We start from the raw sequence: 55,731 nt of genomic DNA on the forward strand, positions 1-55,731 counted from the left end.
GGTCTGACATCGGATTCTCTATAAAGCCCGGCTTGGACTCAAATGCTTAAGTGAACAGCATTACGGCCTAAGCCGGGCTTTTCTTTAAACGAGAAGCTGAGTGGCGATTACAGGACCGAGATCGGGTAGTCGACAATCAGACGGAACTCGTTAACGTCGCCTTCAGCTTGGTCAGTGTTGCCACGGTGCCATGCTTGACGAATGCGGAACGACATATCTTTGACGGGGCCAGTCTGAACCACATACTTGGCTTCAAGGTTGGTCTCGTGGTGCTTGCCGTCAGCGCCATAGCCATAAGCTCTGTAGGGGCTATCGGCTGCCATTTTAGTGCCGTCAATGCCATCGCCGGTCACGTAACGAGTCATGAAGCTCAGGCCTGGCACGCCATACGGAGCCATGTTCAGGTCGTAGCGAGCCTGCCAGGATTTTTCACCAGGACCGTTGAAGTCAGAGTACTGAATAGAGTTATTCAGGAAAATCGAGTCGCCACCCTTGTTGTTGTCACCGATACCGATGTAGTCGAACGGGGTGTCACCGTTGATTTTCTGGAAGGCCAGAGTCACGGTGTGTGCTGCGGCGAACGAGTAAGCAACCGAGCCGGAGAAGGCGGTGTTGCTGATGTCGCCAGCTTTAGAGCTGCCGGTATCAGTGGTGCGATAGATGTTGGCATCGAACGCCAGGGACTGATCGTCAGTCAATGGCAGCGCGTAGTTCATGTTGGCGTAATACTGGTTCCAGATGTCTTCCAGTTTGGCAGCATAGAAAGCAACGCCAAGCGAGTCAGTGATAGCGTATTTGCCGCCTGCGAAGTCTGCGCTATTGGCTGTAATCGGTGTACCCACCGAGGCGTAGTTGGCAAAGATATTGCCATCGTGGCTGTTGTCGTTCTGGCTAGTGCCTGAGTAGAAGTGACCCGCTTCAACATCCAGACCTGCGATCTCGCTGCTTTGCAGGCTGATACCGCTAGCGGTCTGAGGCAAGAGGCGGGAGCCGCCTACTGCGAATACAGGGCTGGTAGGCTGCATATCGCCGATTTTCAGTTCGGTTTTCGATACGCGGAATTTAACAGCACCGCCGGCCTTGCCCTGCTCATCGCGGTTATCGCCATTGCTATCGAGGCTCAGGTTGCCCGAGCCAGCATATTGGTTCTGACCATCCAGCTTCAGACCCCAGTAGCCGAATGCTTCAAAGCCGACACCGATGGTGCCTTGGGTGTAGCCAGTGCTGAAGTTGCCCCAGAAACCTTGGGTCCAGTCACGCTGATCACCGCCACCATTTTTGCCATCGCGGTTGAAATAATAGTTGCGAGCCTTCACGTCCAGCGTGCTGCCGTCAATGAAACCCTTGGCATCAGCCTGATCGCTGACAAACGGTGCAGCCGTTGCCAATTGGGTGCTGGCAGCAGTAACGGCCAGTGCGATTGCGCTCCACTTCATCACTCTCATTGTGACTTGCTCCTTTGGTTTTTAAGAGAAGAGTACCGCCGTCCACCTGTTTTTTTATCTGGACGGCTCTTTCTTTTTTTGTGTCGGCGAAACTTATATCCCGCTGACAATGGTGGCTATAGTTACAGACCTAACCTTGCAAAATCTTTACAGCGCTGTCGCAAATAATTACGGTCCATGTCGCAAACACAAGCCTGCAACGGTGCTGATCATCAACGATCTGGCCATTGAAATATCAGTCTTGTGCCTTCCCTGCGTATTCCTTTAGTGGATGATTTTCTCCACCTTTCGTGATTGCCCGTCTTCTGTTTTCCGCCAGAGGATCGTCCAACCTTGCCCAGTAACATAGCAACAACCGTGCACAAAGCTAAGCAGAATGAGAAAAAAACGTGAAAAAACTAGTATTTACTTTCGTTGTTATCGGTAACCTATTGAAAATAAAATAAAAAATATTTCCCTTCTTTTTAGAGGGGATAGGGTTTTTTCGTCGGCATGACGTGTTTGGCCGTCGGCAGCGTTACCTTGATGGGTTTGGCTTGGGGAGATTCTTCATGATCGGGCTGTCTGCACAAATAAGGTGAGTCCTTTTGGTGCGATGACCGCCTTTAATGCATTAATGTGGGTCTCTGCTATCTCGCGTGACTCCCGAGTTGCTCCGCAGCGTTTCATTTTCATGACGCAATCGGTTTTTCGGGGTCGTGGTTTATAGGCTCAGGTCGCTCGATCTGTAGCGATATGTAACAGCGGTTGTAACGGTGGCATCGGTGCCTGTGCGCGAAAAAGGGGCGATGGCTGCGCTCCGGGGTATTTGCTGGTGCGTGATGCTGTCGCGTCTGTCGGGTGAATGAGCAAGGCGCAGAGCCTGAGCCGCTGGCAAAAGCTGTCCGTGAATCAGGTAAGCGATGAAGTCGAGGTTTTTCCCGAGTATCCTGCCGGTTACTGTGCGGCGATATCTGAAATACAAGTCGGCGCAAATTTAACCTGTAGATCAGGAGTTACATCGTGTTCGCTCTGGATTCACGCTTGCAAGAAGATACTTTACTGATCGGCGATTTCCCGTTGTGCCGACTGCTGCTGTCCAATGATTCAAATTATCCCTGGTTCATTCTGGTGCCTCGGCGTCCTGACATTACCGAGGTGTTCCAGCTGGATGCGCGGGATCAGTTGCAGTTGTGGCAGGAAACTACGCTGCTGTCAGAGCAATTGAAGGACTTGTTCAACGCTGACAAGCTCAATGTGGCAGCGTTGGGTAACGTCGTCAGCCAACTGCATATGCATGTGATCGTGCGGCGGCGAAGCGACATCGCATGGCCGGCGCCTGTCTGGGGCAAGCATCCGGCTACGCCTTATACGGCGCAGGAGTTTTCACTGATCAAAGATCAGCTACGAGCGGTTCTGGTCAAGGACTTCATCTTCACGGAGGAGTCGGTATGAGTCTGGAGGCACGAGTGACCGATCTGGAGAGCCGACTGGCTTTCCAGGACGATACGATTCAGGCGTTGAACGACGTACTGGTTGCTCAGCAACGAGCGTTGGATCGTCTGCAGCAGCAATTTGCGGCAATGCTCAAGCGTCAGGAGGAAATGGGGAGTCAGTTCGAAATTTTCGGCGAGGATGCGCCTCCGCCTCATTACTGAGTTTTCGCACCGCACAAAAAAACGGCCTTCTATATATAGAAGGCCGTTTTTGTATTGCGGTAGAAAGAATCAGCGGCGTGGCAAAGCGGCAATCACATCCTCTGCCTGCAAGCCCTTGTCGCGATTCATCACCGAAAACTCTACACGTTGACCTTCAACCAGTACCCGGTGACCTTCGCCGCGAATAGCCCGGAAGTGCACGAAGATATCGTCGCCGGAGTCGCGGGAAATGAAGCCAAAGCCCTTGGACGTGTTGAACCACTTTACGGTGCCCGTATCGCGGTTGGTCATGTCGTGGCTTTGTGCAACAGGTGACGGGGATGACCGGTAAAAGCTGACGGCCAGATGCAAGGCGACTGCGACCAGTGCCGCGGTCAGCGCTGCGACGATTGCCGGTTGACCGGCGATGGTTTCGAGGGGGACAAGCAAGGTCAGGATTTGAATAACTACAGCAAGAACCAGTAACGCACTGACCAGATTCTGCAGATGATGACGTGGGCCTCTGTTCCAGTAGGGGATCACGGGTGCCAATACAAGATTGAGCAGACCGAAGAATGCCAGGTAAAGCGCATCGGGTTGCAGTAGCGAAGACAGGGCCTCACTACGCAGGCTGGGGATAAAGGAAAGCAGCAGGGCTGCGGCTCCCGTTAGCAGGTGGACTATTTTCAACATGTTGATGACTCACATTAAGATGGATCGCAAGGAAATAGCTGAAGGCACCCGGTACGCTTCTTGAAAAGTGGAGGCGTGAGGCACGCGTGATCTTTCAGCCTATGCGCGGCAGCCTGATCAATCAGCTGCCGCGACACGCGGTGTATTTAACAGCAAAGCTCAGAGCTACTCAAATCAACAGCTTGCGTTACATCGCACAGTGGCAGCCCCGGACGTGACAAAGCGACGGGCGGTGTTCGGTGGTCCCCAATCGGGGCATGGTCGTTCCGACTGACGCAGGGTAGGTATTTGCAAAGCAGGGCTGCGTCCTGCCCTGTGTCTTGATACAGTGGCCTCTGTACCTGCTGGATTAAAACCATCAATTGAAAGGGGAAATACATGGCAATCGATATCGGTATCAGCGAAGAGAATCGCAAGTCAATCGTCGATGGTCTTTCTCATTTGCTCGCAGATACCTACGTGCTTTACTTGAAAACTCATAACTTTCACTGGAACGTCAGTGGTCCGATGTTTCGCACGCTGCATCTGATGTTTGAAGAGCAGTACAACGAACTGGCCCTGGCGGTTGATTCCATTGCTGAACGTATTCGTGCGCTGGGCTTCCCGGCTCCAGGTACTTATACAACGTATGCGCGTCTTTCTTCGATCAAAGAAGAAGAGGGTGTACCGGGCGCCGAAGATATGATCAGAAGTCTGGTTCAGGGACAAGAGGCTGTAGTGCGTACTGCGCGTAGTCTTTTTCCTCTTCTGGATAAGGTTAGTGACGAGCCGACTGCAGATTTGCTGACGCAGAGAATGCAGGTCCACGAAAAAACGGCGTGGATGCTTCGTTCGATGCTGGAAACCAAGTAACGGTCAAGTGAGTGTCAGGCGAGTGGTGCGTCGCACTTCTCGCCTGTCTGATCTCCGGGGGGCTGATAGCCTCGTCGCCTCCTGCCTGCCTGAGCCTCTGCCGCCTACCCGGCATAGTTTGTAGAATGTCTATAACTATTCATTACCTTCAGATGCGTTTAGTGTTTAGTTGTTACTAGTTGCTCTTTATTCCTCACTGCTTTGTGGTCATGTCCTACACGCTCTAAGTCTTAATGCGGCTGGTTATCTAAACGTAAATCGGGCCTGATAGTCGGACATTTATTTATATTTAAATGTTTCTCATGGGATCCGATTTTATAGTTTAGAGGAAGCCGCTATGGTTCAAGAGGTCGAATGCGACGTAAAAGACCTGAAACGTCACGCGAAAATTTGCAATGATCCGTTTGTCGAAGATTTCAATATGGCTCTGGCTCAACCCCACTCCAAGTCGGTGCGGCTTAATGGTCTGGCCACCTGTTTGCGTCTGGAGCATGTGTACTGGAATATCCTGTCCACGATTGCCAGATCAAATGATTGCTCTGTCAATGCGGTACTTTCTTATATCGACCGAGAGGTGCATTTGCGCTATGGCGGCGTAAAGAATTTCAGCGGCCTTATCAGGGTCGTGTGTGTTGCTCATCTTTTGAAGGGTGACAGCCTGGATCTGAGACAAGCTTAACGCAGTTGACGTATACCCCTATTTTGCGGGCTCGCTTTCCGGGCGGGCCTGCTTTTGTAGCGCGTTCCTCCAGCGGCTGCGTTGCCCTGAGCCGCACGCCGCGGCAAGTTATCTCGATCTGTTCGGTTTGCGCGGCTGCACGCTCTTGATTAACGCTATATAATCCCCGGCCTTGCTAAAAACGGGCACGTCTGCGCCTGCAGTGCGCAGCGACGGGCTGACGGCTTGAACGCGTGCCTGGGCTCTTGCACTATTGAGCGCAAGCCAAGAGCGAAAGCTCCACCGAATTTCGAATTACGAGAAGTGAACAGACCATCATGATGCGCAGCCATTATTGCGGCCAATTGAACGAGAGCCTGGAAGGTCAGGAAATTACCCTTTGCGGATGGGTCCACCGCCGTCGTGACCACGGGGGTGTGATTTTCCTCGACATCCGTGATCGTGAAGGTATGGCTCAGGTGGTGTTTGACCCTGACCGCGCAGATACTTTTGCCGCTGCCGACCGTGTTCGCAGCGAATATGTCGTCAAGCTCACCGGCAAGGTGCGTGCTCGTCCGGCCGGTGCCGTCAATACCAACATGGCGTCCGGCGCCATCGAAGTGCTTGGCTACGAGCTCGAAGTGCTGAACGAGTCGGAAACCCCGCCGTTCCCGCTCAACGAATATTCCGACGTTGGCGAAGAAACCCGTCTGCGCTATCGCTTCATCGACCTGCGTCGCCCGGAAATGGCCGAGAAGCTGCGTCTGCGCTCGCGTATTACTACCAGCATCCGTCGCTATCTGGATGACAACGGTTTCCTCGATGTCGAGACGCCGATCCTGACTCGCGCTACTCCGGAAGGCGCTCGCGACTATCTGGTGCCTAGCCGCACACACCCGGGCAGCTTCTTTGCCTTGCCGCAATCCCCGCAGTTGTTCAAACAACTGCTGATGGTTGCCGGCTTTGACCGCTACTACCAGATCGCCAAGTGCTTCCGCGATGAAGACCTGCGTGCTGACCGCCAGCCGGAATTCACCCAGATCGACATCGAAACCAGCTTCCTCAATGAAGAAGACATCATCGGTCTGACCGAGAAGATGATTCGTCAGTTGTTCAAGGAAGTACTGGACCTGGAGTTCGGCGATTTCCCGCACATGACTTTCGAAGAAGCCATGCGCCGCTATGGTTCCGACAAGCCGGACCTGCGCAACCCGCTGGAACTGGTTGACGTTGCTGATCAGCTCAAAGAAGTTGATTTCAAGGTGTTCAGCGGCCCGGCCAACGATCCGAAATGCCGTATTGCCGCGCTGCGCGTTCCTGGCGGGGCGAGCATTCCGCGTAAACAGATCGACGACTACACCAAGTTCGTCAGCATCTACGGTGCCAAGGGCTTGGCGTACATCAAGGTCAACGAGCGTGCTGCCGGTGTTGAAGGCCTGCAGTCGCCAATCGTGAAGAACATCCCTGAAGCCAACCTCAATGTGATCCTGGATCGTGTTGGCGCGGTAGATGGCGATATCGTGTTCTTCGGCGCAGACAAAGCCAAGATCGTCAGCGAAGCCCTCGGCGCGCTGCGTATCAAGGTCGGTAACGACTTCAAGCTGCACACTTGCGAGTGGGCACCGATGTGGGTCGTGGACTTCCCGATGTTCGAAGAGAACGACGACGGCAGCTTCACTGCATTGCACCACCCGTTCACTGCGCCGAAGTGCACCCCGGAAGAACTGGAAGCCAATCCGGCAACCGCTCTGTCCCGTGCTTACGACATGGTGCTCAACGGCACCGAGCTGGGTGGCGGCTCGATCCGTATCCATCGCAAGGAAATGCAACAGGCGGTCTTCCGCTTGCTGGGCATTGCCGAAGACGAGCAGCAGGAGAAGTTCGGCTTCCTGCTTGACGCCTTGAAGTACGGTGCACCGCCGCACGGTGGTCTGGCGTTCGGTCTGGATCGTCTGGTCATGCTGATGACCGGCGCGCAGTCCATCCGTGAAGTGATCGCGTTCCCTAAAACCCAGAGCGCTGCTGACGTCATGACCCAGGCACCTGGTGTGGTGGATGCCAAGGCACTGCGTGAGCTGCATATCCGTTTGCGTGAACAGCCAAAGGCTGAGTAACGCTCGCTGAGGCGCGCTCCGTCGCTCGACGTGAGCGCGCCTTGCATGGCTACACCCCCGGTCAAGTAAGCCCTTTTGCCTGTTTATAGCTGGGCGAAAGGTGAAGGTGTTCGAAAAAGAATCTGGAGCGAGATATGGCAGGTCATTCTAAGTGGGCGAACATCAAGCACCGCAAAGAGCGTCAGGATGCCAAGAAAGGCAAGATTTTCACTAAGTGGATCCGTGAGCTGACCGTTGCTGCCCGTCAGGGTGGTGGCGATCCCAGTTCTAACCCTCGTCTGCGTCTGGCACTGGACAAGGCGCTTGGTGCAAACATGACCCGTGACACCATTGATCGCGCAGTGGCCCGTGGCACCGGTGCGGCAGACGGTGATGACGTCGAAGAGCTGGGCTACGAAGGTTACGGGCCGGGCGGCGTCGCGATCATGGTTGAAACCATGACTGACAACCGTAATCGCACTGCAGCAGCCGTACGTCATGCCTTCACCAAGTGTGGAGGTAACCTGGGTACAGACGGTTCTGTGGCGTACTTGTTTGATCGTAAAGGTCAGATCTCGTTTGCTGCCGGTGTTGATGAAGACGCTTTGATCGAAGCCGCCATGGAGGCTGACGCCGATGATGTCGTCACCAATGACGACGGCAGTATTGACGTCTTTACTTCATTCGCTGGTTTCTACGCTGTGCGCAACGCGCTTGAAGCTGCTGGTTTTGTCGCGACAGACGCTGAAATCGTCATGTTGCCGACGACCAGCGCGGTACTTGATCTGGAAACAGCAGAAAAGGTGCTCAAGCTGATCGACATGCTTGAAGATCTGGATGACGTGCAGAACGTCTACTCCAATGCGGAAATTCCGGACGAAGTCATGGAACAGTTGGGCTGACAGATCTCTGCAGGACAAAGGGGCCGGAGGCCGGTGGCGATGTACTGACATCGCTATCGGCCTTCGGCTTCTGCCTTTATGCTGCGATCTTCGCTGAGTATCACCTCTCAAGCTGCAGGCTTTATGACTCTTATTCTTGGTATAGACCCCGGCTCCCGAATCACTGGTTACGGCGTGGTACGAGATACCGGGCGTGGCTGTGTTTACGTGGCGTCGGGCTGTATTCGCACCGGCAGTGGCGAGCTGCATGAGCGGTTGCAGATTGTATTCCGCGGGGTGCGGGAAGTCATTCAGACCTACGGCCCTGTGACCATGGGCATTGAAAAGGTCTTCATGGCGCGCAATGCTGACTCGGCTCTCAAGCTGGGCCAGGCGCGGGGCGCCGCGATCGTTGCCGGGGCCGAGGAGGGGCTGGAGATTGCCGAATACTCGGCGACCCAGGTCAAGCAGGCGGTTGCAGGAACCGGGGGCGCGAATAAAGAGCAGGTCATGATGATGGTCATGCATTTGCTAAAACTGACCCAGAAGCCGCAAATCGATGCATCCGATGCTCTGGCGATTGCCCTGTGTCACGCGCACACGCGTTCAAGCCTGATTCCTCACGGTCTGAACACTGCACGTAGCCGAGGTGGTCGGCTGCGCCTCTAATGCGTGCAATAGTGGTGCTGCGTCTCTGGTAGCATCCTCTGCTTGAATATTTCTGCTTGCAGGTCTTGTCATGCCTGCAATGATTGCGACCATTATTTCGCGCTGGTTACGCGGTCTGACCGGCAACACGAAAGGATTTGATACGTGATTGGACGCTTACGCGGCTTTTTGGCTGAGAAACAGCCGCCGCATCTGGTGCTTGATGTGAACGGTGTCGGTTACGAAATCGAGGTCCCCATGACCACGCTTTACCGCTTGCCGCATGTCGGCGAGCCGGTGACGCTGCATACTCACCTTGTCGTTCGTGAAGATGCGCATCTGTTGTACGGCTTCTATGAGAAGCGCGAACGCGAGCTGTTTCGTGAATTGATACGCCTTAATGGCGTTGGCCCGAAACTGGCGCTCGCCTTGATGTCCGGTCTCGAGGTTGATGAGCTGGTGCGTTGCGTTCAGGCTCAGGACACTTCAGCGCTGACTCGCATTCCGGGCGTCGGGAAAAAGACCGCTGAACGTTTGCTCGTCGAACTAAAAGACCGCTTCAAGGCTTGGGAAACCCTGCCTGGGACCTTCACCCTGGTTTCCAATGGTCCGAATGCGCCGGAACCCGTGGCAACCGCCGAAAACGATGCGGTCAGTGCGCTTATTTCTCTGGGCTACAAACCTCAGGAGGCAAGCAAAGCTGTTTCCGCAATCAAGGAAAAAGATTTGAGCAGTGCTGATTTGATTCGACGTGCTTTGAAGGGAATGGCTTAAGTGATTGATGCTGACCGCCTGATAACCGCCACTGGCGGGCGTGATCGTGATGAACAGATTGATCGCGCTATTCGTCCGCTGAGCCTTGCCGACTATATTGGTCAGCCGACGGTGCGCGAGCAGATGGAGTTGTTCATCCAGGCTGCACGCGGACGTAACGAAGCACTCGACCACACGCTGATCTTCGGTCCGCCCGGTCTGGGCAAGACCACCCTTGCCAATATCATTGCCCAGGAAATGTCGGTTTCCATCAAGAGCACATCGGGCCCTGTACTGGAGCGGCCGGGGGATCTTGCGGCAATTCTGACCAATCTTGAACCCAACGATGTGTTATTCATCGACGAGATTCACCGGCTGTCACCCATCGTCGAGGAGGTCCTGTACCCCGCGATGGAGGACTTTCAGCTCGACATCATGATTGGTGAAGGGCCAGCGGCTCGCTCGATCAAGCTCGATCTGCCGCCGTTCACGCTTGTAGGGGCGACGACTCGAGCGGGCATGCTGACCAATCCTTTGCGTGACCGTTTCGGTATCGTGCAGCGTCTGGAGTTTTACAGCATCGCGGATCTGGCAACTATCGTATCGCGTTCCGCCGGCATTCTCGGTCTGCCGATAGAGCCGGAGGGTGCGTTCGAAATTGCCCGTAGGGCTCGTGGCACCCCACGGATCGCCAACCGCTTGCTGCGCCGAGTGCGGGATTTCGCCGAAGTGCGCGGCAAGGGCGAGATTACCAAGCCTATCGCAGACCTTGCTCTTAACTTGCTGGACGTCGACGAGCGCGGTTTTGATCATCAGGACCGGCGTTTGCTGCTGACCATGATTGAGAAGTTTGATGGCGGCCCGGTGGGTGTCGACAGTCTGGCTGCTGCCATCAGCGAAGAGCGCCACACCATTGAAGACGTGCTGGAGCCCTATTTGATCCAGCAAGGCTATATCATGCGCACACCGCGTGGACGGGTCGTGACCCGGCATGCTTATCTGCACTTCGGGCTGAATATTCCGTCCCGAATGGGGGAGATGCCAGGCGCCGAACAATTTGTTGCAGATGAAGACATTTAAAAACTCGCAAAACACTGATTTATTCAGGGTTTGCGCGGTCAGACTGGCTACTGCGTCAGGCTGACATGAAATAACCGGTAAAACGTTGAAAACAGTTGCCGTGGCGGATTGGCAACCTGAGGAGTAAGCACTAGAGTATGCGCGCGCAAAACGGGGTTCAGTCGTTCGCACATCGCTGTCGCGTTTATTACGAGGACACCGATGCTGGCGGCATTGTCTATTACGTCAATTATCTGAAATTCATGGAACGGGCTCGTACCGAACGGCTGCGGGAATTGGGTTTTGCCCAATCCTCAATGGCGAAGGAAGGCTTGTTGTTCGTTGTGCATTCCAGCGAGGCCAGGTATCGCAAGCCGGCGCGATTGGACGACGAATTGCTGGTCAGCGCTGAAGTAATCGAATTGAACCGTGTCAGTCTGCGCTTCAAACAGGAAGTCAGACGGGCTGCGGATGCAACGCTGCTCTGCGAGGGGCAGTTTTTGGTGGCGTGTGTAAACGCCGATAGTTTGAAACCCCGGGCCATTCCCGAAGCTCTGCGTACGGCCTTTGCCGGCCAGGGCGGCGCGGGCACACATACAGAGCAGGAGAGCAAGCGTGGAAGCTAACGTCGTCGACCATTCCTCCATGTGGAGTTTGGTCAGTAATGCCAGCATTGTCGTTCAGTTAGTTATGCTGATCCTTGTGGCTGCTTCAGTCACTTCATGGATCATGATTTTTCAGCGCAGCAACATGCTGCGTGCTGGACGCCGGGCATTGGACAGCTTCGAGGAGCGTTTCTGGTCCGGTATCGATCTGTCCAAGCTGTACCGTCAGGCGGGCAGCAATCCAGACCCGGATTCTGGTGTGGAGCAGATCTTCCGTGCCGGCTTCAAAGAGTTCTCGCGTCTGCGTCAGCAGGCAGGTGTCGATCCTGAGGCCGTGATGGAAGGCGTGGCTCGTGCCATGCGTGTTGCCATCTCGCGTGAGGAGGAGAAACTCGAAGCGGGTCTGCCTTATCTCGCCACCGTTGGCTCCGTCAGCCCGTACATCGGCTTGTTCGGTACCGTCTGGGGGATCATGAACTCCTTCCGCGGCCTGGCCACGGCGCAACAGGCGACACTCGCCACCGTTGCCCCTGGTATTGCCGAAGCACTGATCGCAACAGCCATTGGCCTGTTCGCGGCGATCCCTGCAGTAATCGCTTACAACCGTTTCGCCGCTCGCAGCGAAACCCTGATTAGCCGTTACTACACCTTCGCCGAAGAATTCCAGGCCATCCTGCACCGTAAAGTGCACACCAGCGAAGAGTGAGCAGGTAATTCCCAATGGCTTTAATCGCTCGAGATCGCCGCAGAAAACGCAAGCCGGTCGCCGAAATGAACGTAGTGCCTTACATCGACGTGATGTTGGTGCTGCTGGTCATCTTCATGGTCACCGCTCCCATGATCAATCAGGGCGTGAAAGTCGATTTGCCCAAAGTCTCCAGCGAGGCTTTGCCGCAAGACAACAACAATCAGGTCCTGACCATTTCGATCAAGGCTGACAAGACCTATTACTGGAACCTTGGCAGCGAAGTCGACACCGACAAGCAGATGGACAAGGCGATGACCTTGCCGCAACTGACGTCGGCCGTTACCAAAATCGTTGCCGCCGGGCGTGATGCCGGCAAGCAGACGCAGGTTTTCATTCGTGGCGACAAAACCGTTGATTACGGTTCGGTCATGGGCACCATGGGTGGGCTGCAGAAGGCAGGGGTCGGGAATGTCGGCTTGATTACTGAGGCCCCCTGATGCAGCCAATTCGAGAGCCGTCCGCCTCGGAGAATTATTTCTGGCCTAGTGTCTGGGCCGTGGCGTTGCACGTCCTGATTTTTGGCTTGCTGTTCGTCAGCTTTGCCATGACTCCGGAATTGCCGGAAGCCAAGCCTATCGTGCAGGCGACCCTGTACCAGCTCAAGTCCAAGAGTCAGGCGACGACCCAGACCAACCAGAAAATTGCCGGCGAGGCGAAAAAGACCGCTGCACGACAGACTGAAGTCGAGCAACTGGAACAGAAGAAAGTCGAGCAGGAAAAGCAGGAAGCTGTAAAAGCTGCGGAACAAAAGAAAGAAGAGGCTGCTCAAAAAGCGGAAGAACAGAAGGCTGAAGAAGCAGCGCAGAAAGCGGCGGAAGCGAAAAAAGCCGACGAAGCGAAGAAAGCTGATGAAGCCAAAAAGGCTGATGCCAAAAAAGCTGAAGAAAAGCAGCTGGCCGACATAGCCAAGAAAAAAGCTGAAGACGACGCCAAGAAAAAGGCCGAGGAAGACGCCAAGAAAGCTGCAGCCGAGGAAGCCAAGAAACAGGCCGCCGACGATGCGAAGAAAAAAGCTGCAGAGGACGCCAAGAAAAAGGCTGCCGAAGACGCTAAAAAGAAAGCAGCTGACGACGCGAAGAAAAAAGCCACTGCCGATGCTGCCAAGAAGGCGCAGGAAGCAGCTCGCAAATCTGCTGAAGATAAAAAGGCTCAGGCCTTGGCTGACCTGCTGTCCGATAAACCGGAACGGCAACAGGCATTGGCGGACGAGCAGGGTGACGAGGTCGCGGGTAGTTTCGACGATCTGATTCGTGTTCGAGCCTCCGAGGGCTGGAGTCGACCACCGTCAGCACGTAACAACATGTCCGTAACACTGCAGATTGGTATGTTGCCGGATGGCACCATTGCCTCGGTATCGGTTGCCAAGTCCAGTGGAGACGGGCCGTTTGACAGTTCAGCAGTCGCAGCAGTCAAGAATATTGGCCGTTTGACAGAAATGCAGGGTATGAAGGCCGCGGACTTCGCTCCCTATCGTTCATTCAAGATGACATTTACACCTGGAGATCTAGCCTTGTGATCAAGCTTTTTCGAGGACTGCTAGTAGTCGTTCTCTGCTGTGCGGCCGGTATGGTTGGCGCAGAAGAGAAGAACATTCTGGTCACCAGCGGCAGTGACCGCGCCACGCCTATCGCAGTTGTGCCTTTTGGCTGGCAGGGCGGCAACGTACTGCCAGAGGACATGTCGGAAATCATCGGCAATGACCTGCGCAATTCGGGTTACTACGCGCCAATCCCGCGTCAGAACATGATCAGCCAGCCAAGCCAGGCCAGCGAAGTCATCTTCCGAGACTGGAAAGCACTGGGTGCGCAGTACGTGATGGTCGGCAACATCGTGCCTGCAGGCGGTCGTCTGCAGGTGCAATATGCCCTGTTTAACGTCGCAACCGAACAGCAGGTACTGACCGGTAACGTGTCCGGTACTACTGATCAGTTGCGCGACATGTCGCACTACATTGCGGACCAGTCGTTCGAGAAACTGACCGGCATCAAGGGTGCTTTCTCTACCCGCATGCTGTACGTGACTGCCGAACGCTTCTCTGAAAACAATACGCGCTTCACTTTGCAGCGCTCGGATTACGACGGTGCACGTGCAGTGACCCTGCTGCAATCCCGTGAGCCTATCCTGTCGCCGCGCTTTGCGCCGGATGGCAAGCGCATCGCTTACGTATCGTTCGAACAGAAGCGCCCGCGCATCTTCGTTCAGCACATCGATACCGGTCGCCGCGAGCAGATCACCAACTTCGAAGGCCTCAATGGTGCGCCTGCATGGTCGCCTGATGGCACGAAACTGGCATTCGTATTGTCGAAAGACGGTAACCCGGAAATTTACGTGATGAATCTGGCCTCGCGTCAGCTAAGTCGCGTGACCAACGATTCGTCCATCGATACAGAACCGTTCTTCGGCAAAGACGGCTCGACGCTGTACTTCACGTCGGACCGTGGCGGCAAGCCGCAGATCTACAAGACAAATATTAATGGTGGTGGTGCTGAACGAGTGACTTTCGTCGGCAACTACAACGCCAACCCGAAATTGTCAGCTGATGAAAAGACGCTGGTAATGATTCACCGGCAGGACGGCTTCACTAATTTCAAGGTTGCAGTGCAGGATTTGGCCCGCGGAAGCGTAAAAATCCTCACAGATAGCAACCTTGATGAGTCGCCTACTGTTGCGCCCAACGGCACCATGGTAATCTACGCCACCCGCCAGCAGGGCCGGGGAGTCTTGATGCTCGTGTCCATTAATGGACGCGTAAGGCTCCCGCTTCCTACCGCTCAAGGCGAAGTCAGAGAACCTTCCTGGTCCCCTTACCTGAACTGACGCGGCGCTACACAAAAAAGATTTGCTTAACACACTGGGGTTCATTAGGAGTTTCACGATGGAAATGCTGAAGTTTGGTAAATTTGCTGCGCTGGCTCTGGCCATGGCTGTAGCTGTAGGTTGCTCTTCAAAAGGCGGCGACAACGCTGGCGAAGGCGCTGCTGTTGATCCTAACGCTGGTTACGGCGCAAACACTGGTGCCGTTGATGGCAGCCTGAGCGAAGAAGCTGCTCTGCGCGCAATCACCACTTTCTACTTCGAATACGACAGTTCGGACCTGAAGCCAGAAGCCATGCGCGCTCTGGACGTTCACGCCAAAGACCTGAAAGGCAATGGCGCTCGCGTCGTTCTGGAAGGCAACACCGACGAACGTGGTACTCGCGAGTACAACATGGCACTGGGCGAGCGTCGTGCGAAAGCCGTTCAACGCTACCTGGTTCTGCAAGGTGTTTCCCCAGCTCAGCTGGAACTGGTTTCCTACGGCGAAGAGCGTCCAGTTGCTACCGGCAACGACGAGCAGTCCTGGGCTCAAAACCGTCGCGTCGAACTGCGTAAGTAATTTGACATGCGAACGTGCCGACGTGCTGTAACAGTATTGGCCCTCACCCTTCCACTTGTTGCGTGGGGTGCGGTTCCTGTGGTCGATAACAATTCTGGCTCTGGCAGCAGCAGTTATCCGCCAGCTGGTTATGGCACGTCTGGCGCCTATGCCGGGGGAGGGGTTACGGCCCAGCCCTCGGCACAAGGTCAGCTGTTCATGCAGCTACAACAGATGCAGGACGAAATCGCGCGTTTGCGCGGTATGGTCGAGGTCCAGCAAAACGATATCCAGCGCATGAAACAAGAAGCGCTCGAGCGGTATCAGGATCTGGATTCACGCATAGGAGCAGGCGGCGCAGCCGCAGCGGCTTCCAATAATTCTCAACCGGCTGGCGGTGATATCAACGCCAGCGGGACACCTGCCGCACCGGCCGCGCAAGCGCCGTCGGCAGGTACTGAACCACCTGATCCTGCGAAGGAGAAGCTTTATTACGAAGCGGCCTTCGATTTGATCAAAGCCAAGGATTTCGACAAGGCCAGTCAGGCTTTCGGGGCTTTTCTTCGCAAATATCCGAACAGTTCGTACGCGGGCAATGCTCAGTACTGGCTGGGCGAAGTGAACCTGGCCAAAGGTGACCTTCAAGGCGCAGGTCAGGCGTTTGCCAAAGTCAGCCAGCTTTACCCGAAGCATGCCAAGGTGCCTGATTCGTTGTACAAGCTTGCTGATGTCGAGCGCCGCCTGGGTCATACCGACAAGGTCAAAGGCATTTTGCAGCAGGTTGTTGCTCAGTATCCGGGTACATCAGCCGCTCAGCTGGCACAGCGGGATCTTCAGCGCCTTTAAGGTTCTGACCCGTAATTCAAGAAAGCCGCGCTTGTCGCGGCTTTTTTCGTTAGAATTCGGCACCCGAATTTTCGGTACTTTTAAATACGCTTCTCTGGATTCTGCCATTGCAGGGTGCTTTGAAGTGCCTGACGGAGGCGGACGGCCTGTTTAGCTGTTACGCCCGTGGCCCATATGCAAGAAACGTTACGTATCACCGAAGTCTTTTACTCGTTGCAGGGTGAGACTCGCACCGCCGGCTTGCCCACTGTTTTTGTCCGTCTCACGGGCTGTCCGCTTCGATGCCAGTACTGCGACAGCGCCTATGCCTTCACTGGCGGCACCATTCAGACACTGGATGACATCCTCGGTCAGGTGGCTGATTATCGCCCGCGTTACGTCTGCGTGACTGGGGGTGAGCCGTTGGCTCAGCCCAATGCCATCCCGTTGCTCAAGCGTCTCTGTGATGCTGGTTATGAAGTATCTCTGGAAACCAGTGGTGCGCTGGATATTTCGGCTGTTGACCCTCGTGTCAGCCGAGTCGTGGACCTGAAAACACCAGGCTCCATGGAAGTAACTCGCAACCGTTACGAGAACATCGAGCTGTTGACGCCCAACGATCAGGTCAAGTTCGTGCTTTGCTCTCGTGAGGACTACGACTGGGCCGTCTCCAAGCTCATTCAGTACGGTCTGGAGCGTCGAGCGGGCGAAGTATTGTTCTCGCCCAGCCATCACCAACTGAATGCCCGCGACCTCGCAGACTGGATCGTCGCCGACAACCTGCCTGTACGCCTGCAAATGCAGCTGCATAAATTTCTCTGGAACGATGAGCCAGGGCGCTGAGATGAGTGAATCAAACATGACTGAAAAAACAGCGGTAATCCTCCTTTCTGGCGGCCTCGACTCGGCCACTGTCGTCGCGATGGCGCGTGAGCAGGGCTACGCCTGTTACACCATGAGTTTCGATTATGGTCAGCGTCATCGCGCTGAGCTCGATGCAGCGGCACGCGTCGCTCGCGATCTGGGCGTGATCGAGCACAAGGTCATCGGCCTGAATCTCAATGGCATTGGTGGCTCGGCGCTGACTGACGATTCCATCGCGGTTCCTGAAACCCCAGGCGAAGGCATTCCGGTGACTTATGTACCGGCACGCAACACTGTGTTTTTGTCTCTGGCGCTGGGCTGGGCAGAAGTGCTCGGTGCACGTGACATCTTTATCGGCGTCAACGCGGTGGATTACTCGGGTTACCCGGATTGCCGGCCTGAGTTTATCGAGTCGTTCGAGCGTATGGCCAATCTAGCTACCAAAGCGGGTGTGGAAGGGCAGGGCTTTACGATCCAGGCGCCCCTGCAGAATCTGAGCAAGGCCGACATCGTCAAGGCAGGCGTGCGTCTGGGGGTTGATTACGGTCTTACCGTTTCTTGCTATCAAGCCGACGATCAAGGCCGTGCATGCCGCAAATGCGACAGCTGTCGCTTGCGCGCAGAAGGCTTCGCAGCCGCCGGAATCAGTGACCCGACACGATATTTTTAAAATAATTGAAATTAGGTGTTGAATTACTCATATAAATCAGTAATATACGCGCCACGCAACAGAGGGTCGTTAGCTCAGTTGGTAGAGCAGTTGGCTTTTAACCAATTGGTCGTAGGTTCGAATCCCACACGACCCACCATTTTTTAGCAGTTTGAAAACCTGGAAGGCCCACGCAAGTGAGGATTTTCAGGTTTTTTTTTGCCCGTACGATCGGCCTGGCTGAAGGTCTAGCTTTTTCAAGGTGTTCAGTCGCTCATACAAGCAGCTGTCTACCGCGAAGCATGGCTTTGCTTCGGCGCAGCATCACCGAGCACAGCCACTGTACGTACAGAGCCTAGGGCAAGTCAGAGAGCACCTGCGCCACGGCAACAGTCAGATACCACTTCCAGAAAGCACGCCGCAATTCCGGGTCGCCATCGTCGGACAGGCTGCTCGCGAACCCCAACCCTCCCGCAAACGCCGATGCGACTAAATAATCAGACTCAAACGCTTCAGGATCCAGGTCTTGATCGCGTTGGTCGTCGCCAGCGTCGAATTGGACGTCAGCGACTGCCGTGACGATTGTGTTGGCAGCAGCGTGCCCGACGAACATTGCAGGGTACTCATCGGCTTCATACTCTTCATTCTCGACCACCGACACATAAAAATCGTCACGTACGGCAATTGCATCAGCGTGATCAAAAGCGCCACTGGCAGCCTGAAGTGCCGCTGTCAGAACGTGTTCGATGCGTTGAGCATCGCCAAACTTCTCGGTCCAGAATCCCATGCCGTGTTGCACGCAGGCGGTATTGAGCTTTGTCAGTATCAGCTTTTGGTCGTTGGGGTTCCTGTTTTCAGTGATCATCGCCCAGAGCCGAGTTCGCAGAGAGCGTGCTAGCTCACCCTTGGGCGAATTTTCAACTTCAGTCATGAGCTTTGTGATGAACGCTTCGTGTTCTTTTTTCATTTGAGCCTGATGGTCGGATGGGCAGTATTTTCGTATTGAACGATGCGCAAAGTTCTCGGACGCATGACCTAACGAAATACGTTGATCTCAGCATGGTTGATGTTGAAGTTTTTCAGAGTAGTCATCGCCGTCTCAGAAACGACTAATCCATTGCTTTCGGCCACGCCAAAGTCGTCGACTCCAGCGACCCCATTTACTTGTAACCAGTAAAAATCAGGTAAGGTTTTGTCTGGGTAAAGCTCCAGAAAGTTTTCTGATTTTGAAATGATGACGGACTCAAATGACACGCCTGAAAATTCGTCCGCCGATAAAGCCTCCGCCAAGGTGCAGGTACAGATAAAACACGGGAACGTCTCCAGTAACTCGTCACCCAGCCAGCCTTCAAATTGATACTCGAGTTGACTGACCTTTGGCGGCCAGATCCCGGTATCCATAACCGTCCGGTCTCCCAGGCTACCGGCAACTTCGGGCTCTACGTGGTAATAATTCATAAGTGTTTCTGCTCAATAGTTGGCTTTTTTCAGCACATACTCATCTTGATGCCTCTCTCGGGCAAGCATACCCAAATCTGTTCCAGCTCATGGCTCGATTGTCAGCTGAGCAATTCAGTAAGCTGTCCTGTGCCCTGGTCACTGCTGCGGATGGGTTTGCATGGCTACGTCGCTTGAGCCAATCGGGCAGGTGAGCGCGCAGCATCAGTAGGTCGGTCCATTACGGCGTACACAGGATGCACAATCTGCATTTTGTCTTTACAGTTGTTGAGGCGTGCTGCCTGGCTGAGATGCGGCATTGGGGGCATAGGACAGTCCGGTATCCGGTTCAGGAAGTCTACAAATACTGATATGAAATTATAATGATGAACATTGATGTGGAACTTGAAAGGATAGGAAGAAGTCGGTTTTTTTCCAACATGGGCGTTTTGCTCTCTGGAGAGGAGCGTATTATCTGTATCGAGAGCGTGCGCAAGGTATTTGTTGAACCCTCGGAGCTAGAATTTCAAGGGTGCTACGAGGAAGTTGAGTGGCTCCCCACCTCTCCCTCTCAAGATGATCCGTTTTATAAGCTACCCAAGCCGCCCAAAGAGTTGACTGGACTTAGAATGGAAATCAATAAGTCTGTGATGGCGGCCACAAGAAAAGTGGAGAAAGAGTTGTTCTTGTGTGGGTCACATGATTTTAGTGCCGCTGCTAGAAATGGAATTTGTTTTGCTTTTCGCCAGTATGTGTCTGAGCGTTATTACGGTCATGGCGATCATTGGAAGCAAATCGTAGAGATTTATTATAAAGGACATTGGCCCGTTGGGTTTGCGAAAAATAAATGGGTTGTCATCTAGAGGCTGAGGCTTATTCGTAGGTCGTTTCAAAATAACTCCAGGAAAAAATACAGGCCAAGGGCAAACATGAAGAGTTTTCTGATATTTAAAAAAGCATTATGGTGCGTCATGATACTCTCTGCCTTTTATCCACAGCTCTCTTCAGCGCTACCTACAGATGGAAATAAAGCCATCAACGCCCCGTGGACCACTCATTACTTTGGCAGATTTCAACTGGATATCCCAGCAGGGTCTGAAATTGCCGCCGATTACAAGCTCTACAACGAGAAGGTCGAGCTCATTAGCAGGAATGGAAAGTCCGACCTGAACTCGATCGTCGACCAAAAAATTGAAGAGCTAAAAAAGGGAGTTGCACACGGTACATCAAGCAGGTATGAAAAAACGATACCCTTAAGTAATGGCAGCGTTTTAATACTTTCGAGACTGGATAAGCTCTATACCTTTCATGCTTATCTTCTTACGTCCCAGAACGCCCTGTACAGCATGCTGGTGAAATCGATTTCTGCCAAAGGAATAGACGGCGCCATCAATAAAACCCGCCTGATAAGTGAATCCCTGTTTTCCAGACGTCCCCAAGACGCTCCACCCCAAGACGCTCCACCCCAAGGGGCTTTTGCTTTAGAAGAAGGGTATACCACCCTGGGGGCAGCTCAATCTCTGGAAGGTGTTTACATGGGCGCACAAGTATCAACGCACCCGGGCACGTTTGTCAGTCTACTCACTCAACGGATAGTTGAGCATGATGACACATTAATAAAGCGCTTCGAGGAAGAAAGCGGCGGCGTTGTTTCAGGCGTTGCCGGGTTATTGAATAAAACAAAAATACTCAGGAAAAAAACGCGCAGGGTGGGTGACATTGAAGCAGAGGAGGTTGCTGTTGTAACGTCAATCGATGGAAAGCGTTTTTACACGTTTCAACTCGAATACGAGGGCCAGCTGAAATCGAATACTCGTCCGTTTATAGATTTGAGATTAGGTACACATGAGGTCGGGAGTGACTTCAAAACCGATGAGGAGGCGCTAGCGTTTTGGGACAAACTGGTAGGTAGCTTGAAAGCACTGCCTTGATTTCGCATCGCGTAGTGCCTGCGCCATACACAGCGTTCATTACTTCAGCTTGACTGCCCGAGGAACCAAGGGGAAAGATATCCTTTTTTTTCGGCTCATCCTTGGGTCGAAATGCTATAGGGAAATTCCGTGATTGATTTAAGAAGCCCTGACGAAGTTCTCGAAGAATACGCTGAGCGCTATGATTCCCTGCTCCCCCTGCCTTCTCCACAGCTGATTCAGCGCATGGATTACATGTTGACGTCTGACGCCCCAAGGTTGCCCGTGGTGAAGCCCGAATGGATTGCCTCGCGCAAGTGCACCTTGACCGAAGCAGAGGCGCTGGATCGTGCAAAAGGCTGCTTGCTTGGACTGGCAATAGGCGACGCCGTGGGCACAACACTCGAATTTTTGCCTCGTGATCGTAGCCATGTGCATGACATGGTGGGTGGCGGTCCCTTCAGGCTTAATCCGGGAGAGTGGACCGATGACACCAGCATGGCGCTCTGCCTGGCAGACACTTATCTTGCGAAAGGCAGTTTCGACCTTATTGATTACGCGGACCGACTAGGCCGCTGGTATCTAAGCGGCGAAAACAGTCATAACGGCAAGTGTTTTGATATCGGCAATGTCACTCGAACTGCGATCGAAGAGAGGCTGAAAAATGGCGGCTTATGGCATGGAAATGACGCGCCATCCACCGCGGGTAACGGCTCGATAATTCGCCTGGCCCCCACTGCGATATTTCATCGACATACGCTCTCGGCTACGTGGCGTGACAGTGCGGCCCAAAGTTACTGTACGCATAGGGCGCTGGAGGCCGTCGCGTGTTGTCATCTGCTCGGCGCGCAGCTGCATCTGGCCCTCAATGGCGCAGACAAAGAAGAAACCCTGTCTCCCATGATTCGGCCCTTACGGCCAAGAGCCTTGATCATCAATGCAGGCGAATACAAAGAAAAAACCAGGGACCAGATACGTTCCTCAGGCTACGTCATCGATACACTGGAAGCAGCACTGTGGGCAGTGTGGAATACCGACAACTTCAAAGACGCTATTCTATTGGCCGCCAATCTGGCTGATGATGCCGACAGCGTAGCCGCCACTGCCGGACAAATTGCTGGCGCTCTGTATGGCGTGTCGGGTATGCCGGAGGAGTGGGTCAGGAACGTCGCATGGTCAGAGCATATTCAGGGTCTGGCTCAGCAACTGTTCGAGCGTGCGCCGCAGCATGATCCTTTGGAAGAGCCCATCCGCGATTGATATACCTCGTGTATGACCGACATCCGGTGGAAGTAGCTGTTACCAAAAACTCGTGGTTCGATGATGAAAAACCTCTTTATCAGGATGATGACTGCCTTTATGGGTAAGCGTAAAAGAAAGACACTTCCGAAGGATTTCGATCAGTTGCTGAAGGATGCTCCGCTTGCCGAGTTGATAGCAGTGTTCGATGTGTGCGAGCTCGAAGCCACCGGTGGCTACAGTAAAAACACCGCGCTTGGGTTTTATAATTGCCCCGATGATCTGGTCCGGTGGCTGGTGGAGCAGGGCGCAAACGTTGATGCCCGTGACCTGTATCAGCGAACGGCTTTGCACCACCGTAGTTCGAGCTGGATAGGAGGTGTCGATCTGCTGCTGGATCTGGGGGCTGATATCGAGGCTCAGGACTCTAAAGGCGATACACCGCTGCAGGTGGCAGTAGAGAGTCACAAGGCCGACTCAATCGCTGCTCTGATTCGTCGAGGCGCCAATACGGAGGTGAGAACCCGGCGACAGGGATACAGCATGTTGCACCTCGCACTGCTCACGACGTCCAATGGCGACATTCGGCCTACTGCCAAAATCGCTGAGATCCTGTTGGAAGCCGGTGCGCAAGTCGAGGACGCTATGCAATCCGAAGTTGAGCGTATCGGTCGTGAATTCGAATTTCACCGGGCTGACTTCAACCCTGATTACCTGGCGGAAACTGATGCAGCTCTTGCCTCTCTTTATCGCCTTTTCAATGTCACTCCAGTTGCCGCGCGTAACATCCATGACGGTCAGGCTGCGATAGTCGTGACAGCAGATGACTGGCCTGCCCAGCATCAGCAATTGTGGGAAATGCTGGTGCCATCCTCTGGAGCAGCAACGACGGTGCAAGGTGAAGCCATCCGCATCAGTGGTCGTATCTCGATTGAGATCAACGACAATGGCTCGGCGAACTGGGACGCCGATTTCAAAAAAATGCTGAACGCGCTTGTAGAGTATTTAGGCAGTGCCGTGCCGTTAAGTGAGCTGGAGCTGGCCGAAGCCCGCACGCTCGCTGCCGCACTTAAAAGCGGTAATGATACTGCCGGGCACACCGATCGCCTCTGTGAACTGGCCGTATGCTGGGTCATTGCCAACCCGCTGCCAGAGCTGTTGAGCACGACTTCCTATGGCCGATAAACTCAGGCGTTGCCCTGGTAAAGCCCGGATCAGTTCATGATGAGGACAGAACCCAAAGGGCATCTTCCTTGTCTGAGCGACCATGAGGGTCGCGCGATCATCAGACCTTTTTTGAAACCTTATGACGCGCGATTTGTTACATTGGGCGTACTGTCCCTCCAGGACCCTCGCGTGACCTGTCGTTTTCGGGGGCGATCCAGAGAAGATTTTGATGTTGGATGTCGTGAAATGAATGTTAGTCCGGATGTACGTGACTGGGATGAATGTCGAGATATTCGTCAAGGCACGGTTTTTATTGTTGCGTCAGGTCCGTCTGCCAAGGATTTTCACCTTGAGGACTTCGCACACATACCGATGATCACCATGAACGGTGCTATCTCCAAATTCATCGATGCCGGAGTCAGACCGTTTTTTTACGCATGCACTGATAAGGATTTCGCCTGCCAGCAACCCGCATTATTTTCTCAGGCAATGGCGCTTAGTGAGCGGGTTGCGCTTTGGGAGGAAACCCTTGAGGGGCATTCCATAGTGCCAGAGGGGAAAGCGTTTCTTTTGCGTAAAGCGCCCAAGCTCTCATGGGCTGAGTTGGTGGGGGCGGAAGATGAACTGGTGCGAAGCGGAAGCTTGCTGAGCCACCGCCGCAAGCGTCGGATCGGGTTCAGTAAAAACCTCAAGCGAGGTTTTTTCGATGCGCGCACTGTCGCATACCTGGCTCTGCAAATTGCCTACCATTGCGGTTTCAAGACTGCGGTGATGGTAGGGGTTGACCTGAATCAGTCAGCCCGGCGTTTTTATGAAACGGCAGGCTGCAAGCGCTCTCCTTGTGGGTTGGATCAGCATTTTCATACGAGGATTTTGCCGTCGTTCTCGGTGGTTTCCGAGAAGGTCATCGGCGAACGCTTTCAAGTGTTCAACCTCTCGGACGTCTCGAGAATCCCTGCTGATGTCATACCGAAAGTAGATCTGAATGAGCTTGATCGGCTTATCGACATTTAGCTATGGAAGCATTCTCGCAGAGCGCTTCGATAGAAATCGAAAGCGTCAATTGCACCCTGGATAGCCTGGGCTTTCTGCGACTCATCCAGTTTCAGCCCGTCAAGTAACGTCACAAACTCGCGCCAGTGCAGGGCGCGACCATCGGGGTGGGCAGCAAGGTGACGTGCGCCATGTTCGGCGCCGAAGCCCATCTGCTGGGTTTCCTTGAAGAGGAATGCCGCCCCCAGGTTTGACCCCTCAGCGCAATACAGCCAGCCCAGCGCTGCATGGATCGAGTGTGGTTTGACTGACGTGGGCGCTATCGGTGTTGGCAGACCTATATCTTTCATGTCCGCACGAACGGCATCAAAACGCGGCAGCTCACGCAGGCCGGGCAGTAACTGGTTCAGCTCGGCATCGTGATACAGCCCATGAATTGCGCCGTGAAAGCGGTGCTGAAGGCGCAGGAAACAACCGTAGCGCTGATTGTCCGCGAACGGGCGGGACTGCATGACCAGCGTGTCGACGCTGTCGTGGTCGCGGGCGCTCCCCGCTTTTAGGCGTTTACTGAGCGGAAGATCTGGCGTTATGGGTGAATCTGCGAGCATTGATGAAAGTCCTTTGGGAGCCGCGACACGTTACCAGATGCCGGGGTTTGCTGCCGCTCAGGCGCGCATGTCAGTGAATAATGAACTTGGTGAAGTCGCATGCGTTGCGCGTGATACCCAGAATGTCGGCCATGAACCGGTCATCTTCAGTACTGCGGTGCATGGCTTTGTAAGAAATCTGCGGCAACGCTGGCGTGACATCCAGGCGCTGTAACTGTTTGCGATCCAGCACGTGACCCAGACAGTGTAGCGGCAGGCATGCAGTTGCCAGCCCGGACACTGCCAGGCCGATCTGCGCCAGCAGGTTATTACAGGTAATGGACTTGACGATGTCGATGCCTTTCATCTTGAACCACTGCCCATAGGCCATTCCCATGCCAGACAGCGCGCCCTGAATGATCAGCGTGCGCGACGCCAGTTCTTCCAGCGTCATACTCGTCTGTTCACCCGCCAGCGCCGGTGTACACATCCAGGCGTTTTCCACCGAGTCGAGAATCTCAGCGGAGAAGCGATTGTCCTGAAAGATGTCCGGAACAATGATCAGATCGATGGAGTTGCTCGCCAGGCGCTCGTAAAGCACCGGGCTCAGGTCCACTTCCGGAATGATCTCCACCAGCGGATAAGCGCTGCGAATGCCATTGACCAGATCCGGCAACCAGGTCAGCGCGGTCAGCTCTGTAACTCCCAGACGCAGCTTGCGTTGCAGGTTCTCCGGGCTCTCCAGTCGCTGCAGCATCGCGTCCCGCTGATTCAAAAGACTTGAAGCCAGAGCCACCAGTTCTTCACCCATGGGCGTGAGTTGCGCACTGCGTCGTGAACGGTCAAACAGCGGTTGCCCGTAGCGCGTTTCCAGATCCTGAATGCGCTTGGAAATGGCTGACTGCGTGGTGTTCAGGTGATCGGCTGCCGAGTCGAAGCTACCCAGCCGGGCGACCCAGAAAATCGCTTCAATCTGCTTGATGGTAATCATCTTCAAGTCCTGATTCTTTCCTCGAAAGATGCCTTTAAGCGATGAATAAAGCCAACTAAAAATCGCTTTTTGTTCGTTTTGGCAATCAGTAGTCTTCAGAGCAACCGAGCCTAAACCCACAGGTCACTCACAATGTCGTACCCGCTTTCGAACAAATTGAACCGTTTCGCATCGTCTGCCAGTGTTGCCGCGAAAGCGCGGGTCATGGAGCTGGAGGCTGCTGGCAAGAAGATTCTCGACTTCTGCGTAGGCGAGCCGGATTTCGTGACCCCGACCTCGATTATTGAAGCGGCGCGTACTGCGGCTCTGGCAGGGCAGACTCGCTACACCGCGACCACCGGCACCAAGCAACTGAAGACCGCCGTGCAGCGCAAGTTCAAGCGAGACAACGGTCTGGATTACTCACTGGCCGAGATCGTCGTGGGTTCGGGGGCCAAGCAACTCATCTACACCGCGTTCACTTGCACTGTGGATGATGGTGATGAGGTGATCATCCCCGCGCCTTACTGGGTCAGTTATCCGGACATCGTCAAGCTCAATGGTGGTGTGCCGGTCATCCTCGAATGCTCGGACTCTCAGGGTTTCAAGCTCAAGCCTGAACAGCTTGAAGCCGCGATCACGCCTAAGACCAAATGGCTGGTGCTCAACTCGCCGAACAATCCTAGCGGTGCGATTTACAGCGAAGCCGAAATGCAGGCCATCGCCGATGTGCTGGTGCGTCATCCTCACGTTTGGCTGATGACCGACGAAATTTACGAGTATTTCAATTACGCCGGTGCCACGTTGCCCGCACCGGCTGTGCAGGCCCCGGAACTCAAGGAACGCACCCTGGTGATCAACGGTGTTTCCAAGGCCTACGCCATGACTGGCTGGCGTATTGGTTATGCGGGTGGTCCGCTGCTGCTGATCAAAGCGATGGACAAGCTGATGTCGCAAAGCATCGGTGGCGCATCGGCGGTGAGTCAGGCTGCCGCAGTGGCAGCGCTGGAAGAGGGTGGTAGTTTCGTGGAGGAGGCGGCGCGCGTGTTTGGTGAACGTCGCAATCTGATCATCGAATTGTTGAATGACGTGCCGGGCCTCAAGTGCCTGGACATTGAAGGGGCGTTTTATGCGTACCCTAACTGCGGTGGCCTGATTGGCAAGCGCACGCCGGACGGTGTGGTGCTGCACTCGGATCTGGACGTACGCAACTATTTGCTCGAAAGCGCCAACGTGGCGGTTCTGGATGGCGCAGCTTATGGGCTTTCACCTTATTTGCGTCTGTCGTTCGCCACGTCCACCGAGATCATTACCGAAGGTTGCCGGCGGGTGAAGGAGGCATGCCAGGAATTGAGTTGAGGAAAGTCTTGAGCAAAAACTGTTTTCTAAAAAACTAAAAAAAGATCCGCTTTTATTTCTGCCCTCATTCTTGAAGAGATACCGATCATGATGAAAAAGGTTTTGCTTACTTTGATGGGGTTGATGGCAGCAACCACGGTAATGGCTGACGGCCTGCAGGACGTCAAGGACCGCGGAACACTGCGCTGCGCGACATTGACTGACAGCGTGCCCCTGGGCTACCAGGACCCGACCACCCGGGAAATCGTCGGGCTGGATGTTGACCTTTGCAAGGCGCTCGCCAAGCACTTGGGTGTCAAGGCGGAGCTGCAAGGTGTTGCCGTCAGTGCGCGGATTCCAACGCTGATTTCCGGTCGCGCCGACGTGGTGGCCGCTGCTCTGGGTTACACCAAGGAGCGTGCCGAGCAGATCGATTTTTCTTCGGCTTACTATCAGGTGCCGATCAAGGTGCTGGTCAAAGGCGACAGCGGTATCAAGACCTTCGCCGACCTGGCCGACAAGCGCGTCAGTGCTATCAAGAGTTCCACGCCTGAACTGTATGCACGCCAGCAGATCACCGACGCTAAAGTCGTAGGTTTTGAAGACGCACCTTCAGCGTTTCTTGCTCTGCAACAAGGCAAGGTGCAAGGCATGGCCATGACCGAGCCTGCGTCGATTCGCTTTCATACCCGCAGCCAGAACATGCGCTTTCTTGATCAGGCGCTGCACTTCGAGCCCAACTGCGTAGGTGTCAAAAAAGGCGAAACTGCACTGACCAACGCTATCAATCAGGCATTGGTGGACATGGAAGCCAGCGGCGAGCTGCAAGCACTGTGGGATCACTGGTACGGCGATCAGACTGAATACAAGCTGGTACGTGAGAAGAAACTCACCGCGCTATCTGATTTCCAGTGATTGAAAGCGGGCCGCTTCACGCGGCCCGATCGAGGTGCATGTGTCAATTTTCAATGGCTTCGGTTCCCTGCTTCAGGGGGACTACCTGCAAGCGTTTCTGGGCGGTGCGGGGGTAACGCTGCAGTTGTTCTTCATTTCGGCGGTGCTGGCATTCGTGCTGGCTTGCCTGTTGATGGGCATCCGGCTGATCCCCGGGCGGGTCGGCGATTTCGTGGTGGCAGTCTTCGTTGAATACCACCGCAACGTGCCTAGCCTCGTGCAGTTGTTCGTGTGGTACTTCGGCATCCCGCAACTGCTGCCGATGGCCGCTCAGGACTGGATCAACGGCCACGGCGGCGAAGTGATCTTCGCCATCATCGCTCTGACCCTGAACAGCGCCGCTTATGTTTCCGAAGACCTGCGCAGCGGCTTCCGTTCGTTGCCCAACGGCCAGACCGAAGCGGCCCGTGCACTGGGGATCAATTACGTGCAGACCCTGCGCAAGGTTCTGATTCCCCAGGCCATGCGCGCGTCGGCTCCGTCGTTGGTCAACCAGGCGCTTTCGCTGTTCAAGACCACCGCACTGGCCATGGCCATCGGTACCGCAGAAATGATGTACATCACGCGGCAAATCGAAGGCGAAACCTACATGACCTTCCAGACCTTTGCCGTGGCAAGTCTGTTCTACCTGATCGGCTCCTGGACGATCATGATTCTGGGTGCCGTCTGGCAGCGACGCATCGATCTGCGGATGGCGAGGTAACCATGCTCGAGATTCTTCACGATTACGGGATTCTGCTGCTGGTCGGCCAGTATCCACAGGGTCCGCTGGGAGGTCTGGCGCTGACCATCATCATCGCGTTGCTCGCGCTGATTATTTCGTTCCCGCTGGCAGTCATGATGGGCCTGGCGCGTACGTCATCCATTGCACCGATTCGCAACGTGGCCATGGGTTACACCTATGTCGTGCGGGCGATCCCGCTGCTGCTGCTGATCTTCTGGTGCTATTTCGCGGTGCCGCTGATTACCGGCATCAACATCTCCGGCTTCGTCACCATGCTGGTGGCACTGGTGGTGTACGAGGGGGCTTATCTGGGTGAAGTGGTAAGGGCCGGGATCAACGCGGTGCCCAAAGGCCAGGTTGAAGCCGCCCGTGCGATTGGCATGAGCTACGGCCAGTGCATGCGCAAGATCGTGTTGCCGCAGGCACTGTTCAACATGCTGCCGAGCATCCTCAACCAATTCATCATGATCACCAAAAACACCTCACTGGCCTATCTGATTGGTACGCAGGAAGTCACCTTCGCTGCCTATCAGATCAACAACCAGCTATTGACCCAGCCGTTCGAGGTCTATGCGCTGCTGGCCGGTTTCTACTTTGTGTTGTGCTTCTCGCTGAGTCGTCTCGCCAAGTGGCTGGAAGACACCATCAACCGTAAGCGACTGGGTTCTGCCCGCGCCCAAGATGACAGCGTCGAAGAAAATCCAGTTCTGGTGGGGCAACCGAAATGATCGAATTCAAGAACGTGAACAAGTGGTACGGCGAATATCGCGCACTGAGCGATATCACCGAGCAAGTATCGGCCGGTGAGGTGGTTGTCGTGTGTGGGCCGTCGGGGTCGGGTAAATCCACCTTGATTCGTACGGTGAACCGCCTGGAAGAGATTCAGGACGGCAGCATTCTGATTTCCGGCGAGGACGTTCATGCCTCGAAAAAGAACCTCAATGCCTTGCGCAGCCGGGTGGGTTTCGTCTTCCAGAGCTTCAATCTGTTCCCGCACATGAGCGTGCTGGATAACGTGATGATCGGGCCCATCACGGTGCTTAATCGCAACAAGACCGATGCCGCGAAAACTGCTCGTGACCTGCTGGCCAAGGTCGGGTTGGCGCACAAGGCCGACGCGATGCCGCTGCAGTTGTCCGGTGGTCAACAGCAACGGGTGGCGATTGCACGGGCCTTGGCCATGGAGCCGCCGGTGATGTTGTTCGATGAGCCGACCAGCGCGCTCGATCCGGAAATGGTCGGTGAGGTTCTGCAGGTCATGAAAGACCTCGCGTCCGAAGGGATGACCATGATTTGCGTGACCCATGAAATGGGCTTTGCCCGGGAAGTGGCTGACCGGATCTGGTTCATGGACGCAGGGCAGGTACTGGAACGCGCTGCGCCGGAAGATTTCTTTACGGCGCCGAAACACCCGCGTGCGGCCAAGTTCATCTCTGACATTCGAGCCCACTGATGAAACCGTCAGCATCGCCGCACCTGCCGGTTCGCAAGGACTGGCTGGCGCGGGTGGATGAGCCTGCGATCGATCCGCAGTTGGCGATTGTCGATGCACATCACCATCTGTGGGATCGCCCGGAAAACCATTACCTGCTGGATGACTATCTCGACGACATCGATAGCGGTCATCGGATCGTGGCGTCGGTGTATGTGCAATGCCGCTCGATGTTCAACATGGATCGGCCCGAGGCATTCCAGTGTGTGGGCGAGGTGGAGTTCGCCAACGGTATCGCGGCGCTCAGTGCCAGTGGGCTTTACGGCCCGGCGCGGATTTGCGGCGCGATTGTGGCCGGTGCGGATTTGCGTATGGGGCAGGCTGTGGTGCCGGTACTGGAAGAGATGCTTGAGCGGGCCGGGCCAAGGTTGCAGGGCATTCGCAATGTAACGGCCTGGCACGCCGATCCGCAGGTGGTCTCCAATCCCAAACCGCCAACGTCGGGCATCCTCATGGACACCCATTTCCGCAAGGGCGTGAGCTGCCTCAAAGACTACGAACTGACGCTGGATGTCTGGAGTTATCACACCCAGCTTGAAGAGGTGCTGGATCTGGCCAGGTCGTTCCCGAACCAGATGATCGTGCTGAATCACGTGGGCGGACCTGTTGGCGTCGGACCTTATGCTGGCCGCCGGGATGAGGTTTTCGCCGAGTGGTCGCGGCTGATTTGCCAGTTGGCTTATTGCCCGAATGTGCGGATCAAGCTGGGTGGGTTGGGCATGAACGTCGGTGGCTTCGATCTGCACGCTCGCGAGTTGCCTCCTGATTCGGACACGCTCGCCGCATTGTGGCGGCCGTACATCCTGCATTGTATTGATGCTTTCGGTTTCGAGCGTTGCATGTTTGAAAGCAACTTTCCGGTTGATAAGGGGATGTATTCCTATGGCGTCATGTGGAATGCCTTCAAGAAGATAACGGCCAACTTCACGGCTGAAGAGAAGCGCTTTCTGTTTAGTCGGACCGCCGCGTGTACCTATAACTTGATGATTGCTGATTAGTGCCTGCGGCACGTTAATAGCCAAGGCTGTTATTTAGAGTTTTAGTCTGTCCGGTCTTCGGGGCGCGGTGTCGTTCGCCTTGAAGAAAGCTTCATGCCGTTTTCTGTTGTTTGATTTTGAATGTTTATTTAACTCATGACAGGGCAGGGCAGTTGGTTTTGCTCAGTCAATTATTGCGAGGCTGCATCATGTCCAGTGGTTTCAGAGTATTAAAGCGTGCCCGTCAGGTCAGTGCTGAACAAGTCGAAGGTTATCGTCAGGTGCCCGTGGCCAACGTCAGTGATTCAATGAACCGCATGACCGCCGGGGGCGTGACTTTGCGGCCCATGCACCGTTCGGGTGTGCTCGCCGGTCCTGCGTTGACGGTTAAATCCCGCCCCGGCGATAACCTGATGGTGCATTACGCCCTGGACATCGCTCAGCCGGGCGATGTGATTGTGGTGGATGCCGGCGGTGATCTGACCAATGCAATTATCGGCGAATTGATGGTCGCTTACGCCATCAAGAAGCGCTTGGGCGGTATTGTCATCAATGGCGCCATCCGTGATGCGGCGAGTATTGCTGCAGGCGACTTCCCGGTATTTGCCGCAGGTATTACTCACCGTGGTCCTTATAAAGATGGTCCCGGGGAGATCAATGTTTCGATTGCAATCAACGGTATGGTGATCGAACCGGGCGACATGATTGTCGGCGACGATGACGGCCTGTTAAGCATTCCGTTTGATGAAGTTGACAGTGTTCTAAACAAAGCCAGCGCCAAACATGCGGCTGAAACTCAGCAACTTCTGGATATTGCTGAAGGCAACAGCGATCGGAGTTGGGTTATCAATAGCCTGAAACAGAAAGGCTGCGTATTGCCGGAATAAGCGTTGCGCAACCATGGTCAATTGACGGGAAATGACCCGCTATCAAAGGTGGCTGAAACAGATGGTAAATCCGTAGGAGGCTGGCTAAAATCCGCGCGCCTTCTGCGGCTTGAGCCAATCGGACGTGACCGATTGGCCTCAGGACCGAACCACGACCCTGGGTCGACATAATTTATAAAGCTGGAAGGCCCGTGAAGATGAGGACGTCCAGCTTTTTTTGTGTCTGCTTTTCGGGGGTAAACTCGCCTTGTGCGCTATCAGAGCGCTTGCAGGTCCAGCGAACATGACGCAAATTTCCGAACGCCTGTTGGTCCAGGCCCATCTCGATGCCAAACAGCCCAAAGAGCTGAGCATTGAAGAGCAGGCTCACTACCGTGCTGCGATTGCGGCCGAGCTCAAGGCCCAGGACGCTGTGCTGGTGGCGCATTACTACTGCGATCCGGTCATTCAGGCTTTGGCGGAAGAAACCGGCGGCTGCGTATCCGATTCGCTGGAAATGGCCCGGTTCAGCAATAACCATTCAGCGAAGACCGTGCTTGTCGCTGGCGTGCGGTTCATGGGCGAGACTGCCAAGATCCTCAACCCTGAAAAACGCGTGCTGATGCCGACGCTTGAGGCGACCTGTTCGCTGGATCTGGGCTGCCCGGTGGATGAGTTCACGGCGTTCTGTGATCAGCATCCGGAGCGTACGGTGGTGGTTTACGCCAATACCTCGGCAGCGGTCAAAGCCCGTGCGGACTGGGTGGTGACGTCCGGTTGCGCGCTTGAAGTCGTCGAAAGCCTGATGGACAACGGCGAGAAAATCATCTGGGCTCCGGACAAGCATCTGGGGCGTTACATCCAGCGCGAGACCGGTGCTGACATGCTGCTCTGGGACGGCGCTTGCATCGTTCACGAAGAGTTCAAGTCCAAGCAGCTCGAAGACATGAAGGCGCTGTATCCGGAGGCGGCGATTCTGGTTCACCCATAATCGCCCGAGTCAGTGATTGATCTGGCTGACGCCGTGGGTTCCACCAGCCAGATGATCAAGGCCGCACAGACGCTGCCGAACAAGATGTTCATCGTGGCCACTGATCGGGGCATATTTTACAAGATGCAGCAGCTGTGCCCGGACAAGATCTTCATCGAAGCGCCGACTGCCGGTAACGGCGCTGCCTGCCGCAGTTGCGCGCACTGCCCGTGGATGGCGATGAATACTCTTGAGCGTACCTTGCAGTGCTTGCGAGAGGGGAGCAACGAGATCTTCGTCGATCCTGCCGTGATTCCCCATGCGGTCAGGCCGTTGCAGCGTATGCTGGACTTCACCCAGGCCGCGCGGATGAGGCAGGCGGGGAATGCTTGATAGCTGATAGCACCTATCCCCTGTAGGAGCCAACTTGTTGGCGAGGCATTGGGCCTGTTTAATCAGATATATCGCCTCGCCAACAAGTTGGCTCCTACAGGGGATAGGTGTTACATCATGTCCTTGACCATCCGCTCCTGATCCGCCAATTCCTTCTGCCGCGCATCAATGCGTGAAGCCAGCTGGAAGTTGTTGTTCGCCCGACGTTTGGCGAAGTCCAGCTGCTGGATGGCCTGCCTGAAATCACCCACCAGCGCGAAGTACTCGGCACGAGCCTGATGCAGGCCGATGGTGTTGCCATTCAAACCGCGGGTTTCGGCGACCAGATACCAGATGTCCGGATCATCAGGACGACTCTTCAGCAGCCCGTTCAGGGACTTTTCCGCTTCGGCGGTACGATTCTGTTTGAGCAGCACATCAACTCGCACCTGATTCAACGGATAGTTCTCGGGGTACTGAGTCAGCATCCGCTCAACCCGCTGTTGCGCGTCGTTCAGTCGGTTGTTAGTGATGTCCAGATCGATCTGCGTCAGGTTGTAAGTGATGTCGTTCGGCGACTTGTCGAGCAACGGCTTGAGGGTTTCCCGGGCTTCATTGAGTTGCCCGCCTTTGATCAGCGCGATAGCGAGACCGTAGCGTGCAGGTTCGGATTTAGGATTCTCGGTCAGCTGCGCGCGGAAACGCTTGGCCGCGATGCCTGGAGTTTCTTCGTAGATCAACGCTACACGAGCGCGCATCAACTGATAGCGCACGCTGTCTTCCTTGCCCCCCGGCTTGGCTTGCTCGGCGCGGTTACGGGTATCCGCGATCCGCGATTCTGTTACCGGGTGAGTCAGGAGAAATTCGGGTGGCTTGGCATCGAAGCGATACTGACGCATCAAACGTTCAAACATGGTCGGCATGTTGCGCGGGTCGTACCCGGCTTTTTCCAGATTGAGAATGCCGATCCGGTCAGCTTCCTGTTCATTCTGACGCGAGAAGCGCCGCTGTTCCTGGATAGCCGCAGCCTGTGAACCTGCGATGGCGGCAATGCCCGCATCCCCGGCCCCGGCAGCCGCCATGACGATACCTGCCAGCATCGCTGCCAACACAGGCACCTGCATGCGCTGTTGGGCTTCAACACCCCGGGCAAAGTGGCGTTGCGACAAGTGAGCCAGTTCGTGGGCCAGTACTGAAGCGTATTCGCCCTCAGTTTGAGCATTGAGGAACAACCCGCCGTTGACGCCGATAATCCCGCCGGGTGCGGCAAAGGCGTTGAGTTGCGGGCTGTTGATCAGAATGAACTCAAGGCGTCGGTCCTGCACCTGACTGGTTTCCGCCAGGCTATAGACCGAGGTCTCGACGAAGTCCTTGAGTTGCGGGTCCGAAAGTTGCGCGACCTGGGCTCGCAGCAGTCCAAGCCAGGCACGGCCCAGTTGGTGTTCCTGCTCCGGCGAAACAATCGCGGAACTGGCATCGCCAAGGGATGGCAAGTCATCGGCATGCGCAGGAACAGACAGCAGGCATGCGAGCGTCAACAGGGTGGGGCGCAGAAAATTCATCCATGGAGCTCTGAGTTGGAGAACCTCTACTGTAGCTGTCTCCATGGCCTGATGACCAGAGTGCGGTATTCTTCCGGGCTGTAAGACGTATCTGAAAAAACATTTTGCCTTCGCATGGCAATTTGATGTGCCTGCCTGGAGAGAAACGATGTCTGACGCTGTAACGCGCCCCGAAAGCTGTGATGCCGAAGTCGACGCCAGTGGCCTTAATTGCCCGCTGCCGCTGCTCAAGGCCAAGCTTGAGCTCAACCGCCTTTCCCGAGGTGACGTGCTCAAGGTCATCGCTACTGACGCTGGATCCCAGCGTGACTTCCGTTCCTTTGCCAGGCTTGCTGGCCATGAATTGCTTCATGAGGAAGCTGACGCGGGGATCTACACCTATTGGCTGCGCAAGGCGTAACCCACCGGGGCTCATCCGCTTTCACAAGGATTCTTGATGTTCAACGTGCTTCGCAACTGGGTACAACGCTACTTCTCCGATGAAGAGGCCGTGGTACTGGCAGTGTTGCTGTTTCTGGCATTCACCATTGTTCTGACGCTGGGCGGCATGCTGGCGCCGGTGCTCGCCGGGATGGTGCTGGCGTTCCTGATGCAAGGGCTGGTGAGCCTGCTTGAGCGTTTTCGCGTTCCGGAGTCCGGTGCTGTTGGTCTGGTCTTTATGCTGTTCATGGGCGCGCTACTGGTGTTTTTGCTCGTTCTGGTGCCGCTGCTCTGGCATCAACTGATCACGTTATTCAACGAGCTGCCGGGCATGCTTGCAAAGTGGCAGTCGTTATTGCTGCTGTTGCCCGAGCGCTACCCGCATCTGGTCTCCGACGAACAAGTGCTGCATGCCATTGAAGTCGCGCGGGGCGAGATCGGCAAGTTCGGTCAGTGGGCGCTGACGTTCTCGTTGTCGAGCCTGCCGCTGCTGGCGAATATCATGATCTATCTGGTGCTGGTGCCGATCCTGGTGTTCTTCTTTCTCAAGGACCGGCGTCTCATCGGTCGTTGGGTGGTCAGCTACCTGCCAAGGGAGCGCGCTTTGATGACCCGAGTCGCCGAGGAGATGAATCGGCAGATCGCCAACTACATCCGTGGCAAAGTCATCGAGATATTTATCTGTGGCGGAGTGACCTACATCGGTTTTGTGGCGCTGGGCCTCAACTATGCGGCCTTGTTGGCGATGCTGGTGGGTATTTCCGTAGTGGTGCCTTACGTCGGCGCGGTCGTGGTAACCGTTCCGGTGGCGCTGATCGCCTTGTTTCAGTGGGGCTGGAGTGACCAGTTCATCTATCTGATGGTGGTCTATGGCGTGATTCAGGCGCTGGATGGCAACGTGCTGGTGCCGCTGCTGTTCTCGGAGGCGGTCAACCTGCACCCGGTCGCAATCATCTGCGCGGTCCTGTTGTTTGGCGGGTTGTGGGGCTTCTGGGGGATTTTCTTCGCGATTCCGCTGGCGACGCTGTTCAAGGCCGTGCTGGATGCGTGGCCAAGGCAGGAGCCGACCGTGGCACCGCTTTTGTAAGTGTCCAGCCTTATCGTCGGAATGCCGCCCAGGCCAAGCCTCGCTCCCACATGAGATTGCGTCCATATGTGGGAGCGAGGCTTGCCCGTGATGGGGGCGACGCCAATTCAGAGTCGATCAGGCTTTATTCAACGCCTGAGCCTTCTCCAGCACGGCTTCCACATGCCCCGGCACTTTCACACCGCGCCATTCGTGGCGCAGCACGCCATCCTTGTCGATCAAAAAGGTGCTGCGATCCACGCCAAGGTATTCCTTGCCGTATAGCTTCTTGAGCTTGATCACATCGAACAGTTGGCAAAGGGCTTCGTCCTTGTCCGAAATCAGCTCGAACGGGAACGATTGCTTGGCCTTGAAGTTCTCGTGGGACTTCAGGCTGTCTCGCGACACGCCAAATACCAGCGTGTTGGCCGCCTGAAACTGCTCGTGCTGATCGCGAAAGTTCTGACCCTGAGTGGTACAGCCCGGTGTGCTGTCCTTCGGATAGAAGTAAATCACGACCTGCTTGCCCTTCAGTTCGGCCAGGCTCACTGCCTGCCCGCTGGTGGCTTGCACCTGAAAATCACTAACCGGTTGATCTACTGCTACAGCCATGGGATTTCCTTACATAGGAGCTTGCGGACGCCACGGTTCAATCAGTGCATCGAGGTTCAGTGCGTCGGCGAAATCCAGGAACTGATCGCGCAGCCAACTGATCTGGATGCCCGCAGGCAAGGTCACGGTGAAGGTTGCGTTAAGCATCGTGCCACCAGTCTGCGGTGCCAGATAGGTATCGCAGATCAGGTTTTCCAGTTCCACATTGTGATCCATGAAGAACTGGCACAGCTCATTGATGATGTCCGGGCGATACGCCGAGCTGACGTAAGCCACGTAAGGCAGCGCCTCTGGACGGCTTTCCAGCGTGGCACTGCGCACCACACTGGTAGTGAAGTCATGTTTCTTGGACAGGCCGGGCAGGCCGGTTTCCAGGCGGGCCAGGGCATCCCAGCTACCGGAGACCTGCAGAATCAACGCACTGTATTCGCCGTGACGGGTCAGGCGTGAGCTGACAACCGAGCAACGACTTTCGTGACTGGCACGGCACAGGACGTTGGTCAGCTCCATTGGGTTTGCGCCAAGGGCACTGATGACAAGGAATTGTTCGCGAACTGTGGGGGTGGACGACATGCAGCATTCCTAGATGATGAGCGGTCGGTACATTTATTGGCTTGCAGGACCGAATCGACGATCAACAGCGCCAGACACCCGCCGCAGCTTCTGGCGGAGTGCGTCTGCCTGATTACCAAAGGCATGCTGCAACAGCGCTGGAGCAGGGGTTCTGACGATAAAATCGACCGATTGAAGGAGGCGCGCAGATGACCAGTACCGATCAAAGAACGAAGGGTAGCGAAAACCATCGCTCAGGGGAATGCTCACAGCGTGGTACTTCGCTTGTACTAGGCTGATAGCGCCAGTACCATTACCGCTCTCTTTTTCCGGCAGGAGCGGTTTGCATGATTGCGGGCAGTATGGTGGCACTGGTCACACCCATGGATGCACAGGGACGTCTGGACTGGGACAGCCTGAGCAAACTGGTGGACTTCCACCTGCAAGAAGGCACCAACGCCATTGTTGCCGTTGGCACCACAGGTGAATCGGCCACGCTCGATGTGAACGAACACATCGAAGTGATCCGTCGTGTGGTCGACCAGGTTGCAGGTCGTATTCCTGTCATCGCAGGTACCGGCGCAAACTCCACGCGTGAAGCGATCGAGTTGACCAACAACGCCAAGCGCGCTGGCGCCGATGCGTGCCTGCTGGTCACGCCGTATTACAACAAGCCGACCCAGGAAGGGCTGTATCAGCACTTCAAGGCTATCGCCGAAGCGGTCGATATCCCGCAGATTCTTTACAACGTGCCAGGCCGAACAGCCTGCGACATGCTGCCTGAAACCGTCGTGCGCCTGTCCACGGTGCCGAATATCATCGGTATTAAAGAAGCTACGGGCGACCTGCAGCGTGCCAAGGCCATTCTGGCCGGTGTCAGCAGCGACTTCCTGGTGTATTCCGGTGATGACCCTACGGCGGTCGAACTGATTCTGCTGGGCGGCAAGGGCAATATTTCCGTAACGGCCAACGTTGCACCGCGCGCCATGAGCGAGCTGTGTGCCGCCGCCATGCGCGGGGATGCCGAGACTGCGCGGGCCATCAATGAAAAACTGATGCCGCTCAACAAGACCCTGTTTATCGAATCCAACCCTATCCCCGTGAAATGGGCCCTGAACGAAATGGGTTTGATGCCGGACGGTATCCGTCTGCCGCTCACCTGGCTGAGTCAGGCCTGTCACGAACCGCTGCGTCAGGCCCTGCGCCAGTCCGGCGTTCTGGTTTAATTGAGGAAGCATTACGCAATGAAGCGATTGGCCGGACTTTCCGCACTTGCCTTGATTATCTCCAGCACCAGCGGTTGCGGTTGGCTCTGGGGTGAAGATGGTTACTTCCGTGACCGTGGCAGCGATTACCTCGAAGCACAGCAAACTGCACCGATGCAGATTCCGCCGGGTGTCTCCGAGACCAAGCGTCTCGATCCTCTGTTGCCGATCCCGCGCAACGTGGCGGACGACACTGCTAAAGGCGAATTCGTAGTTCCTCGCCCGCAACCGCTGTCGACCGTAGCTGACTCCAGCGACTTCAGCCTGCAGAAGAGTGGCAACAACAGCTGGGTGCTCGCTCAGCGTGCGCCTGCCGAAGTCTGGCCCGTCGCGCATCAATATTTCGAGGATAACGGTTTCCGTATCGCCGAAGATCGCCCGCAGACCGGTGAGTTCAGCACTACCTGGCAGCGTCTGGACGAGCTGTCCGCTGCCGTTGCCAAGCGCCTGAGCGCGAGTGGCACGGCCTCTGATGCTGAAACTCGCGTGCGAGTGCGTATCGAGCCAGGCGTGCAGCGCAACACCAGTGAAATCTACGTGGTGAGCGCCGAGCGCCCAGCGGGTAGCACCGCTGATGTCCCGTTCACTGATCGCGCTACCAACGTGGCACTCGATGCCGCACTGACCGATGACATGCTGGCCAGCCTGAGCCGCAGCTCTGCCCAGGGCGGTTCCGTATCGCTGCTGGCAGCGCGTGACTACGACACCCCAAGTCGTGTCGCCTTGAGCGAAGACGGTAGCGGCAACCCGGTTCTGAACGTCGGTTCGGATCTGGATCGCGCATGGTCCAGCGTAGGTCGAGCCCTGAATCAGGGTGAATGGCGCGTTGAAGACATCAACCGCAGCCTGGGTCTGTACTACATCAACCTGGCAGAGCGGGCTGATACGCCTGAGAACAAGCCTGGTTTCTTCGGCCGCCTGTTCGGCAGCAAGGAAACCAAGGAAGAGATCGATGCCCGTGCCGAGCGTTATCAAGTGCGCTTGAGCAAGGTGGGTGACAACGTTCAGGTTACCGTCGAGAAGAACATCAACACCGTCGCGCCGGCAGATGTTGCCCGTCGCGTACTGGGTGTCATTCAAGACAACCTGGGTTAAGTGCGTTTCGCAGTATTAGGCAGCGGCAGCCAAGGGAATGGCACGCTGGTAGCCAGCGGCAATACCCATGTGTTGGTGGATTGTGGTTTCTCCCTGCGGGAAACCGAACGAAGACTGGCGCGGCTAGGGCTTAGCGCGCATCAGTTGAGCGCGATTCTGGTGACCCACGAACATGCCGATCACGTGCATGGCGTGGGTTTGCTGTCTCGGCGCTACAATCTTCCGGTGTACATGAGTAGCGGCACGGCGAGAGGGTTGCGCAAGCCTGTTGAAGTCGCCGGGTATCTGGCAGGCGGCCAGGATTTGCAACTGGGGGCGTTGAACATCCATGTGGTGTCCGTCGCTCACGATGCCCTTGAACCGACGCAGTTCGTCTTCACCGACGGCACGCGTCGCTTCGGCCTGCTGACAGATCTGGGGTCGTACTGCCCGACGGTGCTGCAAAGCTACCACGGCCTGGACGCCTTGATGATCGAGTCCAACCACTGCCGGGACATGCTTGCTCGCGGTCACTACCCATACTTCCTGAAGCAGCGGGTCGGTGGCAGCGAAGGACATTTGAACAACCATCAGGCCGCAAGCCTGGTGAACGAGCTGGGCTGGCAAGACCTGCAACATCTGGTACTGGCCCACCTCAGCAGCAAGAACAACCTGCCGCATCTGGCCCGGCAATGTTTCGTCGACACCCTCGGGTGCGATCCGGACTGGTTACAATTGGCCGATCAAGATTCAGGGCTCGACTGGCGACATATCGCCTAGCCCAACTACTTAGCAAGCGGAGCCCATCATGGAAAAACGTGAAGAACTCTACCGCGGCAAAGCCAAATCGGTTTACAAGACCGACGACGCTGACCGCTTGATCCTGCTGTTCCGTAACGACACGTCGGCGTTCGACGGCAAGCGCATCGAACAGCTGGACCGTAAAGGCATGGTGAACAACAAGTTCAACGCCTTCATCATGCAGAAGCTCGAAGCTGCAGGCATTCCTACCCAGTTCGACAAACTGCTGGCCGACAACGAAGTCCTGGTCAAAAAGCTCGACATGATCCCGGTGGAATGCGTCGTGCGTAACTACGCCGCCGGCAGCCTGGTCAAGCGCCTCGGCGTCGAAGAGGGCCTCAAGCTCAACCCATACACCTTCGAGCTGTTCTTGAAGGACGACGCCAAAGGCGACCCGTTTATCAACGAATCCCACGTCGTGGCATTCGGTTGGGGCACCGCCGAGCAACTGGTTCGCATGAAAGAACTGTCGCTCAAGGTCAACGAAGTCCTGAGCAAACTGTTCGATGACGCTGGTCTGCTGTTGGTCGACTTCAAACTCGAATTCGGTGTTTTCAGCGACGGCTCCATCGTCCTGGGCGACGAATTCAGCCCGGACGGCTGCCGCCTGTGGGACAAGGACACCAAGAAGAAGATGGACAAAGACCGCTTCCGCCAGGGCCTCGGTGACGTTATCGAAGCCTACGAAGAAGTCGCCAACCGTCTGGGCGTACCGCTCTAAGACGGAAAAAGTAACGCAAGCGCTTGATAGCACGAAAAAAAATCAGCAAAAGGTATCGCCTTCTGCAATTGAACTGTTATGATGCGCGCCGTTGGAGAGATGCCGGAGTGGCCGAACGGGACGGATTCGAAATCCGTTGTACTGGCGACAGTACCTAGGGTTCAAATCCCTATCTCTCCGCCATACAAATGAAAGCCCCAGAAGTTATGCTTCTGGGGCTTTTTTGTGTGCGCTAGGAAAGTTGCGGAGCAATTATTATTCGGCGATCATCTTTTCCAGACGAATCAGCAACTCGTGCGGATCCACATCCATCCCTCAACACAAATCCATAAACTCAATCACATCCAGCCTCCGCTCGGCATTTTCTGTCTTCGATACGAAGGATTGCGGTCGTCCCAATTTCGTGGTCAGCTCTTTTTGGGTCAAGCCTGCTTCTACTCGCGCTTTCAGGAGAAGGGGCAGGAGGGACTGGTAGGGGGTATTGTGGATGGTCTTCACTCTCCCAACGCCAGCGCCTCTTCATACTCATTCACAAACTGCGGCAACGCATAGCCAAGCACCGCACACAAATCCCGCAGTTGAATCAGGTCCAGGCGTCGTGATCCTTTTTCCACATCGCTCATGAATGACTGCGGTCGACCAAGTGCTGTGGAGCACTCCGATTGGGTCAGGTCTGCGTTCTCTCTGATCGTTCGCAGCAGCTTGATCAGGATCTGATGTTCTCTTCTATAGATTGCTTTAGTCATGTGGCCGTTCCTGTTGAACAGCGGCGTAAGCTATAACTGATTTTCAGATATCTGATTTTCGGATATTCTTGGTTTTGATTCCGCGCATGGCTGGAGGTCTGCACGGACGTAATAAATCTCGGAAGGCTTAGCTGAAAGGACACAATTTATGAAAAAACCAAAACTCTCACGCTTTCCCAAGCAAGCAGCTCGACGTAACGCCATGACTCGCTCTGCCGGGCTTTTAGGTCGTAACTCTCAAGCTCCGTTGACCAAGCTGCAAGTCGTCAGCTCCATGTACGCCTACCTCATGACCAGTTGGGATGATCTACCCGACGAGAACAAACGTGCCTTAGGCTTCGACTTCGTTGTGGGCAGTGAAGGCGAGGAGGTGGCGCTTAATCATCTGGCGCGGCTTTTTATGGACTACGCAGATTTATCATTTCGGCGAGCGTTGGTGGCTCGGCGCAGACGTTTGGGGGTCGATGAATGACTTGAAGTGATCGTCTTGTAGTTGCGCTGTAAGGGAAGGACATCGCTTGCGTAGGGCGTTTCCCAAAACTGACTGCTGCTATTGAGGGAGTCAAGTTGAAGCAGGATGCTAGGCCATATCGTAGGAGTCGCCCCGGTGTTCCTGGCACCGCGCTGTCGCGTAGCAAACACGGACCCTGGAGTGAGCTTGCTCGCGATTCGGTCTGTCACTCAATGAAGATATGGCCTGTCCTGACGCCATCGCGAGCAAGCTCACTCCTACAGAAAAGCATTCCAAACCAGATAGTTGTAGTTTGTTTGATAAGAGGAATTCATGGCAGATGGTTTGTTGGTTGCCAAAGCCGAAATAATTGCGCGATGTGTCGAGCGAGCCTGGGAGGAGTATCGGAGCGAACCGGCTTCCTTCGCTATGGATATGTCCCGTCAGGATGCTGCAATTCTCAACATTACTCGGGCCTGTAGCGCGGCGTTAGCGATGGGGGAGCATCTGGTTCGCCGTGAGAACCTTGGCATTCCCAAGAGCGCTATTGATGTATTTGAGCTTCTTCATTGCTGCGGATGGCTTGAGGCGCGATTGCTACCCGTAATGAAAGATATGGTGAGATTCCGATATGTCGCGGTTCACCAGTATCAAACTCTTCAGTTGCCTGGCACTGTCGCAATCATCACTCAGCATTTGGGCGATTTCATTTTGTTCAGTTCGGCAGTCCTGCGCAGGGATGCTGGCGCTCAATAGCGACAGCAAATTCTCGTTGTAGGCATTGAACGCAGGAGGTAGCGCTTAATCATCTGGCGCGACTTTTTATGGATTACGCAGATTTGTCATTTCGGCGAGCGTTGGCACTCGGCGTAGACGGTGGGGTATTGATGCGTGAATTGGGGTGATGGGTTAGACGGATAGAGGGCGCTGTTTGTGTGTGCCTGATGCTTCGCGGCGATTGAATCGCGGGCAAGCCTCGCTCCCACAAGTTCTGTGAGGTCCAAGTCACCACGTCGTCAATCGGCTTGCGGGCAAACAGAGGGTTCGCTCAAGTCAATCTGCTAACGCAGTCCCGTTGAAGTGTAGGAATCGTCCTATTTTCCTCTGGTTGATAGTCGAAAGCGGGGAGATATGAATAACTACCGCGGTCGCCAATTGGAATTGGCTGAAGATGAACCTGAATCCACTCGGCATAACGAGGGAAATCAGTTTCAGGGGCGCAGGCTTATATAGGCGCTCATTTCAGGGGAAATCATGCAGGAACGCGCCATGACTGAAACCGAGCTCGAAAAAACCAAAGCCGAGATCAACAAAATGTTAGCCGAAGCGCGCAAGCTCGTTTTGGAGGCTGACAAGCTCGGTGCTGAAAAAACCAGGCTTAATGCTGAAGCTCGCAAAATGACTCGCGAAATTTTCTGGTATCCCGTCGCAATTGCCATCGGCATGATTGGCGCAGTGTCCACGGTAACGCTGTTGCTGGCCAGGCTACTTAACTGAGCACACTCAGTCTTATGGTCAGCCCCTGGTGAGGCTTGATCCCTCAGCTCAAACTGAAACAACAAAGCCCGCATCGGCGGGCTTCGTTGTTTCAAGCAAACACGTCAATCAGAAGTCGTAACGCACGTTCGCGGTGAAGGTGTCGGCGTCGAAGCCGCTGCTGGTCAGGTAGTTGTACGTCCCACCTACGCTCCACGCGCCCACGCGGTAGTTGGCGCCCAGTCCCAGCTCGTAGCTGTCGCGGGCCGGTGTTGCGCCGGTGGTGGTGAACGGCGTACCGCCGAGTACGAAGGTGGAGGTGGTGCCGGCCTTGTCACCGATGAAGTCGTGCCAGGCCATCAGCTTGGCTTCCGGCTCCAGGCTGCCCACGCCAACGTCGAACGCGGCCGCGAGGCGGGCACCTAAGCCCATCTCGCCGATTTCATAGCGTTGGCTGCCGACGTTGAGGGCGGCCGAGCTGCCTTTTTCACGGTACGAATCAATCGATACGTTGGCGTAGCGCGCACCGACCTGCGGCTCTACCACCCACTGCTTGTCGAGCTGGAAGGTGTAGCCTGCCAGTGCATTCACGCCGAAGATCTCACTGTCGTAATCGGCCTTGGCGCGAGTGCCCGCGATGTAGCGCTTGGACTCGTTGTCGTTCCAGCCATACATCAGCGAAGTGTCGACGAAGAAGTTGTCACGTGCCCAGTTGCCGTACAGGGTCAGTGCATGACCGGTAACATCGGTTTTGTTGCCCAGGTCAGATTTGACGTCGCTGGTCAGGTAGCTGTAAGCCAGGCCCACGGTGGTATCGGCATTGAGTTTGCCATCGGCACCCACGGCGATGCCGTTGGTGTTGGCGTCGTAGCCGTCGATACCGTGGCGGCTATCCTGATTGGCGTCGCTTGACAGCGCCTGTAGCCATACGCCTTGATTTGCCAGGACGTCACCCGAGGACAGGCCGTTGCGTGCTTTGCTGGCGCGGCGATTGACGGCACTGCTGACCAGATTCTGGCTGTTGGTGGCGGCGTTGATCGCCCCACGGCTGACGTCCGGGGTCAGGGTTTCGGCAAGTTTCGCCAGTTCTTCGCTGGTGGCGGCGTTGGCGAAACGCTGGAATACCGGGTCGCTTTCGTCCAGCTGGCCCATGACCGAGTTTTTGAACGGCTTGATGGCGTTCACTGCATTGCGTGAGCCACGAGCGCCCAGCAGGTCTTCTGTGATCGTCTCATCACTGCGAGTGGCTACCAGTGCTTTCACGTCCTGGCCTTCAATGCCGAAGTTCTTCACCTCAAGCAGTGCCGAGGAGGAAACCACGGACAGGTTTTGCGGCTCTTCCCAGGTACCAGAGTTGATGAGGGTGTAGCGGGTGCCCTGAGCCGAGGTGCGGAAGTCGTCAGAACGGGCCTGCAGTTCGACCTGGCTACCTGGAGAGAAGAAGGTATTGCCAGTGACTTTCAGGATCGGCGTATTGGGCTGTGTGTCGTTGTCCAGCAGCAGGCGCAGGCGTGCGGTGTCGCTGTCCATGTCGAGGTCGCCCACGATCGTAGTCTGCGGGCGAAGCAGGGTCAGGCGGCCACCGTCGATATCGACAAAACCGGAGCGGATGGTCGAGCCATCGAACATCGCGTCGCCTTGCACCAGCACACCGCTCAAGCCCAGCAGGTCACCCTTGACCTTGCCACCTTGCCAGTAGAAAAACGCCTCGGGGGCATTGTCGTCCGCCAGAATTGCTGCGGTGCCGCCTTCGATCAGGCCACCTGTCTGCCTGATAGAGAAGTAGGGATCGGAGGAGGTGACGAGACTTTGAATGTGGATACCGATTCCGTCTGCGGAGATCGTCCCGCTGTTGTTGATACTGCTCTTGAAGGGAGCACCTGACATCTGACCGGTGAAACGAGCATTCTCGATCTCGATCCCGGCAGAGTCGAGGCCGCGAGCGGTGATAGTGCCCGAGTTGTTGATGCTCGCCTGGGTCGACGTAATCATCATGCCATTGGCATTTTCGCCCGTGACGGTGATGTTGCCGGTGTTATTCACTTCACCCGCGATGGTCGCCAGGTACAGGTCCAGCCCCGAGGTACCGTTGCCGGTCACCGTAATATCGCCCTGGTTGACCAGGTCGCCAGCGACATTGGAGTTCAGGGTCAGGGAGATACCGGCAGGGAAGTCGGTGGAGTTCGCAGCCATCCGGTTAATCTTGCCCAGGTTGACCAGGCTGCCTTCCAGGGTCACGTCGATCAGATCTACACCTGCGTTTTGCGACGTCCCGGTGAAGGTGGCGTTATTGAAGACATCGCCGGAGCTGCTGTATGCCCCGGTGCTCAGGTCATAGTTGAAGTCGGGTGCAGGTGCTGCATGGGCAGTGGCAGACGCGACGGAGAGAGCGAGCAACGAGCGGCGCAGATGGGAAATGTTCAAGGCAGTATCCTTACAGGGCAGAAACTGACAGGGAACAACCGGCGCGTCAGCGTCTGTTCTAGGCATCCCTGCCAGCTTGTCAGTTAAGTGCTGATTCAAGCGGGGGAAAATTTACACATTTGTGTAGGACAATTCATCTTTGAATTGCAGGGAGAGGTAAAAAAAAGCGCAAAAATGCGACTCGATAGTTATTTTTATTGGTTTTATCGGGTTATTCAGCAGAGAGCGGAACTTTATGGTCGTTTTTGTAGTCATGCCCAAAACTTGACCTAAGGGACGTCTTTAATCTCAGGCTTCTGATGTTGAAGGGGTGTTTTCACCCATGCGCGCCATGTTGTTTCCCATCCCGCATCATGGCTGACTGTGGGCACAGAGACGCACTGGGAAAGCGGCGAGCCAAGCGCCTGTTGGTACGCATCTGCCAAACGACCTGGAATAACCGGGTCTGCTTCTCCGATCAGATGACGCTGGGGTAAAGAGGCGAGTCGATCACGATAGTCCAGTGGATCCAGTGAGCCCTCCAGTGGCGACAGTCCTTGCATGGTCGCCCACAGCCGTGGGCTTAGATTGCCAGCAAGGGTTTGCACCTGGGTAACATCATCGCGCTGTGCCGCTAGCAACAATGCGAGAGCGGCTCCCCCAGAATAACCCACGATTTCAAACTCCCGGTTGCCATATCGTTGTTTTAACTGATCCAGTGCCTGGCTAAGACGGGTGACCACTTCCTGGGAAAAACGTCGATGGGTCCAGAGCGCTGATTGACAGGCCGCTGCCATGACGAACTGGCAGGGGCGCGCCAGGTAGGCGTTGGGTGTCGGGTCATTAACCGCAAGCCTTGGCACCAGCAGATTGTGCGGGCTGGGATCCAGGCTAGGCTGAGTGGCCGTTGCCCAGGAGTGGCCGTCGCCTTCCAGGTAGACGCGCAGGCGAGTCGACTTTTCTGCGGTACGTGGCGCAAGGATGACCAGTGGGAACTGGTGCCCTGGCAGGACGTCCAGTTGCCGACCGTGTTCTTCAGCGAGTTGTTGTAGTGCCTCGCGCGGCGATTGGCAGGCGATGAGAAGCGCGCTGATCATTACCATCCAGGCTTTACAGAAACAGGCCAACCCACGTCGACAGGGAAAGTGCCTACTCATCAGAAGTCATGACGCACGTTGGATGCCGACAAGTTCAGAGCTAAAGTTGGCACAATACTTCTGTTCAGTTCTGAACAAGACCCAACCCCTCAGCATCAACCACCACCGTCACCCCTTCATAACTCGCCAGCGCCCCATGCTGCGTCTCTATCTCATGCTGCGTCAACGGCATGACGTTCTGCCCAGTGATTCCAGACCCGCTCGGCGGCGACGATTGAATTGAGCTGCGTGCCGTCCAGGTCGAACAGGAGTGCCGAGAGAGTCGGTTGTTGAGCATGGTTACCTCGGACTGGGATTCTGGTTAAGGACGATGAGTGACCAGCTTGATTCCGAGTGCAGTTAATACTTTCAGTACTGTGTCAAAGCGCGGCTTTGCACCTGGAGCCAAAGCTTTGTACAGACTGGCTCTGCCAAGTCCTGAATCCTTGGCTATCTGAGCCATGCCACGTGCTTTTGCTACATGGCCCACGGCACGAATCAGTTCGTCCGTATCACCATCAGCAAGAACCTGGGAGAGGTATTCGTTGATCGCCTCGTCGCTGTCAAGGATCGCTGCCATATCAAACGGCACTAGGGTAGTGGACATTTATCAAACCTCCTTCGCCATTATTTTTGCCTGCCTTATATCACCCGGCTGAGTTGATTTATCTCCGCCGACCAGGAGCACGATGATCGTACGGTCCCGGGTGGTGAAATAGATTCTGTATCCTGCGCCGACATCTACGCGCATCTCGGACACTCCTTCGCCGACGGCTTTCACGTCTCCCAGATTACCTGCCGATACGCGCTCAATACGTCGCGCTATAGCGATCCTGGCCCGTATGTCGCGCAAGCCTGCGTGCCATTGGGTGAAAATTTGTGTCTGCTGTATTGTGTACGTCACTGCCAAGTGTATCCGACTGGAGACAATTTTTCGTCGTTTTTTAGGTTGGCGATATTCGCGCAGGCGAGTTCATTCGAGCTCGAATTCGGCTATTTATCGAGGAGAAGGGCTGGACGAAATATCACAACGGGGCGGAGAGCTTAGGCTGGCAACCTGTATCGCGTGCGGTAGATACCTACCGCGCTTGGTCTCATGGAGTCGATGCTGGAGAGGCTGGAGAGGTTGCTGATGAGTTTTTATGGTATTCCATGGCGGTCGCCGCTGGAATTTTTATCACGATCGCGACGATTACTATCTTAGTAGTCAGGCTCTTGAGCGCGGGCTGTCTTCCTGCTTTAAACCCGCATCAATCCCAACCCTTCAGCGTCAACAACCACCGTCACCCCTTCATAGCTCGCCAGCGTCCCGTGCTGGGTCTCCATTTCATGCTCATGCGTCGCCGTAATCACAACCACACTCGCGCCTGCTGCTTCAGCCGCTGCAATGCCTGCGGGTGCATCTTCGAATACCAGACAGTCTTTCGGATCAACGCCCAGTCGTTTGGCTGCAAGCAGAAAGCAGTCCGGGGCGGGTTTGCCTTGGGTGACGTCTTCGGATGTGACGATGTTGACTGGCAATTTCAGGCCAGCGGCTTTTAGTCGGGCTTCCGCCAAGGCGCGTGGGGCGGAGGTGACGATAGCCCAACGTTCTGGCGGGAGAGAGGCGAGGAGGCGGGCGGCGTCGGTGACTTCGATGACGCCTTCTACATCGTCTATTTCAGCTTGGGAAATGGCATCGGCTTCCAGCTCTGGGTCAACGCCGGGCAGGTTCAGGTTGCGGATGGTGTCGATGCAGCGCACGCCGTGGATGGTGGGCAGGAAGGTTTTGACGTCCAGGCCGTGGCGTTCTGCCCAGTGAGTCCAGACCCGCTCGGCGGCGACGATGGAGTTGAGCAGTGTGCCGTCCATGTCGAACAGGAATGCCGAGAAGCGTCGGTTGTTGAGCATGGGTTACCTCATTGAAATGGGGAAGATACGCACGATTTTGTAGGAGCTGCCGAAGGCTGCGAAATAGGGTATGTCAGGAAAACGCCTTCGCAGCCTTCGGCAGCTCCTAAAGGGGTCAACATATTCCGTGACAATTCCGAGTTTAACCAGCAGCGCCGGGGCATTCGAGTCTGATTTTTTGCCATCCTTTCGCCATGTAGTAGCGGCAAATTGTCGCAACACGATTTTGCGCGAGTAAGATGTGCACCTTGATTTCACGACCCCCGATTTTTCGGGGCTGGCTCTGATGCGCTCTGCATGGAGATTCCAGGTTGCCAGCCTTGGTTGTACGGACTGAATACGAGTAGACAAGAAAAGGCGATAACTGAAAATGACCAAGACTTCGCGACCTTTATATATTTCCTATGCCGGCCCTTCGCTGCTGGAAATGCCCCTGCTGAATAAAGGCAGTGCTTTTACCCCGCAAGAGCGGGTCGAATTCAATCTGATCGGTCTGCTGCCGCAAAACGTAGAGACGATCGAAGAGCAAGTCACGCGTGTATACAGCCAGTATCAGCAGTGCGCGAGCGATCTGGATAAGCATATTTATCTGCGTTCGATCCAGGACAACAACGAAACGTTGTTCTTCCGTCTGCTGGATTCCCACCTCGATGAAATGCTGCCGATCATCTATACGCCGACGGTAGGGCAGGCGTGTCAGGAATTCTCCAAAATCTATCGCACTCACCGCGGTCTGTTCATTTCCTATCCGGATCGCGACCGCATCGATGACATTCTTCGTAGCGCCACTAAAGACCGGATCAAGATCATCGTCGTGACGGACAGCGAGCGAATTCTCGGTCTCGGCGATCAGGGCATCGGCGGCATGGGTATTCCAATCGGCAAGCTGTCGCTGTACACCGCGTGTGGCGGGGTCAGCCCGGCTTACACGTTGCCTATCGTGCTGGACGTCGGCACCAACAACCAGGAGTTGCTCGACGACCCGATGTATATGGGCTGGCGCAACAAGCGGGTGACCGGCAAAGAGTACGAAGACTTCATCGCGTTGTTCATCGAAGCCGTTCAGCGTCGCTGGCCGGACGTGTTGCTGCAGTTCGAAGACTTCGCCCAGACCAACGCCATGCCGTTGCTGGACAAGTACCGCGACGAGCTTTGCTGCTTCAACGATGACATTCAGGGCACCGCGTCGGTGGCGGTGGGAACTTTGCTCGCCGCCTGTAAAGCCAAGAACGAAACCCTCGGTCAGCAGCGCGTGGTATTCCTCGGTGCAGGTTCGGCGGGTTGTGGTATTGCCGAGCACATCATCGCCGCGATGGTGATTGAAGGCCTCACCGAAGCAGAAGCTCGTAAGCGGGTAATGATGGTGGATCGTTTTGGCCTGCTGACCGACAGCATGGATAACCTGCTGGACTTCCAGAAGAACCTCGCCCAGAAAGCGGGTGACGTGGCGGGTTGGTCAAGTGGTGCGGGTTATCCTGAGCTCCTGGACGTAGTGACTAACGGCAAGCCTACGGTGTTGATCGGCGTGTCCGGTCAGCGTGGCCTGTTCACCGAGCAGATCATCCGCGAGATGCACAAGCACTGCGCCAAGCCGCTGGTCATGCCGCTGTCCAACCCGACGTCTAAAGTCGAAGTCACCCCGCAGGAAGTTCTGACCTGGACCAACGGCGATGCATTGGTGGCTACCGGTAGTCCCTTTGCGCCAGTGACTGTGGGTGATCGCACGTTCCACATTGCACAGTGCAACAACTCCTATATCTTCCCGGGCATCGGTCTGGGTGTGATCGCGGCAAAAGCCACGCGGATCTCCGACAAGATGCTCATGGCGGCGTCCAACGCGCTGGCTGAGTGTTCGCCGATGGTGACGGGCAAGGGCGACGCAGTATTGCCGCCGCTGAAGGAGATTCAGGAAGTCAGCAAGAAGATCGCTCTGGCAGTCGCCAAGCAGGCTCAGGCTGATGGTGTGGCGCTGGAAACCACTGAGGAGTTTCTGGTTGAGGCGATCCAGCGTAATTTCTGGCAGCCGAAATACCGGGCGTATCGTCGCAGCGCGGTTTGATCGCGGGCTGACGAGTTGAGCGAAAGCCGCGACAGGCAAACCTGTCGCGGCTTTTTTATGGGTTTAAAATGAAACAGAATCAACGGTCTGAAATGCAATCTCTGTGGGAGTGGTCCCGGTATCCCTGACACCTCGCTGTCGCTAAGCAAACGGATGACCCTGTAGGAGCCAACTTGTTGGCGAGACGTCGGACCCGCATCGTCAGAAATTCCGCTTCGCCAACAAGTTAGCTCCTACAAGGTCCGCGTTTCAAATCCATTATTGGAGTGATGTTTGATAGGAGCTGGGCTTGCCGTTAGAAAGCGCTGAGTCATGGGCTTCGCGCGACTATCAGTACCTATATAAAACACAGGAGCATCCGTTGGAAGGAATCGACAAGGCAGGAACTGAACAGATCTTCGCCTTCAACGCCGCCTTGAAAACCCTGCTGCAAACCCGGCCAGCAAAGCCTTCCACCGGCGAGCCGCTGTATTTCAAAATCTTGCCAACGCCCCTCGGCCCAATGCTGGCCATGGCGGAAAAGCGCGGTTTGGTGATGCTCGAATTCCTGGATCGACCGATCCTGATGCGTGAGGTCGAAGAGCTGCGCAGCCGTTTCGGCTATTTGATCGGCGCGGGAGACACGCCGCATCTGCTGCAGATCGAAGACGAACTGAAACGCTACTTCGAAGGCTCGCTGACCCGCTTTGAAGTCCCGCTCCACACTCCGGGTAGTATTTTTCAGAATCAAGTATGGGAAGCTTTACGTCAGGTGCCTTACGGCACTACCTGCACCTATGGCGAAATAGCGCTGTTGCTGGGCAAGCCGGGAGGCAGCCGTGCGGTCGGGCTGGCCAATGGCAGCAACCGCATGTCCATCGTTCTGCCGTGCCATCGGGTGATTGGCGCAGACGGCTCGCTCACAGGTTATGGCGGCGGCAAGCATCGCAAGGAATACCTGTTGCGTCTGGAGCGGGTAAAGCTCCAAATCGACGAACAGGGCCAGTTGGCGTTCTGAAGGTCGGAGCGCTGGCCCGATGAACGGTCAAGAATTGCCCATATTAGCTGCAAATCCAGGATGAAGATGTTTAACACTTGCAGGACAGATGCGCGGTAATTGCCGAGTGCGATATATACTGCGCGCCATTCTTCAAGGGAGAGCCGTGTGGCCATCGATATTCACTGGATTCGCGACGACGACAGCCTCGCCCTGCATTGCGCACAGTGGCAGTCATTGCCCTTTGTTGCCCTCGATACCGAGTTCATGCGGGTCGACACTTTTTACCCCATCGCCGCTTTGCTGCAGATCGGCGACGGCTCCAGCGCGTGGCTGATTGACCCGCTGCTTATCAATGACTGGCGGCCGCTGGCGGCCCTGCTGGAAAGCCCTGACGTCATCAAAGTGGTTCATGCCTGCAGCGAAGACCTGGAGGTTTTGCTGCGTCTGACCGGCAGCCTGCCCGCGCCGCTGTTCGATACTCAACTGGCGGCCGCTTACCTGAACCTGGGTTTCTCCATGGGCTACTCGCGTCTGGTTCAGGACGTCCTGAACATCGACCTGCCTAAAGGCGAGACCCGTTCGGACTGGCTGCAGCGTCCGTTGTCCGAAACGCAGATCAGCTACGCAGCGGAAGACGCGGTGCATCTGGCCGAGCTTTACAGCCTTCTGCGTCCGCGCCTGTCTGACGAAAAATACGCGTGGTTGCTGGACGACGGTGCCGAGCTGGTTGCCAATTTGCGTCGCGATGTTGACCCGTATGAGGTTTACCGCGAGGCCAAGCTGGCCTGGAAACTGTCCCGCGCTCAGTTGGCAGTCCTCCGTGAACTGTGTGCCTGGCGTGAGCGTGAGGCCCGCGCCCGCAATGTGCCGCGTAACCGAATCTTGCGCGAGCATTCGCTGTGGCCGCTGGCACGGACTCAGCCGGACAGTCTGGCGGCGCTGGCAAAGGTTGATGACATGCACCCCAAGACCGTGCGTCAGGATGGCGAGTTTCTGCTTAACCTGATCAAGACAGCCAGCAGCGTGCCGCCGGATCAATGGCCGCCAGCGCTACCTGAGCCTTTGCCGATCGAAGCCGCGGCCGTGATCAAGACACTCCGTGCCGTTGGCCAGCGCTATGCCGAACAACTGGATATGGCGTCAGAGCTGATGTTGCGCAAAAAGACCCTGGAAGCCCTGCTTAAAAGCGGTTTCCCGAACGGTCCCTATCAATTGCCCGATTCGCTGCGTGGCTGGCGTCGCGAATTGATGGGCCAGGCGTTGCTCGATAGCCTGGCCAACGCAGGAGAACAGCAGTGAAGCGTATTTGCTCGATTTACCGCAGCACCAAAAGAAATGAAATGTACCTGTACGTGCTCAAGAGCGATGAGCTCAAGCGTGTACCGCCTGAATTGATGGTTGCATTCGGCAAGCCGTTTCACGCATTCGATCTGGTATTGAGCCCGGAGCGAGCGTTGTCTCGCGAAGACATCAACAAGGTATTGGAGAACCTCGACACCCAGGGTTATCACTTGCAGATGCCGCCAGCGGAGGACGAGTACATCGAACACTTGCCCGAAGAGCTTTTGCGCCGCAATGATCCGGTCTGAGCCCAAACCAGCACCCGTTAGCCGAAGTTATAAAGATTGATACTGGTCAGCGCGCCGAGTCAGGGCGCATTGCCGGTCAGTGGTCGCTTGTATTGTTTTTAAGGTTTTGAAGCCATGCGCGTTCTGATCGCCGAACACGATTACCCTGTCTATACCCAACTGCTGCGCAAGGCTGCGCCGGAACTGGAAATCCTCAGCACGGGCGACTCTGCGGAGTTGTCCAGGTTTGCCACTGATTGCCCGGTATGGCTCGGCCAGCCGGACCTGTTGGCTAACCTGCTGCGTCAGGGACATAAACCCGCATGGATGCAATCGACCTGGGCAGGCATTACGCCGCTGCTCGCCGAAGGTCTTCCCCGAGATTACCGTTTGACCCGAGCGGTTGGCATATTTGGCCAGGTCATGGCCGAGTTTGTGCTGACCTACATGCTGGGTCACGAACGTGAAGTGCTGGCGCGTCTGGTCAGCCAGGTCGAGCGCAAGTGGGACAACCGCAGCGGCCAGAGTCTCGCAGGCCGCAAGGCCTTGATCGTCGGCGCGGGTGATATTGGTGTGAGCGTGGCGCAATTCCTGGCGCCGTTTGGCGTGCAGGTCTATGGCATCGCATCGAGTGCGCGCACTCAGGCACCTTTCGTTGAGGTCGGCGCGATGGAAGATCTGGACCGGCTGGTGGGGGAGGTGGATTACGTGATCAACCTGCTGCCTAACACGCCGCAAACCCACGATCTTTACGACGCGAAACTGTTCGCCAAATTCAAGCCTACGGGCTTGTTCATGAACGTCGGGCGCGGTACTTCGGTGGTTGATGCTGATTTGGTGGAGGCCCTCAAGGAAGGGCATCTGGCGGGCGCAGTGATTGACGTTTGCCGTCAGGAACCGCTGCCGCAGCGCCACCCGTTCTGGACCGCCTGGGGTTTGCTGCTGACCGGTCACAGTTCGGCGCCGACTTCGCCCGTGGCGATGGTCGGGCTGTTTCTTGAAAATCTCAAAGCCTATGAGACGGGTGAGCAGCTGCGCGGGGAAGTGGATTTTTCGCGGGGATATTGAGGCTAGGTCTATCGTCGCATCCGGGCAGGAGGCAACTTGTTGGCGAGGAGGGTGTGTCAGTCACCGCCTCTCGCGAACAAGTTCGCTCCTACCGGATTTTGTGTTTACAGGCTGAAATCACCTTCTGCTGCCAACTGCGCCA

60 protein-coding genes, 2 tRNA genes and 3 pseudogenes (1 of these 65 only partly in view) are annotated in these 55,731 nt (G+C 55.6%); 47 read left to right on the plus strand and 18 right to left on the minus strand.

Annotated features, from left to right (window positions below; translation table 11 throughout):
• Nucleotides 1-107: 107 nt before the first annotated feature.
• Entirely contained in the window at nt 108-1,445 is a 1,338-nt protein-coding gene (locus RX972_RS12630) for an OprD family porin (RefSeq protein WP_316875779.1), read from the minus strand.
• 1,002 nt (nt 1,446-2,447) lie between these two features.
• Here RX972_RS12630 and RX972_RS12635 point away from each other — a divergent pair.
• Together RX972_RS12635 and RX972_RS12640 are read left to right on the plus strand one after the other, a co-directional pair.
• On the plus strand, nt 2,448-2,879 hold the full coding sequence (locus RX972_RS12635) for an HIT domain-containing protein (RefSeq protein WP_316875781.1): 432 nt from the start codon (nt 2,448-2,450) through the stop codon (nt 2,877-2,879).
• Nucleotides 2,876-3,082, plus strand: a complete 207-nt coding sequence (locus RX972_RS12640) for a SlyX family protein (protein ID WP_027898115.1) — start codon at nt 2,876-2,878, stop codon at nt 3,080-3,082. The genes RX972_RS12635 and RX972_RS12640 overlap by 4 nt, the downstream gene beginning before the upstream one ends.
• Before the next feature lie 69 nt (nt 3,083-3,151).
• Here the strand turns inward: RX972_RS12640 and RX972_RS12645 are convergent, their stop codons facing one another.
• Nucleotides 3,152-3,754 carry a cold-shock protein gene (locus RX972_RS12645; RefSeq protein ID WP_027898220.1) on the minus strand — a complete coding sequence of 201 codons (603 nt, stop codon included), beginning with the start codon at nt 3,752-3,754 and terminating at the stop codon, nt 3,152-3,154.
• Between the two features lie 378 nt (nt 3,755-4,132).
• Here RX972_RS12645 and RX972_RS12650 point away from each other — a divergent pair, with 378 nt between their 5' ends.
• The 17 genes from RX972_RS12650 to RX972_RS12730 all read left to right on the plus strand — a co-directional run bounded on the left by RX972_RS12650 (nt 4,133) and on the right by RX972_RS12730 (nt 17,904).
• Nucleotides 4,133-4,606, plus strand: a complete 474-nt coding sequence (locus RX972_RS12650) for a Dps family protein (RefSeq protein WP_027898221.1) — start codon at nt 4,133-4,135, stop codon at nt 4,604-4,606.
• Nucleotides 4,607-4,943: 337 nt separating this feature from the next.
• Nucleotides 4,944-5,285 (plus strand): ribbon-helix-helix domain-containing protein, encoded by a 342-nt coding sequence (locus RX972_RS12655; RefSeq protein WP_049826719.1) that lies wholly within the window; start codon nt 4,944-4,946, stop codon nt 5,283-5,285.
• 317 nt (nt 5,286-5,602) lie between these two features.
• On the plus strand, nt 5,603-7,378 hold the full coding sequence (gene aspS, locus RX972_RS12660) for an aspartate--tRNA ligase (RefSeq protein ID WP_027898223.1): 1,776 nt from the start codon (nt 5,603-5,605) through the stop codon (nt 7,376-7,378).
• A gap of 134 nt (nt 7,379-7,512) precedes the next feature.
• Nucleotides 7,513-8,259: a YebC/PmpR family DNA-binding transcriptional regulator gene (locus RX972_RS12665; RefSeq protein WP_316875787.1), complete on the plus strand. Its 747-nt coding sequence runs from the start codon at nt 7,513-7,515 to the stop codon at nt 8,257-8,259.
• A 123-nt stretch (nt 8,260-8,382) separates the two neighbouring features.
• Nucleotides 8,383-8,907, plus strand: a complete 525-nt coding sequence (gene ruvC, locus RX972_RS12670; protein WP_027898225.1) for a crossover junction endodeoxyribonuclease RuvC — start codon at nt 8,383-8,385, stop codon at nt 8,905-8,907.
• A 144-nt stretch (nt 8,908-9,051) separates the two neighbouring features.
• Nucleotides 9,052-9,660: a Holliday junction branch migration protein RuvA gene (ruvA, locus tag RX972_RS12675; protein WP_027898226.1), complete on the plus strand. Its 609-nt coding sequence runs from the start codon at nt 9,052-9,054 to the stop codon at nt 9,658-9,660.
• A complete protein-coding gene (gene ruvB / locus RX972_RS12680) occupies nt 9,661-10,719 on the plus strand; it encodes a Holliday junction branch migration DNA helicase RuvB (RefSeq protein ID WP_095093547.1) in 1,059 nt (352 codons plus the stop codon).
• 137 nt (nt 10,720-10,856) lie between these two features.
• On the plus strand, nt 10,857-11,324 hold the full coding sequence (ybgC, locus tag RX972_RS12685; RefSeq protein WP_316875791.1) for a tol-pal system-associated acyl-CoA thioesterase: 468 nt from the start codon (nt 10,857-10,859) through the stop codon (nt 11,322-11,324).
• Nucleotides 11,314-12,009: a protein TolQ gene (gene tolQ, locus RX972_RS12690; RefSeq protein WP_027898229.1), complete on the plus strand. Its 696-nt coding sequence runs from the start codon at nt 11,314-11,316 to the stop codon at nt 12,007-12,009. Before ybgC ends, tolQ begins: the two co-directional genes overlap by 11 nt.
• Nucleotides 12,010-12,023: 14 nt before the next feature.
• Nucleotides 12,024-12,488, plus strand: a complete 465-nt coding sequence (gene tolR / locus RX972_RS12695) for a protein TolR (protein WP_027898230.1) — start codon at nt 12,024-12,026, stop codon at nt 12,486-12,488.
• Nucleotides 12,488-13,567 (plus strand): cell envelope integrity protein TolA, encoded by a 1,080-nt coding sequence (gene tolA / locus RX972_RS12700; RefSeq protein ID WP_087274352.1) that lies wholly within the window; start codon nt 12,488-12,490, stop codon nt 13,565-13,567. Before tolR ends, tolA begins: the two co-directional genes overlap by 1 nt.
• 50 nt (nt 13,568-13,617) lie before the next feature.
• Nucleotides 13,618-14,868 (plus strand): Tol-Pal system beta propeller repeat protein TolB, encoded by a 1,251-nt coding sequence (tolB, locus tag RX972_RS12705; protein WP_231665751.1) that lies wholly within the window; start codon nt 13,618-13,620, stop codon nt 14,866-14,868.
• Nucleotides 14,869-14,926: 58 nt separating this feature from the next.
• Nucleotides 14,927-15,427 (plus strand): peptidoglycan-associated lipoprotein Pal, encoded by a 501-nt coding sequence (gene pal, locus RX972_RS12710; protein WP_027899119.1) that lies wholly within the window; start codon nt 14,927-14,929, stop codon nt 15,425-15,427.
• Nucleotides 15,428-15,433: 6 nt separating this feature from the next.
• Nucleotides 15,434-16,252, plus strand: a complete 819-nt coding sequence (gene ybgF, locus RX972_RS12715; RefSeq protein ID WP_122396454.1) for a tol-pal system protein YbgF — start codon at nt 15,434-15,436, stop codon at nt 16,250-16,252.
• Between the two features lie 174 nt (nt 16,253-16,426).
• The gene (gene queE / locus RX972_RS12720; protein ID WP_027899121.1) at nt 16,427-17,074 is read left to right on the plus strand and encodes a 7-carboxy-7-deazaguanine synthase QueE; all 648 of its coding nucleotides are present in this window, start codon (nt 16,427-16,429) and stop codon (nt 17,072-17,074) included.
• A gap of 16 nt (nt 17,075-17,090) precedes the next feature.
• Nucleotides 17,091-17,765, plus strand: coding sequence for a 7-cyano-7-deazaguanine synthase QueC (gene queC, locus RX972_RS12725; RefSeq protein WP_263270993.1), 675 nt, complete (start codon nt 17,091-17,093; stop codon nt 17,763-17,765).
• Nucleotides 17,766-17,828: 63 nt separating this feature from the next.
• Nucleotides 17,829-17,904: transfer RNA gene (locus RX972_RS12730), tRNA-Lys, on the plus strand.
• A 195-nt stretch (nt 17,905-18,099) separates the two neighbouring features.
• Here RX972_RS12730 and RX972_RS12735 read toward each other — a convergent pair.
• Nucleotides 18,100-18,711 (minus strand): Imm5 family immunity protein, encoded by a 612-nt coding sequence (locus tag RX972_RS12735; RefSeq protein WP_316875803.1) that lies wholly within the window; start codon nt 18,709-18,711, stop codon nt 18,100-18,102.
• Nucleotides 18,712-18,779: 68 nt separating this feature from the next.
• Nucleotides 18,780-19,202 carry a hypothetical protein gene (locus RX972_RS12740; protein WP_231675585.1) on the minus strand — a complete coding sequence of 141 codons (423 nt, stop codon included), beginning with the start codon at nt 19,200-19,202 and terminating at the stop codon, nt 18,780-18,782.
• Between the two features lie 362 nt (nt 19,203-19,564).
• Here RX972_RS12740 and RX972_RS12745 point away from each other — a divergent pair, with 362 nt between their 5' ends.
• The 5 genes from RX972_RS12745 to RX972_RS12765 all read left to right on the plus strand — a co-directional run bounded on the left by RX972_RS12745 (nt 19,565) and on the right by RX972_RS12765 (nt 24,511).
• Nucleotides 19,565-20,044: a hypothetical protein gene (locus tag RX972_RS12745; RefSeq protein WP_257153433.1), complete on the plus strand. Its 480-nt coding sequence runs from the start codon at nt 19,565-19,567 to the stop codon at nt 20,042-20,044.
• Nucleotides 20,045-20,110: 66 nt separating this feature from the next.
• Nucleotides 20,111-21,112, plus strand: a complete 1,002-nt coding sequence (locus RX972_RS12750; RefSeq protein WP_316875807.1) for a T6SS immunity protein Tli4 family protein — start codon at nt 20,111-20,113, stop codon at nt 21,110-21,112.
• Between the two features lie 129 nt (nt 21,113-21,241).
• The gene (gene tri1, locus RX972_RS12755) at nt 21,242-22,351 is read left to right on the plus strand and encodes an ADP-ribosylarginine hydrolase Tri1 (RefSeq protein ID WP_316875809.1); all 1,110 of its coding nucleotides are present in this window, start codon (nt 21,242-21,244) and stop codon (nt 22,349-22,351) included.
• Nucleotides 22,352-22,411: 60 nt separating this feature from the next.
• Nucleotides 22,412-23,515 carry an ankyrin repeat domain-containing protein gene (locus RX972_RS12760; RefSeq protein WP_316875811.1) on the plus strand — a complete coding sequence of 368 codons (1,104 nt, stop codon included), beginning with the start codon at nt 22,412-22,414 and terminating at the stop codon, nt 23,513-23,515.
• A gap of 228 nt (nt 23,516-23,743) precedes the next feature.
• Nucleotides 23,744-24,511 carry a lipopolysaccharide biosynthesis protein gene (locus RX972_RS12765; RefSeq protein WP_316875813.1) on the plus strand — a complete coding sequence of 256 codons (768 nt, stop codon included), beginning with the start codon at nt 23,744-23,746 and terminating at the stop codon, nt 24,509-24,511.
• Here the strand turns inward: RX972_RS12765 and RX972_RS12770 are convergent.
• Together RX972_RS12770 and RX972_RS12775 are read right to left on the minus strand one after the other, a co-directional pair.
• Nucleotides 24,508-25,098: a biliverdin-producing heme oxygenase gene (locus RX972_RS12770; RefSeq protein ID WP_316875815.1), complete on the minus strand. Its 591-nt coding sequence runs from the start codon at nt 25,096-25,098 to the stop codon at nt 24,508-24,510. The two genes, RX972_RS12765 and RX972_RS12770, sit on opposite strands and share 4 nt — an antisense overlap.
• Before the next feature lie 70 nt (nt 25,099-25,168).
• Nucleotides 25,169-26,068, minus strand: coding sequence for a LysR family transcriptional regulator (locus RX972_RS12775; RefSeq protein ID WP_122707721.1), 900 nt, complete (start codon nt 26,066-26,068; stop codon nt 25,169-25,171).
• Nucleotides 26,069-26,200: 132 nt separating this feature from the next.
• On the opposite strand from RX972_RS12775, the gene RX972_RS12780 reads away from it, so the two are divergent.
• The 8 genes and pseudogenes from RX972_RS12780 (at nt 26,201) to nadA (ending at nt 33,761) form a co-directional block, all read left to right on the plus strand.
• A complete protein-coding gene (locus RX972_RS12780) occupies nt 26,201-27,406 on the plus strand; it encodes an aminotransferase class I/II-fold pyridoxal phosphate-dependent enzyme (RefSeq protein WP_316875817.1) in 1,206 nt (401 codons plus the stop codon).
• A gap of 87 nt (nt 27,407-27,493) precedes the next feature.
• Nucleotides 27,494-28,300 (plus strand): ABC transporter substrate-binding protein, encoded by an 807-nt coding sequence (locus RX972_RS12785; protein WP_206361721.1) that lies wholly within the window; start codon nt 27,494-27,496, stop codon nt 28,298-28,300.
• A gap of 40 nt (nt 28,301-28,340) precedes the next feature.
• Entirely contained in the window at nt 28,341-29,042 is a 702-nt protein-coding gene (locus tag RX972_RS12790; RefSeq protein ID WP_206361720.1) for an amino acid ABC transporter permease, read from the plus strand.
• Between the two features lie 2 nt (nt 29,043-29,044).
• Nucleotides 29,045-29,791 (plus strand): amino acid ABC transporter permease, encoded by a 747-nt coding sequence (locus tag RX972_RS12795; RefSeq protein ID WP_316875821.1) that lies wholly within the window; start codon nt 29,045-29,047, stop codon nt 29,789-29,791.
• Nucleotides 29,788-30,516, plus strand: a complete 729-nt coding sequence (locus RX972_RS12800; protein ID WP_099269081.1) for an amino acid ABC transporter ATP-binding protein — start codon at nt 29,788-29,790, stop codon at nt 30,514-30,516. Before RX972_RS12795 ends, RX972_RS12800 begins: the two co-directional genes overlap by 4 nt.
• On the plus strand, nt 30,516-31,553 hold the full coding sequence (locus RX972_RS12805; protein WP_316875825.1) for an amidohydrolase family protein: 1,038 nt from the start codon (nt 30,516-30,518) through the stop codon (nt 31,551-31,553). The genes RX972_RS12800 and RX972_RS12805 overlap by 1 nt, the downstream gene beginning before the upstream one ends.
• A 188-nt stretch (nt 31,554-31,741) precedes the next feature.
• Nucleotides 31,742-32,419, plus strand: a complete 678-nt coding sequence (locus tag RX972_RS12810) for an RraA family protein (RefSeq protein ID WP_316875827.1) — start codon at nt 31,742-31,744, stop codon at nt 32,417-32,419.
• Nucleotides 32,420-32,702: 283 nt separating this feature from the next.
• Nucleotides 32,703-33,761: pseudogene (nadA, locus tag RX972_RS12815) on the plus strand (quinolinate synthase NadA).
• 110 nt (nt 33,762-33,871) lie between these two features.
• On the opposite strand, the gene RX972_RS12820 reads toward nadA, so the two are convergent.
• On the minus strand, nt 33,872-35,302 hold the full coding sequence (locus RX972_RS12820; protein ID WP_316875830.1) for a M48 family metalloprotease: 1,431 nt from the start codon (nt 35,300-35,302) through the stop codon (nt 33,872-33,874).
• 148 nt (nt 35,303-35,450) lie between these two features.
• Here RX972_RS12820 and RX972_RS12825 point away from each other — a divergent pair, with 148 nt between their 5' ends.
• Both RX972_RS12825 and RX972_RS12830 read left to right on the plus strand, forming a co-directional pair.
• Complete coding sequence (locus tag RX972_RS12825; protein WP_122807912.1) at nt 35,451-35,702, plus strand: sulfurtransferase TusA family protein; 252 nt, start codon at nt 35,451-35,453, stop codon at nt 35,700-35,702.
• 36 nt (nt 35,703-35,738) lie between these two features.
• Nucleotides 35,739-36,809 carry an AI-2E family transporter gene (locus RX972_RS12830; protein WP_027899147.1) on the plus strand — a complete coding sequence of 357 codons (1,071 nt, stop codon included), beginning with the start codon at nt 35,739-35,741 and terminating at the stop codon, nt 36,807-36,809.
• Nucleotides 36,810-36,926: 117 nt separating this feature from the next.
• Here RX972_RS12830 and RX972_RS12835 read toward each other — a convergent pair whose 3' ends face one another.
• Nucleotides 36,927-37,400, minus strand: coding sequence for a peroxiredoxin (locus RX972_RS12835; protein WP_231675577.1), 474 nt, complete (start codon nt 37,398-37,400; stop codon nt 36,927-36,929).
• 9 nt (nt 37,401-37,409) lie between these two features.
• Nucleotides 37,410-37,973 (minus strand): glycine cleavage system protein R, encoded by a 564-nt coding sequence (locus RX972_RS12840; RefSeq protein WP_027899149.1) that lies wholly within the window; start codon nt 37,971-37,973, stop codon nt 37,410-37,412.
• 326 nt (nt 37,974-38,299) lie between these two features.
• On the opposite strand from RX972_RS12840, the gene dapA reads away from it, so the two are divergent.
• The 5 genes from dapA to RX972_RS12865 all read left to right on the plus strand — a co-directional run bounded on the left by dapA (nt 38,300) and on the right by RX972_RS12865 (nt 41,996).
• Nucleotides 38,300-39,178: a 4-hydroxy-tetrahydrodipicolinate synthase gene (gene dapA / locus RX972_RS12845; protein ID WP_122397127.1), complete on the plus strand. Its 879-nt coding sequence runs from the start codon at nt 38,300-38,302 to the stop codon at nt 39,176-39,178.
• Between the two features lie 18 nt (nt 39,179-39,196).
• Nucleotides 39,197-40,312: an outer membrane protein assembly factor BamC gene (gene bamC, locus RX972_RS12850; protein ID WP_027899151.1), complete on the plus strand. Its 1,116-nt coding sequence runs from the start codon at nt 39,197-39,199 to the stop codon at nt 40,310-40,312.
• Nucleotides 40,313-41,071 carry an MBL fold metallo-hydrolase gene (locus tag RX972_RS12855; protein ID WP_027899152.1) on the plus strand — a complete coding sequence of 253 codons (759 nt, stop codon included), beginning with the start codon at nt 40,313-40,315 and terminating at the stop codon, nt 41,069-41,071.
• 28 nt (nt 41,072-41,099) lie between these two features.
• Entirely contained in the window at nt 41,100-41,813 is a 714-nt protein-coding gene (gene purC / locus RX972_RS12860) for a phosphoribosylaminoimidazolesuccinocarboxamide synthase (RefSeq protein ID WP_077571533.1), read from the plus strand.
• Nucleotides 41,814-41,906: 93 nt separating this feature from the next.
• Nucleotides 41,907-41,996 (plus strand) — tRNA-Ser (locus RX972_RS12865).
• Between the two features lie 132 nt (nt 41,997-42,128).
• Here RX972_RS12865 and RX972_RS12870 read toward each other — a convergent pair.
• Both RX972_RS12870 and RX972_RS12875 read right to left on the minus strand, forming a co-directional pair.
• A complete protein-coding gene (locus RX972_RS12870) occupies nt 42,129-42,311 on the minus strand; it encodes a helix-turn-helix transcriptional regulator (RefSeq protein WP_316875833.1) in 183 nt (60 codons plus the stop codon).
• Nucleotides 42,308-42,559: a helix-turn-helix transcriptional regulator gene (locus RX972_RS12875; RefSeq protein WP_316875835.1), complete on the minus strand. Its 252-nt coding sequence runs from the start codon at nt 42,557-42,559 to the stop codon at nt 42,308-42,310. The genes RX972_RS12870 and RX972_RS12875 overlap by 4 nt, the downstream gene beginning before the upstream one ends.
• A 148-nt stretch (nt 42,560-42,707) precedes the next feature.
• Between RX972_RS12875 and RX972_RS12880 the strand changes: the two genes are divergently transcribed.
• From RX972_RS12880 to RX972_RS12890, 3 genes are all read left to right on the plus strand, one after another.
• On the plus strand, nt 42,708-43,031 hold the full coding sequence (locus tag RX972_RS12880) for a hypothetical protein (protein ID WP_316875837.1): 324 nt from the start codon (nt 42,708-42,710) through the stop codon (nt 43,029-43,031).
• A gap of 312 nt (nt 43,032-43,343) precedes the next feature.
• Entirely contained in the window at nt 43,344-43,766 is a 423-nt protein-coding gene (hepT, locus tag RX972_RS12885) for a type VII toxin-antitoxin system HepT family RNase toxin (protein WP_316875839.1), read from the plus strand.
• 498 nt (nt 43,767-44,264) lie between these two features.
• The gene (locus RX972_RS12890; protein ID WP_410478229.1) at nt 44,265-44,507 is read left to right on the plus strand and encodes a hypothetical protein; all 243 of its coding nucleotides are present in this window, start codon (nt 44,265-44,267) and stop codon (nt 44,505-44,507) included.
• A 108-nt stretch (nt 44,508-44,615) separates the two neighbouring features.
• On the opposite strand, the gene RX972_RS12895 is transcribed toward RX972_RS12890, so the two are convergent.
• The 6 genes and pseudogenes from RX972_RS12895 to RX972_RS12920 form a co-directional block, all read right to left on the minus strand.
• Nucleotides 44,616-46,910 carry an autotransporter outer membrane beta-barrel domain-containing protein gene (locus tag RX972_RS12895; RefSeq protein ID WP_316875841.1) on the minus strand — a complete coding sequence of 765 codons (2,295 nt, stop codon included), beginning with the start codon at nt 46,908-46,910 and terminating at the stop codon, nt 44,616-44,618.
• A 269-nt stretch (nt 46,911-47,179) separates the two neighbouring features.
• Nucleotides 47,180-47,986: an alpha/beta hydrolase gene (locus tag RX972_RS12900; RefSeq protein ID WP_316875844.1), complete on the minus strand. Its 807-nt coding sequence runs from the start codon at nt 47,984-47,986 to the stop codon at nt 47,180-47,182.
• A 215-nt stretch (nt 47,987-48,201) separates the two neighbouring features.
• Nucleotides 48,202-48,342 (minus strand): annotated as a pseudogene (locus tag RX972_RS12905) (HAD family hydrolase); the annotation flags it as partial.
• A 5-nt stretch (nt 48,343-48,347) separates the two neighbouring features.
• Nucleotides 48,348-48,632, minus strand: a complete 285-nt coding sequence (locus tag RX972_RS12910) for an addiction module antidote protein (RefSeq protein ID WP_099269095.1) — start codon at nt 48,630-48,632, stop codon at nt 48,348-48,350.
• 3 nt (nt 48,633-48,635) lie between these two features.
• Nucleotides 48,636-48,929 (minus strand): type II toxin-antitoxin system RelE/ParE family toxin, encoded by a 294-nt coding sequence (locus tag RX972_RS12915; protein ID WP_316875892.1) that lies wholly within the window; start codon nt 48,927-48,929, stop codon nt 48,636-48,638.
• Between the two features lie 335 nt (nt 48,930-49,264).
• The gene (locus tag RX972_RS12920) at nt 49,265-49,915 is read right to left on the minus strand and encodes an HAD-IA family hydrolase (protein WP_316875847.1); all 651 of its coding nucleotides are present in this window, start codon (nt 49,913-49,915) and stop codon (nt 49,265-49,267) included.
• A gap of 370 nt (nt 49,916-50,285) precedes the next feature.
• Here RX972_RS12920 and RX972_RS12925 point away from each other — a divergent pair, with 370 nt between their 5' ends.
• The 5 genes and pseudogenes from RX972_RS12925 (at nt 50,286) to RX972_RS12945 (ending at nt 55,589) form a co-directional block, all read left to right on the plus strand.
• Nucleotides 50,286-51,974: an NAD-dependent malic enzyme gene (locus tag RX972_RS12925; protein WP_122807905.1), complete on the plus strand. Its 1,689-nt coding sequence runs from the start codon at nt 50,286-50,288 to the stop codon at nt 51,972-51,974.
• A 457-nt stretch (nt 51,975-52,431) separates the two neighbouring features.
• Nucleotides 52,432-52,971: pseudogene (locus RX972_RS12930) on the plus strand (methylated-DNA--[protein]-cysteine S-methyltransferase); the annotation flags it as partial.
• 147 nt (nt 52,972-53,118) lie between these two features.
• On the plus strand, nt 53,119-54,252 hold the full coding sequence (rnd, locus tag RX972_RS12935) for a ribonuclease D (protein ID WP_316875849.1): 1,134 nt from the start codon (nt 53,119-53,121) through the stop codon (nt 54,250-54,252).
• Entirely contained in the window at nt 54,249-54,542 is a 294-nt protein-coding gene (locus RX972_RS12940) for a YcgL domain-containing protein (RefSeq protein WP_027901859.1), read from the plus strand. The genes rnd and RX972_RS12940 overlap by 4 nt, the downstream gene beginning before the upstream one ends.
• 114 nt (nt 54,543-54,656) lie before the next feature.
• Nucleotides 54,657-55,589: a D-2-hydroxyacid dehydrogenase gene (locus RX972_RS12945; protein WP_316875852.1), complete on the plus strand. Its 933-nt coding sequence runs from the start codon at nt 54,657-54,659 to the stop codon at nt 55,587-55,589.
• Nucleotides 55,590-55,693: 104 nt separating this feature from the next.
• Here the strand turns inward: RX972_RS12945 and RX972_RS12950 are convergent, their stop codons facing one another.
• Nucleotides 55,694-55,731, minus strand: the final stretch of a protein-coding gene (locus RX972_RS12950) for a nitroreductase family protein (protein ID WP_099269102.1). The gene runs 556 nt beyond the window's last position; only the last 38 of its 594 coding nucleotides appear in the window; its start codon lies off the right edge, out of view; the stop codon is at nt 55,694-55,696.

It is taken from the genome of Pseudomonas syringae group sp. J309-1, from assembly GCF_032582135.1.
GTDB classification, from domain to species: Bacteria; Pseudomonadota; Gammaproteobacteria; order Pseudomonadales; family Pseudomonadaceae; genus Aquipseudomonas; species Aquipseudomonas quasicaspiana.

Coding starts and splice junctions, on each gene's coding strand:
- RX972_RS12630 (WP_316875779.1), bottom strand. CDS start 1,445: ATGAGAGTGATGAAGTGGAGCGCAATCGCACTGGCCGTTACTGCTGCC.
- RX972_RS12640 (WP_027898115.1), top strand. CDS start 2,876: ATGAGTCTGGAGGCACGAGTGACCGATCTGGAGAGCCGACTGGCTTTC.
- RX972_RS12645 (WP_027898220.1), bottom strand. CDS start 3,754: ATGTTGAAAATAGTCCACCTGCTAACGGGAGCCGCAGCCCTGCTGCTT.
- RX972_RS12650 (WP_027898221.1), top strand. CDS start 4,133: ATGGCAATCGATATCGGTATCAGCGAAGAGAATCGCAAGTCAATCGTC.
- RX972_RS12655 (WP_049826719.1), top strand. CDS start 4,944: ATGGTTCAAGAGGTCGAATGCGACGTAAAAGACCTGAAACGTCACGCG.
- aspS (WP_027898223.1), top strand. CDS start 5,603: ATGATGCGCAGCCATTATTGCGGCCAATTGAACGAGAGCCTGGAAGGT.
- RX972_RS12665 (WP_316875787.1), top strand. CDS start 7,513: ATGGCAGGTCATTCTAAGTGGGCGAACATCAAGCACCGCAAAGAGCGT.
- ruvC (WP_027898225.1), top strand. CDS start 8,383: ATGACTCTTATTCTTGGTATAGACCCCGGCTCCCGAATCACTGGTTAC.
- ybgC (WP_316875791.1), top strand. CDS start 10,857: ATGCGCGCGCAAAACGGGGTTCAGTCGTTCGCACATCGCTGTCGCGTT.
- tolR (WP_027898230.1), top strand. CDS start 12,024: ATGGCTTTAATCGCTCGAGATCGCCGCAGAAAACGCAAGCCGGTCGCC.
- tolA (WP_087274352.1), top strand. CDS start 12,488: ATGCAGCCAATTCGAGAGCCGTCCGCCTCGGAGAATTATTTCTGGCCT.
- tolB (WP_231665751.1), top strand. CDS start 13,618: ATGGTTGGCGCAGAAGAGAAGAACATTCTGGTCACCAGCGGCAGTGAC.
- pal (WP_027899119.1), top strand. CDS start 14,927: ATGGAAATGCTGAAGTTTGGTAAATTTGCTGCGCTGGCTCTGGCCATG.
- ybgF (WP_122396454.1), top strand. CDS start 15,434: ATGCGAACGTGCCGACGTGCTGTAACAGTATTGGCCCTCACCCTTCCA.
- queE (WP_027899121.1), top strand. CDS start 16,427: ATGCAAGAAACGTTACGTATCACCGAAGTCTTTTACTCGTTGCAGGGT.
- queC (WP_263270993.1), top strand. CDS start 17,091: ATGACTGAAAAAACAGCGGTAATCCTCCTTTCTGGCGGCCTCGACTCG.
- RX972_RS12735 (WP_316875803.1), bottom strand. CDS start 18,711: ATGAAAAAAGAACACGAAGCGTTCATCACAAAGCTCATGACTGAAGTT.
- RX972_RS12740 (WP_231675585.1), bottom strand. CDS start 19,202: ATGAATTATTACCACGTAGAGCCCGAAGTTGCCGGTAGCCTGGGAGAC.
- RX972_RS12745 (WP_257153433.1), top strand. CDS start 19,565: ATGATGAACATTGATGTGGAACTTGAAAGGATAGGAAGAAGTCGGTTT.
- RX972_RS12750 (WP_316875807.1), top strand. CDS start 20,111: ATGAAGAGTTTTCTGATATTTAAAAAAGCATTATGGTGCGTCATGATA.
- RX972_RS12760 (WP_316875811.1), top strand. CDS start 22,412: ATGATGAAAAACCTCTTTATCAGGATGATGACTGCCTTTATGGGTAAG.
- RX972_RS12765 (WP_316875813.1), top strand. CDS start 23,744: ATGAATGTTAGTCCGGATGTACGTGACTGGGATGAATGTCGAGATATT.
- RX972_RS12770 (WP_316875815.1), bottom strand. CDS start 25,098: ATGCTCGCAGATTCACCCATAACGCCAGATCTTCCGCTCAGTAAACGC.
- RX972_RS12775 (WP_122707721.1), bottom strand. CDS start 26,068: ATGATTACCATCAAGCAGATTGAAGCGATTTTCTGGGTCGCCCGGCTG.
- RX972_RS12780 (WP_316875817.1), top strand. CDS start 26,201: ATGTCGTACCCGCTTTCGAACAAATTGAACCGTTTCGCATCGTCTGCC.
- RX972_RS12785 (WP_206361721.1), top strand. CDS start 27,494: ATGATGAAAAAGGTTTTGCTTACTTTGATGGGGTTGATGGCAGCAACC.
- RX972_RS12795 (WP_316875821.1), top strand. CDS start 29,045: ATGCTCGAGATTCTTCACGATTACGGGATTCTGCTGCTGGTCGGCCAG.
- RX972_RS12800 (WP_099269081.1), top strand. CDS start 29,788: ATGATCGAATTCAAGAACGTGAACAAGTGGTACGGCGAATATCGCGCA.
- RX972_RS12805 (WP_316875825.1), top strand. CDS start 30,516: ATGAAACCGTCAGCATCGCCGCACCTGCCGGTTCGCAAGGACTGGCTG.
- RX972_RS12810 (WP_316875827.1), top strand. CDS start 31,742: ATGTCCAGTGGTTTCAGAGTATTAAAGCGTGCCCGTCAGGTCAGTGCT.
- RX972_RS12820 (WP_316875830.1), bottom strand. CDS start 35,302: ATGAATTTTCTGCGCCCCACCCTGTTGACGCTCGCATGCCTGCTGTCT.
- RX972_RS12825 (WP_122807912.1), top strand. CDS start 35,451: ATGTCTGACGCTGTAACGCGCCCCGAAAGCTGTGATGCCGAAGTCGAC.
- RX972_RS12830 (WP_027899147.1), top strand. CDS start 35,739: ATGTTCAACGTGCTTCGCAACTGGGTACAACGCTACTTCTCCGATGAA.
- RX972_RS12835 (WP_231675577.1), bottom strand. CDS start 37,400: ATGGCTGTAGCAGTAGATCAACCGGTTAGTGATTTTCAGGTGCAAGCC.
- RX972_RS12840 (WP_027899149.1), bottom strand. CDS start 37,973: ATGTCGTCCACCCCCACAGTTCGCGAACAATTCCTTGTCATCAGTGCC.
- dapA (WP_122397127.1), top strand. CDS start 38,300: ATGATTGCGGGCAGTATGGTGGCACTGGTCACACCCATGGATGCACAG.
- bamC (WP_027899151.1), top strand. CDS start 39,197: ATGAAGCGATTGGCCGGACTTTCCGCACTTGCCTTGATTATCTCCAGC.
- purC (WP_077571533.1), top strand. CDS start 41,100: ATGGAAAAACGTGAAGAACTCTACCGCGGCAAAGCCAAATCGGTTTAC.
- RX972_RS12875 (WP_316875835.1), bottom strand. CDS start 42,559: ATGACTAAAGCAATCTATAGAAGAGAACATCAGATCCTGATCAAGCTG.
- RX972_RS12880 (WP_316875837.1), top strand. CDS start 42,708: ATGAAAAAACCAAAACTCTCACGCTTTCCCAAGCAAGCAGCTCGACGT.
- hepT (WP_316875839.1), top strand. CDS start 43,344: ATGGCAGATGGTTTGTTGGTTGCCAAAGCCGAAATAATTGCGCGATGT.
- RX972_RS12890 (WP_410478229.1), top strand. CDS start 44,265: ATGCAGGAACGCGCCATGACTGAAACCGAGCTCGAAAAAACCAAAGCC.
- RX972_RS12900 (WP_316875844.1), bottom strand. CDS start 47,986: ATGATCAGCGCGCTTCTCATCGCCTGCCAATCGCCGCGCGAGGCACTA.
- RX972_RS12910 (WP_099269095.1), bottom strand. CDS start 48,632: ATGTCCACTACCCTAGTGCCGTTTGATATGGCAGCGATCCTTGACAGC.
- RX972_RS12920 (WP_316875847.1), bottom strand. CDS start 49,915: ATGCTCAACAACCGACGCTTCTCGGCATTCCTGTTCGACATGGACGGC.
- RX972_RS12925 (WP_122807905.1), top strand. CDS start 50,286: ATGACCAAGACTTCGCGACCTTTATATATTTCCTATGCCGGCCCTTCG.
- RX972_RS12945 (WP_316875852.1), top strand. CDS start 54,657: ATGCGCGTTCTGATCGCCGAACACGATTACCCTGTCTATACCCAACTG.